Source organism: Flavobacterium sp. LC2016-12, from assembly GCF_015351595.1.
In the GTDB taxonomy this organism is placed as follows: domain Bacteria; phylum Bacteroidota; class Bacteroidia; order Flavobacteriales; family Flavobacteriaceae; genus Flavobacterium.
On sequence record NZ_JADKPT010000001.1, the window covers coordinates 57,672 to 115,342 of the forward strand.

At 33.9% G+C, this 57,671-nt stretch carries 46 protein-coding genes (2 of these 46 cut by a window edge); 14 read left to right on the top strand and 32 right to left on the bottom strand.

Annotated features, from left to right (window positions below; genetic code table 11):
- From IRZ99_RS00285 to IRZ99_RS00305, 5 genes are all read right to left on the bottom strand, one after another.
- Positions 1 to 21: the 5' portion of a flagellar motor protein MotB gene (locus IRZ99_RS00285; protein WP_194655377.1), read on the bottom strand. The gene continues 360 nt to the left of window position 1, outside the view; 21 of the gene's 381 nt are visible here — the first part of the coding sequence; its start codon is at positions 19 to 21; its stop codon lies beyond the left edge, outside the window.
- A 212-nt stretch (positions 22 to 233) separates the two neighbouring features.
- On the bottom strand, positions 234 to 620 hold the full coding sequence (locus IRZ99_RS00290) for a secretion protein (protein ID WP_194655378.1): 387 nt from the start codon (positions 618 to 620) through the stop codon (positions 234 to 236).
- 381 nt (positions 621 to 1,001) lie between these two features.
- Positions 1,002 to 1,409: a DUF3244 domain-containing protein gene (locus IRZ99_RS00295; protein ID WP_072975597.1), complete on the bottom strand. Its 408-nt coding sequence runs from the start codon at positions 1,407 to 1,409 to the stop codon at positions 1,002 to 1,004.
- A gap of 659 nt (positions 1,410 to 2,068) precedes the next feature.
- The gene (locus IRZ99_RS00300) at positions 2,069 to 2,476 is read right to left on the bottom strand and encodes a secretion protein (protein WP_194655379.1); all 408 of its coding nucleotides are present in this window, start codon (positions 2,474 to 2,476) and stop codon (positions 2,069 to 2,071) included.
- A gap of 679 nt (positions 2,477 to 3,155) precedes the next feature.
- Positions 3,156 to 3,569, bottom strand: a complete 414-nt coding sequence (locus IRZ99_RS00305; RefSeq protein WP_194655380.1) for a secretion protein — start codon at positions 3,567 to 3,569, stop codon at positions 3,156 to 3,158.
- Between the two features lie 451 nt (positions 3,570 to 4,020).
- On the opposite strand from IRZ99_RS00305, the gene IRZ99_RS00310 reads away from it, so the two are divergent.
- The 3 genes from IRZ99_RS00310 (at position 4,021) to IRZ99_RS00320 (ending at position 6,892) form a co-directional block, all read left to right on the top strand.
- Positions 4,021 to 4,893, top strand: a complete 873-nt coding sequence (locus IRZ99_RS00310) for an AraC family transcriptional regulator (protein WP_194655381.1) — start codon at positions 4,021 to 4,023, stop codon at positions 4,891 to 4,893.
- A gap of 349 nt (positions 4,894 to 5,242) precedes the next feature.
- On the top strand, positions 5,243 to 6,106 hold the full coding sequence (locus IRZ99_RS00315; RefSeq protein ID WP_194655382.1) for an alpha/beta hydrolase family protein: 864 nt from the start codon (positions 5,243 to 5,245) through the stop codon (positions 6,104 to 6,106).
- A gap of 255 nt (positions 6,107 to 6,361) precedes the next feature.
- Positions 6,362 to 6,892 (top strand): hypothetical protein, encoded by a 531-nt coding sequence (locus tag IRZ99_RS00320; RefSeq protein ID WP_194655383.1) that lies wholly within the window; start codon positions 6,362 to 6,364, stop codon positions 6,890 to 6,892.
- Between the two features lie 58 nt (positions 6,893 to 6,950).
- Here the strand turns inward: IRZ99_RS00320 and IRZ99_RS00325 are convergent, their stop codons facing one another.
- Positions 6,951 to 7,919 carry a TerC family protein gene (locus IRZ99_RS00325; RefSeq protein WP_194656115.1) on the bottom strand — a complete coding sequence of 323 codons (969 nt, stop codon included), beginning with the start codon at positions 7,917 to 7,919 and terminating at the stop codon, positions 6,951 to 6,953.
- Positions 7,920 to 8,299: 380 nt separating this feature from the next.
- Entirely contained in the window at positions 8,300 to 9,316 is a 1,017-nt protein-coding gene (locus IRZ99_RS00330; RefSeq protein WP_072971733.1) for a glutamine synthetase beta-grasp domain-containing protein, read from the bottom strand.
- Positions 9,317 to 9,743: 427 nt separating this feature from the next.
- Here IRZ99_RS00330 and IRZ99_RS00335 point away from each other — a divergent pair, with 427 nt between their 5' ends.
- The 4 genes from IRZ99_RS00335 (at position 9,744) to IRZ99_RS00350 (ending at position 14,551) form a co-directional block, all read left to right on the top strand.
- Positions 9,744 to 11,933: a glutamine synthetase III gene (locus tag IRZ99_RS00335; protein ID WP_194655384.1), complete on the top strand. Its 2,190-nt coding sequence runs from the start codon at positions 9,744 to 9,746 to the stop codon at positions 11,931 to 11,933.
- Positions 11,934 to 12,099: 166 nt separating this feature from the next.
- Positions 12,100 to 13,278, top strand: a complete 1,179-nt coding sequence (locus IRZ99_RS00340) for an AIR synthase related protein (protein WP_194655385.1) — start codon at positions 12,100 to 12,102, stop codon at positions 13,276 to 13,278.
- A gap of 188 nt (positions 13,279 to 13,466) precedes the next feature.
- Positions 13,467 to 13,823, top strand: a complete 357-nt coding sequence (locus tag IRZ99_RS00345; protein ID WP_026981965.1) for a hypothetical protein — start codon at positions 13,467 to 13,469, stop codon at positions 13,821 to 13,823.
- Between the two features lie 119 nt (positions 13,824 to 13,942).
- A complete protein-coding gene (locus IRZ99_RS00350) occupies positions 13,943 to 14,551 on the top strand; it encodes a GNAT family N-acetyltransferase (RefSeq protein WP_194655386.1) in 609 nt (202 codons plus the stop codon).
- 106 nt (positions 14,552 to 14,657) lie between these two features.
- On the opposite strand, the gene IRZ99_RS00355 is transcribed toward IRZ99_RS00350, so the two are convergent.
- The gene (locus IRZ99_RS00355) at positions 14,658 to 15,281 is read right to left on the bottom strand and encodes a M949_RS01915 family surface polysaccharide biosynthesis protein (protein WP_194655387.1); all 624 of its coding nucleotides are present in this window, start codon (positions 15,279 to 15,281) and stop codon (positions 14,658 to 14,660) included.
- A 228-nt stretch (positions 15,282 to 15,509) separates the two neighbouring features.
- On the opposite strand from IRZ99_RS00355, the gene IRZ99_RS00360 reads away from it, so the two are divergent.
- Positions 15,510 to 17,795 (top strand): GH92 family glycosyl hydrolase, encoded by a 2,286-nt coding sequence (locus IRZ99_RS00360; RefSeq protein ID WP_228519010.1) that lies wholly within the window; start codon positions 15,510 to 15,512, stop codon positions 17,793 to 17,795.
- 70 nt (positions 17,796 to 17,865) lie between these two features.
- The gene (locus IRZ99_RS00365; RefSeq protein ID WP_194655389.1) at positions 17,866 to 18,309 is read left to right on the top strand and encodes a hypothetical protein; all 444 of its coding nucleotides are present in this window, start codon (positions 17,866 to 17,868) and stop codon (positions 18,307 to 18,309) included.
- 162 nt (positions 18,310 to 18,471) lie between these two features.
- On the opposite strand, the gene IRZ99_RS00370 is transcribed toward IRZ99_RS00365, so the two are convergent.
- The 14 genes from IRZ99_RS00370 to IRZ99_RS00435 all read right to left on the bottom strand — a co-directional run bounded on the left by IRZ99_RS00370 (position 18,472) and on the right by IRZ99_RS00435 (position 31,392).
- A complete protein-coding gene (locus IRZ99_RS00370; RefSeq protein WP_194655390.1) occupies positions 18,472 to 20,331 on the bottom strand; it encodes a peptidase M61 in 1,860 nt (619 codons plus the stop codon).
- 111 nt (positions 20,332 to 20,442) lie between these two features.
- Entirely contained in the window at positions 20,443 to 20,721 is a 279-nt protein-coding gene (locus IRZ99_RS00375) for a DUF2805 domain-containing protein (RefSeq protein ID WP_042563191.1), read from the bottom strand.
- 120 nt (positions 20,722 to 20,841) lie between these two features.
- The gene (locus IRZ99_RS00380; protein WP_194655391.1) at positions 20,842 to 21,669 is read right to left on the bottom strand and encodes a sterol desaturase family protein; all 828 of its coding nucleotides are present in this window, start codon (positions 21,667 to 21,669) and stop codon (positions 20,842 to 20,844) included.
- Positions 21,670 to 21,760: 91 nt separating this feature from the next.
- A complete protein-coding gene (aqpZ, locus tag IRZ99_RS00385) occupies positions 21,761 to 22,468 on the bottom strand; it encodes an aquaporin Z (RefSeq protein WP_194655392.1) in 708 nt (235 codons plus the stop codon).
- A 24-nt stretch (positions 22,469 to 22,492) separates the two neighbouring features.
- On the bottom strand, positions 22,493 to 22,849 hold the full coding sequence (locus IRZ99_RS00390; RefSeq protein WP_194655393.1) for a DoxX family membrane protein: 357 nt from the start codon (positions 22,847 to 22,849) through the stop codon (positions 22,493 to 22,495).
- 87 nt (positions 22,850 to 22,936) lie between these two features.
- Complete coding sequence (locus IRZ99_RS00395) at positions 22,937 to 23,833, bottom strand: DMT family transporter (protein ID WP_194655394.1); 897 nt, start codon at positions 23,831 to 23,833, stop codon at positions 22,937 to 22,939.
- 222 nt (positions 23,834 to 24,055) lie between these two features.
- Positions 24,056 to 25,186 carry a peptidylprolyl isomerase gene (locus IRZ99_RS00400; RefSeq protein WP_194655395.1) on the bottom strand — a complete coding sequence of 377 codons (1,131 nt, stop codon included), beginning with the start codon at positions 25,184 to 25,186 and terminating at the stop codon, positions 24,056 to 24,058.
- A gap of 40 nt (positions 25,187 to 25,226) precedes the next feature.
- On the bottom strand, positions 25,227 to 26,303 hold the full coding sequence (locus tag IRZ99_RS00405) for a peptidylprolyl isomerase (protein ID WP_194655396.1): 1,077 nt from the start codon (positions 26,301 to 26,303) through the stop codon (positions 25,227 to 25,229).
- 15 nt (positions 26,304 to 26,318) lie between these two features.
- Positions 26,319 to 27,020, bottom strand: a complete 702-nt coding sequence (gldI, locus tag IRZ99_RS00410; RefSeq protein WP_194655397.1) for a gliding motility-associated peptidyl-prolyl isomerase GldI — start codon at positions 27,018 to 27,020, stop codon at positions 26,319 to 26,321.
- A gap of 6 nt (positions 27,021 to 27,026) precedes the next feature.
- Positions 27,027 to 28,031, bottom strand: coding sequence for a bifunctional oligoribonuclease/PAP phosphatase NrnA (locus IRZ99_RS00415; RefSeq protein ID WP_194655398.1), 1,005 nt, complete (start codon positions 28,029 to 28,031; stop codon positions 27,027 to 27,029).
- A gap of 241 nt (positions 28,032 to 28,272) precedes the next feature.
- Positions 28,273 to 29,517, bottom strand: coding sequence for a voltage-gated chloride channel family protein (locus IRZ99_RS00420; protein ID WP_194656116.1), 1,245 nt, complete (start codon positions 29,515 to 29,517; stop codon positions 28,273 to 28,275).
- Positions 29,518 to 29,624: 107 nt separating this feature from the next.
- The gene (locus IRZ99_RS00425; protein WP_041519343.1) at positions 29,625 to 30,008 is read right to left on the bottom strand and encodes a RidA family protein; all 384 of its coding nucleotides are present in this window, start codon (positions 30,006 to 30,008) and stop codon (positions 29,625 to 29,627) included.
- Positions 30,009 to 30,173: 165 nt separating this feature from the next.
- The gene (locus IRZ99_RS00430) at positions 30,174 to 30,479 is read right to left on the bottom strand and encodes a chaperone modulator CbpM (RefSeq protein ID WP_194655399.1); all 306 of its coding nucleotides are present in this window, start codon (positions 30,477 to 30,479) and stop codon (positions 30,174 to 30,176) included.
- On the bottom strand, positions 30,472 to 31,392 hold the full coding sequence (locus IRZ99_RS00435) for a DnaJ C-terminal domain-containing protein (RefSeq protein WP_194655400.1): 921 nt from the start codon (positions 31,390 to 31,392) through the stop codon (positions 30,472 to 30,474). Before IRZ99_RS00435 ends, IRZ99_RS00430 begins: the two co-directional genes overlap by 8 nt.
- 335 nt (positions 31,393 to 31,727) lie before the next feature.
- Here IRZ99_RS00435 and IRZ99_RS00440 point away from each other — a divergent pair, with 335 nt between their 5' ends.
- The 5 genes from IRZ99_RS00440 (at position 31,728) to IRZ99_RS00460 (ending at position 38,677) form a co-directional block, all read left to right on the top strand.
- Positions 31,728 to 32,441: a hypothetical protein gene (locus IRZ99_RS00440; protein ID WP_194655401.1), complete on the top strand. Its 714-nt coding sequence runs from the start codon at positions 31,728 to 31,730 to the stop codon at positions 32,439 to 32,441.
- A gap of 159 nt (positions 32,442 to 32,600) precedes the next feature.
- A complete protein-coding gene (gene guaA / locus IRZ99_RS00445; RefSeq protein WP_194655402.1) occupies positions 32,601 to 34,130 on the top strand; it encodes a glutamine-hydrolyzing GMP synthase in 1,530 nt (509 codons plus the stop codon).
- A 61-nt stretch (positions 34,131 to 34,191) separates the two neighbouring features.
- Positions 34,192 to 36,108: a LysM peptidoglycan-binding domain-containing protein gene (locus IRZ99_RS00450; protein ID WP_194655403.1), complete on the top strand. Its 1,917-nt coding sequence runs from the start codon at positions 34,192 to 34,194 to the stop codon at positions 36,106 to 36,108.
- Between the two features lie 95 nt (positions 36,109 to 36,203).
- Positions 36,204 to 38,276, top strand: a complete 2,073-nt coding sequence (locus tag IRZ99_RS00455) for a LysM peptidoglycan-binding domain-containing protein (RefSeq protein ID WP_194655404.1) — start codon at positions 36,204 to 36,206, stop codon at positions 38,274 to 38,276.
- On the top strand, positions 38,276 to 38,677 hold the full coding sequence (locus tag IRZ99_RS00460) for an OsmC family protein (RefSeq protein ID WP_194655405.1): 402 nt from the start codon (positions 38,276 to 38,278) through the stop codon (positions 38,675 to 38,677). The genes IRZ99_RS00455 and IRZ99_RS00460 overlap by 1 nt, the downstream gene beginning before the upstream one ends.
- A 74-nt stretch (positions 38,678 to 38,751) precedes the next feature.
- Here the strand turns inward: IRZ99_RS00460 and IRZ99_RS00465 are convergent, their stop codons facing one another.
- The 10 genes from IRZ99_RS00465 to IRZ99_RS00510 all read right to left on the bottom strand — a co-directional run.
- Positions 38,752 to 40,131, bottom strand: a complete 1,380-nt coding sequence (locus tag IRZ99_RS00465; protein ID WP_194655406.1) for a Gfo/Idh/MocA family protein — start codon at positions 40,129 to 40,131, stop codon at positions 38,752 to 38,754.
- A 26-nt stretch (positions 40,132 to 40,157) separates the two neighbouring features.
- Entirely contained in the window at positions 40,158 to 41,459 is a 1,302-nt protein-coding gene (locus IRZ99_RS00470; protein ID WP_194655407.1) for a DUF3472 domain-containing protein, read from the bottom strand.
- A gap of 160 nt (positions 41,460 to 41,619) precedes the next feature.
- On the bottom strand, positions 41,620 to 43,479 hold the full coding sequence (locus tag IRZ99_RS00475; protein ID WP_194655408.1) for an alpha-1,3-galactosidase B: 1,860 nt from the start codon (positions 43,477 to 43,479) through the stop codon (positions 41,620 to 41,622).
- Positions 43,480 to 43,608: 129 nt separating this feature from the next.
- The gene (locus tag IRZ99_RS00480) at positions 43,609 to 45,786 is read right to left on the bottom strand and encodes a M1 family metallopeptidase (protein ID WP_228518981.1); all 2,178 of its coding nucleotides are present in this window, start codon (positions 45,784 to 45,786) and stop codon (positions 43,609 to 43,611) included.
- 54 nt (positions 45,787 to 45,840) lie between these two features.
- Positions 45,841 to 47,397, bottom strand: a complete 1,557-nt coding sequence (locus tag IRZ99_RS00485) for a M60 family metallopeptidase (protein WP_194655409.1) — start codon at positions 47,395 to 47,397, stop codon at positions 45,841 to 45,843.
- A gap of 64 nt (positions 47,398 to 47,461) precedes the next feature.
- Complete coding sequence (locus tag IRZ99_RS00490; protein ID WP_194655410.1) at positions 47,462 to 50,557, bottom strand: DUF5107 domain-containing protein; 3,096 nt, start codon at positions 50,555 to 50,557, stop codon at positions 47,462 to 47,464.
- A 132-nt stretch (positions 50,558 to 50,689) separates the two neighbouring features.
- The gene (locus IRZ99_RS00495) at positions 50,690 to 53,698 is read right to left on the bottom strand and encodes a glycoside hydrolase domain-containing protein (protein ID WP_228518982.1); all 3,009 of its coding nucleotides are present in this window, start codon (positions 53,696 to 53,698) and stop codon (positions 50,690 to 50,692) included.
- A gap of 42 nt (positions 53,699 to 53,740) precedes the next feature.
- Positions 53,741 to 54,730, bottom strand: coding sequence for a c-type cytochrome (locus tag IRZ99_RS00500; RefSeq protein WP_194655411.1), 990 nt, complete (start codon positions 54,728 to 54,730; stop codon positions 53,741 to 53,743).
- 22 nt (positions 54,731 to 54,752) lie between these two features.
- Entirely contained in the window at positions 54,753 to 56,162 is a 1,410-nt protein-coding gene (locus IRZ99_RS00505) for an aryl-sulfate sulfotransferase (RefSeq protein WP_194655412.1), read from the bottom strand.
- A 98-nt stretch (positions 56,163 to 56,260) separates the two neighbouring features.
- A protein-coding gene (locus IRZ99_RS00510) for a RagB/SusD family nutrient uptake outer membrane protein (RefSeq protein ID WP_194655413.1) crosses the window boundary here: on the bottom strand, positions 56,261 to 57,671 show its 3' portion. 101 nt of this gene lie beyond the right edge of the window; 1,411 of the gene's 1,512 nt are visible here — the last part of the coding sequence; its start codon lies beyond the right edge, outside the window; its stop codon occupies positions 56,261 to 56,263.

Sequence of the window (57,671 nt, forward strand, 5' to 3'; positions counted from 1 at the left end):
AATGGCTAGCTTTTTTCTCATAGGCCTTTGATAATAAGTAACTTAATTGTGCAAATGTATTTAAATCTATTGATTTTTGGTTGTTTTAACGGTTAAATGTGAATTTAACGTTCATAGTAACAGTTTGTTAAGACTACTATCAAAACGTAAAAATCATATTATATTGTATAGTAAGAAAACAAAAAGCAGCTCGTAGGAAGAGCTGCTTTTAACTTTTTGGGCAAAAAGAGTGATTAGCGACGAAAAGCTGGACTTTCGTTTACAGATTCGTTTAGTGCAACTTTTTTCACTTTTTTAGCTACAACTTTAATTTCATGTTTAGCAACTTTACCGCTTTCTGTTACTTCTAAAACATAAGTTCCGGCTGGAAAACCTTCTAAACTTATTGTTTTTGAAATTTCTAATTTGTCTGCAGCAGAATCTCCTGTGTAAAGCAAATTGTGATTTTCATCATAAATAGAAAAAACTGATTTTTCAACGGTGTTTAAAGTAAAACTAACTACTTTTCCGTTTCCGGTAATTATATTCAAAATATAATCTCCTTTTCCATCAATTGCGTAGGTAAAAATTGTTGTTAGAAATAAGGCTACAACCATGCCCATTTTGGTAAAATTTGTCATGTTTTTTTAAATTGTTTTTAAATTGTTTAATACTAAATAGTGGAACGGTAAAACTAACAAAAAAAATTAATTTTGTGCAAAAAAATGCCGTTTTCAAACGGATAAGTTGCTGAATTAAAGATGTTTCGATGTTTTTGTTAAAGTATGTACGTAAAAACTTAAGGATTGGATGTTTTTTTTAGCTATTTTTTAAAAGTGTAAAAATCAGACTTTTAAAATTATTAAGAATAATTTTTCAAAAATAACTCGGGGCAGAAAATTTTCTAAATATATGGCATAAAAAAACAGCTCTTTAACCACAAAGAGCTGTTCCTAAAACTTTTTAGTTTTTAAACTTTACTAACTATCTAACCTCATTTTTATACTGCATGTATAAACTTTTTAGCGTGTTGCTACACTTGTATTTTTATTGTAGAAACCTGCTTTGTAAACTGATGAAACTGCTTTTTTTGATAAAACAGTAGCTTCATCAGTAATCGTAATTTCATGTTTTACTTTTTTCACATTATCTTCCACTTCTAAATAGTAAGTTCCTTCCGGAAATTCCTCTAAGCTAAAAGTTCTCAAAATTCCATCTTTACCTGAAGCATTTTCAGAATAAATTAGATTACCATCTTTGTCGTAAATAGACAAGCTTGCTTTTTTCACCTGATTAAGGGCAAATGTGATAAGCTTTCCATTTGTTTTTAAAACATGAAGATTAAAATCTTCATTCCCGTCAATTGCATAAGTACTCATTCCGGTGAAAAGTACGGCACATACTAAACTCAATTTTAAAATCTTTTTCATTGCATTAGTTTTTAAATTAATAGTTCTAATTCTCTAATGCTAAATTACTTACATTGTAAGGTTTTTTACACAACTCTATTTTCCGATTTCGATGCTGTATTCTCATTTACGAAACCGTTATAGGTTAAAACTTGAATTATTTTTATCGTTTTAGTTAATTCGCTTATTATTTTTCAAAATTTCGCGCTGTTTAAGGGAATGTAAAATTATCTGTATTTCTTACAAAAAAACTTTCTTGGAGGTTTAAACGTAAAGCTTGGTTTCACGCAGATTTTAAAAAGATTTTGGCAGATACGCACAGATTATAAATAAAAAAAATCTACTTAAATCTGCAGAATCTGCGTGAAACAAAATTTTACATTTTTGTGTCTTTGCGTGAGATTTAAATGCAATACTTATCCTCTTAAGGAACGAAGGATAATACTAGAAGTTCCTCACAGAAATTCCTCAATATTTGTCGAGCTTTTAGTGTGATCCTTCCGGCGTTAGGATGGCAAACTGAACTTAAAAAAACTTTGTGCCTTAGTGTCTTCGTGGCAAAAAAGTAAAGCACAAAAAAAACAGCTCAATAACCACAAAGAGCTGTTTATAAACAATCACGTTTTTACTTTACTAACTATCTAACCTCATTTTTATACTTTATGAGAGTATAAACTTTTTTAGCGTACTGCTACGCTTGTACTTTTTGCAGTTGAATCTGCTTTATAAACAGATGAAATTGCTTTTGATGATAAAACTGTAGCTTCATCAGTTATTGTAATTTCATGTCTTACTTTCTTTACACTGTCTTCTACTTCTAAGATGTACGTTCCTTCAGGAAATTCTTCAAAATTAAAAGTTCTTAAAATGCCATCTTTACCAGTAGCATTTTCATAATATAATATAGAACCATCTTTGTCATAAATAGTTAAATTCGCTTTCTTAACCTGGTTAAGCGCAAAAGTCACTAGTTTACCATCTCTTTTTAATACATGAAGGTTAAAATCTTCATTTCCGTCAATTGCATAAGTACTCATTCCTGTGAAAAGCACTGCACATACTAAACTCAATTTTAAAATATTTTTCATGGCATTAGTTTTTAAATTAATAGTTCTAATTCTCTGATGCTAAATTACTTCTGAAATCCTTTTTTTAACACAACTCTATTTTCCAATTTAGATGCTGTATTCTCATTTACGAAACCGTTATAGGTTAAAATTTGAATTATATTTATCGTTTTTGGTAAAACTCCTATTATTTTTCAACGTTTTGTAGTGTTTAAGAAAATGTAAAATTATCTGTATTTCTTACAAAAAGTTTGCTTGAAGGTTTAAACGTAAAATTTGGTTTCACGCAGATTTAAAAAAGATTTAGGAAGATAGGCGCAGATTATAAATAAAAAAATAAATCTGCAAAATCTGCTTAAATCTGCAGAATCTGCGTGAAACAAAATTTTACATTTTTGTGTCTTTGCGTAAGATTCAAATGCAATACGTATCCTCCTAAGGAACGAAGGATAATATTAAAGTTCCGCACAGAAATTCCTCAATATTTGTCGAGCTTTTAATGTGATCGTTCCTGAGTCAGGATTGATAAACTAAACTTTAAAAAACTTTGTGACTTCGTGCCTTCGTGGCAATTAAAAAAAATAAAGAGCAAAAAAAAACAGCTCAGTAACCACAAAGAGCTGTTTCTAAAACTTTTCAGTTTTTAAACTTTACTAACTATCTAACCTCATTTTTATACTGTATGCGAGTATAAACTTTTTTAGCGTGCTGCTACGCTAGTATTTTTTGCAGTTGTATCTGCTTTATAAGCTGATGAAATTGCTTTTGCTGATAATGAAGAAGAATCACCAGTTACTGTAATTTCATGTTTTACTTTTTTTAAGCTGTCTTCCACTTCTAAGATATAAGTTCCTGCTGGAAATTCTTCGAAACTGAAAGTTCTTAAGATTCCGTCTTTACCTGTAGCATTTTCATAATAAAGTACTGAACCATCTTTATCATATATAGTTAAGGTTGCTTTTTTAACCTGGTTAAGAGCAAAAGTTACTAATTTTCCGCTTCCGTTTCCTTTTAATACATGAAGAGTAAAATCTTCGTTACCATCAATTGCATAAGTGCTCATTCCTGTAAAAAGTACTGCACACACTAAACTTAATTTTAAAATCTTTTTCATAACCATTATTGCTTTAAATTATTAGTTCCTTTTTCTGATGCTAAATTACTTCAGTAGTAGATTTTTTTTCACAACTCTATTAGCCAATTTATATGCTATATTCTCATTTACGAAACCGTTATAGGTTAAAATTTAAATTATTATAGGTGTTTTGGTTAATTCAGTTGTTATTTTTCAATGTTTTTTTACTTTTTAACATTTTTTAAATATTCCGTAATTCTTACAAAGAATGCTGCATGCATATAAAAAAGCGGAATAAAATGCGATATATTAAAAAAATCAAGGATAAAAATAAGGGTCTTGAAAAAAATAGTGAAATTGAGTCGTTTTTGACTATGTTTAAAAGTAGGAAGTGATGAAAAATTCTCATTTACGAAACCGTTATAGGTTAAAATTTGAATTATTTTAGGTGTTTTTGTTAATTTTGCTATTATTATTTAAAGATTTTATCATGAAGACAATAGCCCCAGCTCTTGAAGTGATATCAAACTCATATGGAAGTTCTTTTACCTACACTAAACACGCCGAAAAGACCAATAGCAAAGCTCATTTATGGCATTATCATCCTGAAATTGAGTTGGTTTATATAAACGGTGGGGCAGGAAAAAGACAAATAGGAAGCCACGTTTCGTACTATACGAATGGTAGTTTGATGCTGATAGGTGCGAATTTGCCTCATTGTGGTTTTACAAATGAGCTGACAGGAAATATAAACGAAACAGTTATTCATATCAAACCTGAATTTTTAGGCAGCGACTTTTTTGGTGCTCCGGAGATGAGAAGGGTTCAAAACGTACTGACACAGTCTAAAGGAGGAATTGCTTTTGGAGGGAAAACTAAAAAGCAAATTGGCGATAAAATAGAAAAGATGGAGAGCCAGCTTCCGTTTGAGCGTTTATTAACCCTTTTGAGTATTTTAGATGAGCTTGAGGCATCAGAAGAATATACGGTGCTTAATGCAGATGGTTTCTCACTAGAACTCAACACGCAGGATAATGACAGAATGAAGATGATTTTTAATTTTGTGAAAGATAATTTTCAGGAATCAATTGCTATCGATGAGGTTTCAAGTCTGGTTAGTATGACAACACCTTCGTTTTGCAGGTATTTCAAGAAAGTTTCGAACAAAACATTTACTGAGTTTGTCAACGAATATCGTTTGGTGCATGCTTCAAAACTTTTGGCAGAGAAGCCAATAAGTATAAATGAGGTTTGTTATGAAAGTGGTTTTAATAATTTTAGCCATTTTAGTAAATCCTTCAAACAGTATACTGGTGTAAGTGCGTCTCAATATCGTCAGGAGCACAAGATTATAATTAGTTAAGTTTCAGAGTGCAATCACTTAAGAAATAAATATTCATAAAACCATTCGTTTGCTGCGAATGGTTTTTTTTTTTGCTAAAAATTATAGATATTTTTTAACCACAAATTGCACAAATTAAATCTTTTATTGTTGCGGCTAAAATTTGACCTAACTTAGGTGTATTCTAAAAATTAAGCTTATTTTAATCATTAGCAATTCGTGTAATTTATACTAAACCTTATCACATAATAATAAAGAATAATTCGTGAATTTGTGGCAAACTTTTTCAGTACAAAAAATGGGTCGGATTTTTCATATAATTTATCCTGAAAAAACTATATTTACAATCCCTAATCAAAAAAATACCAATATGAAAAACTTTAAAATTTTAGTATTTACAGCTTTTTTATGCATTTCGTCTCTGAGCTATGCAGCAAAAGTTGATACATTACAAATTGCCAGTACAGCAATGAGCAAAACCTACAAAGCTGCAGTTGTATTGCCAAATTCTTATGCTAAAAGTAAAACGGCTTATCCGGTAATGTATTTGCTTCATGGTGCTTACGGGCATTTTAATGATTGGTTAAAAAATACTCCAAACAAAAAACTAGTTCAGGGATTGTCTGATCAATACAATATGATTATCGTAATGCCGGAAGGTGAAACTTTTAGTTTTTATCTGGATAGCCCGGTAAATAAAGAGAGTCAGTTTGAAACATTTATTACCCAGGAGGTGATTCAGAAAGTAGATAAAACATACAGAACCATTAGCAATAGAAATGGAAGAGTAATCACCGGACTCTCGATGGGAGGACACGGCGCACTTTATTTATCAGCCAAACATCCGGATCTGTTTTGTGCTGCCGGAAGTATGAGTGGGGCAGTAGATATGAGTACAATGCTAAATCGCGAATCATCAGCTCAGGTTGTCAAATTAATGCAGCCTGTATTTGGAGATAAAAGTGATAGCTCTGAAATGTACGCAAAATATGCTGTCATGAACATGCTGGATAAAATCAAAGAAAATAAATTGCCTTTGATTATAGATTGTGGCGTTGATGATTTTTTAATAGAACCCAATCGTGAATTACACCGAAGATTGGTTTATAATAAGGTAGACCATGATTATACAGAACGTCCTGGTGCTCATACGTGGGATTACTGGGATAATTCATTGCCTTATCACGCTTTATTTTTCAGTAAAATATTGTTTAAAAGTAAAACAACTAAATAGCTGCCTTTTGTTATTTAGAGCAAATTAGCTTAATATAGTGTTTTATAAATTTTTATTTAAAAGCATCCGTTAAAATCGGATGCTTTTTTTTGAAGTTTTTTTAATATTAGCCTTTGATTGTTAAAGTATTATATTTTAAAAGATGGAGTGAAATGCAAAATAGTATAAAAAGATTAAGAAAAAAATTATGTAATTTATTTTTTGGTTTGGTTTTTGGAAGTACCTTTATATATAAAACTTAAAAAAACAAATATTATGAAAAAGATACTTACCCTTTTTGCAGTTGTTGGATTAGTTGCATTTTCAAGCTGTGAAGGACCAGAAGGACCTCCGGGAGTTCCGGGAGCGGATGGATTAATTGCTCAGGTTATTGATGTTAATAATGTTAATTTTGCTTTGAATGGAGATGGAGAGATTATTGATTTTGGTTTTACCCTTTATCCTGGCGATGTAGTTTTGGCTTACAGAGCGACTGGAGTAGCAACAAATGGAGGTACCATTTGGACTCAAATACCAGAATCACATTATTATGACGATGGTTCTTTATTTTTTACTTATAAGTTTAATTTTACCAGAGTGGATTTTGAACTCTATTTAGAAGGCTTCGAATTAAATACTGTCCCAACTAATTTAAGAACTAATCAAAAATTTCGTATTGTAATAGTTCCGGGTGAAGATCCTCAAATTAGTAACAAATCAGTTAATAAGGAGGATTACTCTGATTACAAAACGGTTATTTCAAAATATAATATTGATGATAGCAAAGTCAAAACAATTAATTTATAATTGAATAAAAAAAGGAGATCAAATTGATCTCCTTTTTTTATGAATATATATTTCAGAATTAATCCAAATCCAAATCTGTTAGTTCTTTTTCCTTACCAAATTTAAGAGAAACCAAAATTCCCACTAAAAGCGATAGTGCAATAAATCCTAAAGAAGCCCATTCGGGAACGTGGATGAAATCGTGTAGAATCATTTTTAATCCAACAAAAGCTAAAATGGCAACAAGGCTGTATTCTAAGTAACTGAATTTCGCCAGCATATTTGCCAGGAAGAAGTACATAGAACGTAAACCCAGAATCGCAAAAATATTAGAACTGAACACTAAAAACGGGTCAGAAGTAATAGCAAGAATTGCAGGAACACTATCAACAGCAAATAAAACATCCATTACTTCAATAACAATTAAGGCAACGAACAATGGAGTTGCGGCTCTTTTTGCAGTTTTTGTCGGGATGAAAAATTTCTCGCCATCTGTTTCAGATGTAATCGGAATAATTTTTCCTAATGTTTTGTATACGAAAGAATCTTTTGGATGAAAATCTTCATCTTCACCAGAAAACAACATTTTTAAAGCAGTAAAAATTAAGAATGCACCAAATAAGTAAGTAGTCCAGGTAAATTTATTGATCAACATTACTCCGAAGAAAATCATTAATCCACGGAAAACAATCGCTCCAAGAATTCCCCAAAATAAAACACGGTGCTGGTATTTTTGTGGGATTTTAAACGAAGCAAAAATAATGGCGATCACAAAAATATTATCAACGCTTAAGGATAATTCAATTAAGTAACCTGTAATAAACTTCATAGAAGCGACTGCAGGTTTAAGGCCATCTGGATTGGCAATATAATCTGTAGTATAAAGCCAGTAGATAACTCCTGAAAAGGCAAATGACAGTGTTACCCAAATCAATGTCCATTTGCTTGCTTCTTTAGTACTAATGATATGAGGTGTTTTGTTGAAAACGCCTAAATCTAAAGCAAGAATAATAATTACGGCCAATAAAAAGAAAATCCAAACCATTATGAGATAATTTTAAATGATTTACAAAGATAGGTTTTGAAGTTTAACTTAAAAATTAAATTATTAGAAAATTACCGTCGAATTTAGAAACTATAAGGTTTTAAAACCGATTAAATTTCTGTGTAATTTAGTTTTCGCATTTTTGTCATCCCTCGTTCCGAAATGACAAACTAAGGAAAATATTCTTATGAAAATGACTGCCCTAGCCCCGATAGAAGTGGAAATCCTTTTGTGGCGGGGTTCGCCACAAAAGATTGCAACGGATAGCGGGATTAGCTTCTGAAAAAAATGACTCTTATCATAAAATTGAAGGAAGAAATGTGTAAATAAAAAAAAGTGCCATCAATTAAGATGGCACTTTTCAGTATAATATTAGCTTTAAATTATAGCGCTGATTTAACAGTTTTGATAATTCTTGCAGCAATTTTGTATGGGTCTCCGTTTGAAGCTGGTCTTCTGTCTTCTAACCAACCTTTCCACCCTTTTTGAACAGTCATCAAAGGAATTCTGATAGAACATCCTCTGTCTGAAACTCCATAAGAGAAATCGTGGATAGATGCAGTTTCGTGTTTACCAGTTAAACGTTGGTCGTTGTAAGCTCCGTAAACAGCAATGTGCTCAGCAGTAACAGGACGGAAAGCCTCGCAAATTCTTTCGTAAGTTGCCTGATCTCCACATGTTCTTAACACCTCGTTAGAGAAGTTAGCATGCATACCTGAACCATTCCAGTCTGTATCTCCTAATGGTTTCGGGTGATATTCAATATAGTAACCATATTTCTCAGTCAAACGATCTAATAAGTAACGAGCAACCCAAATTTCGTCTCCGGCTTTTTTAGCACCTTTAGCGAATAATTGGAACTCCCATTGTCCGCAAGCAACCTCTTGGTTAATACCTTCAAAGTTAATTCCGGCAGCGATACATAAGTCAGCATGCTCTTCTACTAATTTTCTTCCGTGAGTGTTTTTTCCACCAACAGAGCAGTAGTACATACCTTGTGGAGCAGGATATCCTCCAACAGGGAAACCTAATGGCAATAAAGTTTTAGTATCCATGATGAAATATTCTTGTTCGAAACCAAACCAAAAATCTTCATTATCATCATCAATTGTAGCTCTTCCGTTAGAAGGGTGTGGTGTTCCATCAGCGTACATAACTTCAGACATAACTAAATATCCGTTAATACGTGTTGGATCTGGGTAAATTGCAACAGGAACTAAAAGACAGTCTGAAGAACCACCTTCTGCTTGTTTTGTTGATGAACCATCAAATGACCAGTTTCCAAGTTCTTCTAATGTTCCTTTGAAATTTTCGTGTTCTTCAACTTTAGTTTTACTTCTAAGATTTTGAGTTGGTTCATATCCATCTAACCAAATGTACTCTAACTTAATTTTAGCCATAATAATATAATTTATTTTTTTGTTTTTTTTCGCTGGGTCAAATATAGATTTATTTTTTTAGTCCTAAAAATTAGGGGGCTATTTTGTTTTACGGAGTATAATTTTTTAGAGAAGCGCAATTTAGATGGGGGTATATTTTTAAAAAAGCAATTTTTAACACTATAAAAAAATAAATTCGTAATAATTACGGGAGTTTTTTGAATTTCTGAGTTAAGGAATTATGAAAAAATGTTTATTTAATGAATAATACCGGTGTATTTTGTTACATTTCTTTAAATTGAAGTCATTATTCTTTGTAAAAACGAGCTTCTATTGAAATATTACCACATTAATTTCTAAAATATATCTTTTAAATAGCCTCTTTTATTGCTTATATTTGTTCCTCTTTTTTTAGTGAAATTTATTACGAATCTTTAAACTTATATACATGTCAACATTACGTTTCCAAGCTTTAAAAGAAGCTTCGACAAGAAAGCCAGTACATTTTGAAGAAATTGATAGAAAGTCTAACATTTTTGGTTCAAATGTATTCAATGAGAAAGCAATGAAGCAATATTTAACTTCAGATGCTTTAAAGGGAGTTAGAGATGCGATTCAGCACGGAACTAAAATAGACAGAAAACTGGCAGATTATATCGCCATGGGAATGAAAGAATGGGCTTTGGCCAAAGGTGTTACGCATTATACACACTGGTTTCAGCCACTTACGGGAACAACGGCAGAAAAACACGATGCTTTTTTTGAAACATCTTATGACGGAAGTGATCCTGTAGAAAAATTTGGAGGAGCTCAATTGGTTCAGCAAGAGCCTGATGCATCAAGTTTCCCGAATGGAGGAATCAGAAATACTTTTGAAGCCAGAGGTTATACCGCCTGGGATCCAACTTCTCCAGCCTTTATATATGGTACAACTTTATGTATTCCAACTGTTTTTATTGCGTATACAGGTGAAGCTTTAGATAATAAAATTCCGCTATTAAGAGCCTTATCCGCTATGGATGAAGCGGCTACTGAAGTATGTCGTTATTTTGATAAAAATGTAAAAAAGGTTACCGCAACTTTAGGTTGGGAACAAGAGTATTTTTTGATTGATAAAGCTTTGGCTAATTCACGTCCTGATTTAATGATGACAGGAAGAACCTTATTAGGTCACACTTCTGCAAAAGGACAGCAATTAGATGATCATTATTTTGGATCTATTCCAACTCGTGCCTTAACTTACATGAGAGATTTAGAGCAGGAATGTATGTTGTTGGGAATTCCGGTAAAAACACGTCATAACGAGGTGGCACCAAATCAGTTTGAGTTGGCACCTATTTTCGAAGAAACAAATCTTGCCGTAGATCACAACTCCTTATTAATGGATGTAATGCAAAGAGTAGCAGAGCGCCATGATTTTAAAGTGTTATTCCACGAAAAACCTTTCAAAGGCGTAAACGGTTCAGGAAAACACAACAACTGGTCATTGGCAACGGATACCGGAGTTAATTTGTTGAGTCCGAGTAAGACACCAATGAGTAATTTACAGTTTTTGACTTTCTTTATTAATACCATAAAAGCGGTTAACGATTACGAAACTTTATTAAGAGCTTCTATTGCAACAGCAAGTAATGATCACAGGTTAGGAGCAAATGAGGCACCACCGGCTATCATCTCTGTTTTTATTGGTGCACAATTAACCAAGGTTTTATCTGAATTAGAAAGTGTAACAACCGGTAAATTATCTCCTGAAGAAAAAACCGATTTAAAACTAAATGTTGTAGGTAAAATTCCGGACGTTCTTTTAGACAATACAGACAGAAACAGAACATCTCCTTTTGCCTTTACAGGAAATAAATTTGAGTTTAGAGCGGTTGGGTCAAATGCAAACTGCTCGAACGCGATGACAACGTTGAATGCGATTGTAGCCAAACAATTGAAAGATTTCAAAATAGAAGTAGATAATTTGATCGATTCGAAAGACATGAAAAAAGATGACGCCATCTTTAATGTTTTGAGAGAATACATTAAACAATCTAAGAAAATACTTTTTGAAGGTGACGGTTATAGCGATGCCTGGGAGAAAGAAGCAGCGAAAAGAGGTTTAAGTAACTTTAAAACTACTCCGGAAGCTATTAAAGCAAAAGTTTCTAAGCAAGCACTTGATTTGTTTGATGAATTAGGAATCTTAAATCATGTTGAAGCGGAAGCTCGCTACGAAATTGAATTGGAAGAATACACTAAAAAAATTCAGATTGAAGGAAGAGTTTTAGGCGATATTTCCAGAAATCATGTTATTCCAACAGCGATTCGTTACCAAAATACATTAATCGAGAACGTAAAAGGTCTAAAAGAGATTTTCGGAAAAGAATTCGAAACCATTGCCAAAGAGCAAATCGTTTTGATCAAAGAAATTTCTGGTCATATTGAAGGAATCAATTCTAAAGTATTGGCCATGACGAATGAACGTAAAAAAGCAAATCAATTGACAGATGCCCAAAAAATGGCAGAAGTGTACTGTAATAAGGTAAAACCTTATTTTGAGGATATTCGTAATCACTGTGATAAATTAGAATTATTAGTAGACGACGAAAGCTGGACACTTACTAAATACAGAGAATTACTATTTACAAAGTAATTAATAAAATAATTAGACTAAAACCCATCTTAAACAGGTGGGTTTTGTTTTTTAGATTAAGATACGAAGATAACTTCGTGATTTTTTTATCAATCAAACATCCGAATCAATCAAAGAATTAAAAAAAGGGATTATCTTTGCACCACATCAACACAAACTAATTTTCATGAGTTCAGATTCTAGCAAAAGGTACGCACAAAGAGGTGTTTCAGCATCAAAAGAAGACGTACATAACGCCATTAAAAATATTGATAAAGGTTTATTTCCTCAGGCATTCTGCAAAATTGTCCCTGATTACTTAACTCAGGATTCAGATCATTGCTTAATTATGCACGCTGATGGAGCCGGTACAAAATCGTCTCTGGCGTATATGTACTGGAAAGAAACCGGTGATATTTCTGTTTGGAAAGGAATTGCTCAGGATGCTTTAATCATGAATATTGATGATTTATTATGCGTTGGTGCAACAGATAATATCTTGCTTTCTTCTACTATAGGAAGAAATAAAAACTTAATTCCTGCTGAAGTTATTTCGGCTATCATCAACGGAACTGAAGAATTAATCAACGAATTAAAATCTTTCGGTGTAACCATTCATTCAACAGGTGGAGAAACTGCCGATGTTGGAGATGTAGTTCGTACTATTATTGTAGATTCTACCGTAACAGCTCGTATGAAACGCAGCGATGTTGTTGATAATGCCAATATTAAAGCAGGCGATGTAATTGTTGGTTTGGCATCTTTTGGTCAGGCAACTTACGAAAAAGGCTATAATGGCGGAATGGGAAGTAACGGATTGACATCGGCACGTCACGATGTATTCGGAAAATATTTAGCTAAAAAATATCCTGAAAGTTACGATGCTCTTGTTCCTGAAGAATTAATTTATTCAGGTCAGGTGAGTCTAACGGATGAAGTGGAGAACAGCCCAATAAACGCGGGTCAGCTGGTACTTTCTCCAACGAGAACTTACGCGCCAATTATCAAGAAAATCTTAGATACTTATACGCCAAACGAAATTCACGGAATGGTACATTGCAGTGGAGGAGCGCAGACTAAAATTCTTCATTTCGTTCAAAATTTACACATTATAAAAGATAATTTATTCCCGGTTCCACCATTGTTCAAGTTAATTCAGGAACAATCAAAAACAGATTGGAAAGAAATGTATCAGGTTTTCAATTGCGGTCACCGTATGGAAATCTATGTTCCTGAAAATATTGCTCAGGATATTATTGCGATTTCAAAATCATTCAATGTCGATGCACAAATCGTTGGTAGAGTAGAAGCAGCTGATGCTAAGAAGTTGACAATTACGAGCGAATACGGAACATTCGAATATTAATTTTTAAGTTACAAAGGTCCAGAGGTTCTGAGTTGCAAAGGTTTTTATACTGGAGTTTCAACAGGACCTTTTTTATTAATAATTTGCTTTTTTAGGAGCTAATCCCGCTATCCGTTACAATCTTTTGTGTCCGCCGCGGCGGACACAAAAGGATTTCCACTGCTATCGGGGCTAAAAACACCAGAGTTATGTACGAGCTACTTTTTTGGAGATATTTAGATGAGATATATTTAAATCATCACGAAGTCTACGAAGCACTTCTTGAAAAAGAAGAAGTTGATGGATTAGAAACACTTCCTGTCGAGGTAATTTTTAACCGGATCGCTTCTGTATTCTCAGAATGGGAGAAAGTAGATGAAAACAGCTGGCAAAATACTAAAGGAAAAGGTGCGTTCCAGGTTATTTCAACCCCACAAAGCATCAAGATTGATTGCTACGGCACTGAAGGAAAAACCATGAATAAGTTAGTGGCTTTGATGGAAGAATTCAAATGTCCGTTGTACGATCCGCAAGTGCCGGAACGTTACGACGAAATGAGTGAGTAAATTTTTTCTTTGCGTAGCTTCGTGAAATCTTAGCGAATCTCTGCGAAATAAACTATTACACAAAGTTGTACAAAGACTTCACAGCGATTCGCCAAGAACTTCAAAAAACTATAAAAAGAATGATTCAAGAATATAATTTCAGTTTCTCAGACAATATTATTTTAGAAGACGATTTGGTATTATTGCGTCCTTTGCAGGAGTCAGATTTCGATAATTTATTAGAAATCTCTATCAACGAACCAGAAACCTGGAAATATTCTTTAGTAGGAGCAGACGGAAAAGAAAACCTTATCACTTATATTCAATCTGCTATAAAAGCAAGAGAAGAAAAAAGAGAATTTCCGTTTATTGTTTTTGATAAAAAATCTCAAAAGTACGCTGGTTCGACACGTTTTTATGATATTCAGCTTCAATATAAAACCTTACAATTAGGCTACACCTGGTACGGCTCTGCCTTTAGAGGAACCGGTCTTAACAAACATTGTAAATTCTTATTGCTTCAATTTGCTTTCGAAACCCTCGGATTAGAAAGAGTAGAATTCCGCGCCGATAATAATAACGAAGTAAGTATCGCTGCTATGAAAAGCATCGGCTGTAAAGTCGAAGGCGTTTTAAGAAGCCATATGCCAACCGCAAACAGTAACGTTCGCCGCGATTCTATTGTTTTGAGTATTCTGAGAAACGAATGGTTTGAAGAAGTAAAAGAAAATCTAAAGCAAAAGCTATAAAAAAGAGCCGTAGGCTCGACCAATATTGTAGGGCTGGACTTCAGTCCAGTTAAGTCCAGTAAAGAAAATTGAATTTGATATTGCCATTGCCATTGTCATGAATCATTTACCCATTTTTCAGTAATAACCCTTGATCTTTTCTTATTTTCTCAACTAAGTTATCTACATAAGTCTTTATTTTCTGCGGTAATAAATTCCAGTTGGCATCCTTTTTAAAACTTCTGCAGTCATCGAAAACACATTCAACTGCGCGAATTACATATTTTTTGTTTTTGTAAACGGTAATGATTTTAACACGGCTTATTTCGTCGTCTTCATTTCTTGTTCCGTAAATAATAATAGGTTCAATATAACCATCTCCATCAAGATCTTTAGTACTGCAATATTTTGTCCAAAACCAGATGTTGGTTTCTTGTGGTTCTGTAATTTCAAGCAGATCGTTTATTCGCCACTTTTCAAGAAAACCCCCATGATCATTGATGGTACAAATGGCTTGTATTTTGGTATTTAGTGTGTCTTTTTTACTAATTGTCTTTTGATTTTCACATAAAAGCAGTTCATAAACACCGCCTTTATCACTATATTCAAAGGCTTTGAAGATCGGAAAATCTGAAACGCCTTCCAGTTCTCGTGTTGTGATTTGTTCTTTTGTAAGTCTGTAACTTTCTACTTTTTGCGCATAAATAAATGTAGTAGAAAAAAGAAGCAGAGTGAAAATATAATTTTTCATGAATAGTATTACATTTTTAGTGAATCAAAGATATTTAAAACCTTTTTAGCACAAATAAATTTATATTTTTTAAAAAGCATATTTTATTGTATTTTTCTGATCTAAAAGTATTGATAAAACGTTTTAGTAAATACCTGATATTGTTTTGTTAAAAAAAATAATGATTTTAAAAAACACCCAATGAATAGCATAAATTGTAAAAAGATTCTTTTTGGATTGTCATTTTTAATGCTTGGATATGTTGCCAATGCTCAGAAAAAAACAAGTGAAAAACAAAATTTGATTCAGTATGTAGATCCTATGATTGGAACTGCAAAAATGGGGCATACTTATCCTGGTGCAACAGTGCCTTTTGGAAGTGTGCAATTAAGTCCAGAAACCGATACGATTGCGTATAGCTTAAACGGAAAATACAACGGTGAGGTCTATAAATATTGTGCCGGATATCAATATGAAGATAAAACGATCGTTGGTTTTAGTCATACCCATTTCAGCGGAACAGGACATTCTGATTTAGGCGATTTCTTAATTATGCCAACGACTGGTAAATTGCAATTGAATCCGGGAGTGGCTTCAAAGCCACATTCTGGTTATCGTTCTGCATTTTCTCATACAACCGAAAAAGCGGAACCCGCTTATTACAGCGTTCTTCTAGAAGATCATAACATCAAAGCAGAATTGACAGCTACGACACGAGTTGGGATGCATCAATATACTTTTCCAAAGTCAGATGAGGCGCATATTATTCTAGATTTAACTTCGGGAATTTACAATTACGATAAAAAGAATGTCTGGACATTTGTTCGTGTTGAAAACGATACTTTAATTACCGGATATAGACAAACCAATGGTTGGGCAAGAACCAGAACGGTTTATTTTGCCATGTCTTTCAGTAAACCTATTAAGAGTTACGGGCAGGCTGCACAGGAAAAAAGCGTTTACAGAGGTTTTTGGGGAAGATTTGATCAAACCAAAAATTTCCCGGAAATGGCAGGTCAAAATCTAAAATTGTTTTTTGATTTTAATACCGAAGAAGGAGAGAAAATCAAAATCAAAATGGCTTTATCTCCAGTGAGTTCCGCCGGAGCGTTAGAAAACATGAAGAAAGAAGTTCCGGGATGGGATTTTGAAAAAGTAAAAAAACAAAGTCAGGAAGTTTGGAATAACGAGTTGAATAAAATTCAGATTGAGGCCATTCAAAAAGAAGATTATGTGAATTTTTATACTGCAATGTACCACGCCTTTTTAGGTCCGACAGAGTACATGGATTTAGATGGAAATTACAAAGGTTTGGATATGAACGTTCATAAGGCAAATAACTTTAAAAATTATACGAGTTATTCGCTTTGGGATACTTATAGAGCATTGCATCCGTTTTTCAATATTGTTCAACCAACAAGAAACTCAGATATGGTGAGTTCAATGTTGGCGCATTCAGACCAAAGTGTGCATAAAATGCTGCCAATCTGGTCGCATTATGCTAATGAAAATTGGTGTATGATTGGGTATCATTCGGTTTCTGTCGTGGCCGATGCGATTGTGAAAGGCAATATTAACTTCGATCCGGAAAAAGCACTTCAGGCTTGTGTTAACACAGCAAAAGTACCTTATTATGATGGATTGGAATACTATATGAAAATGGGGTATGTTCCTGAGGATAAAAATGGTTCTTCGGTTTCTAAAACTTTAGAATATGCCTATGATGATTGGGCAATTGCTCAGGCTGCGAAGAAATTAGGTAAAACCGAAATTTATAATGAATTCATCGAAAGATCTAAAAACTATAAAAACGTTTACGATACCAAAACAGGTTTCATGCGCCCTAAATTAAATGATGGAACTTTCAAAAAAGAATTTGATCCATTAGATACACACGGACAAGGTTTTATTGAAGGAAATTCATGGAATTACAGTTTGTACGTACCTCAGGATCCGGCCGAAATGATTAAAATGATGGGAGGAAATGATAAATTCAATGTTCGATTAGATTCGTTATTCAATATGCATTTGCCAGACAAATATTTTGAAAATACAGAAGACATTACCAGAGAAGGAATCATCGGGAATTACGTTCACGGAAACGAACCATCTCATCATGTGGTTTATTTGTATAATTGGACCAATTCTCCATGGAAAGCACAAGACAAAATTAGAATGATCCTGAAAAAAATGTACCGAAATGGTGCCGATGGTTTAGGAGGAAATGATGATTTCGGGCAAATGAGTGCCTGGTATATTTTCAGTAGTTTAGGATTTTATCCGGTGGCACCGGGCTCTGATGAATATGCATTAGGAAGTCCGTTAGTAAAAAACGCTGTTTTTAATTTAGAAAACGGAAAGAAATTTGAAGTTGAAACGGTGAATCAATCGGATAAAAATGTTTTTGTGAGCAAAGTACTTTTAAACGGAAAAGAATTGTCGAAACCTTTCCTGAGACATGCAGATGTTATGAATGGAGGAAAAATTACGTTTTATATGAGCAGTAAACCGAATAAAAAGAATTATCAAAATTAATAAAAAGCTAAACGTTACAGAGTTTCAAAAAACTTCACGAAATTTGCACCTCAAATAAAAGACACGAATTATGAAAATAAATCTAAAATCAGGAATTGATAAATTGCTTTTCGGAATGAAGCAAAATGATGTTACAGCTGTTTTTGGCAAACCTGATAAAAACTATAAAGACGAAGATGATAATGTGATTTTTGTGTATAATTCACATAAAATCAGATTGACATTTTATGAAGAAGAAGAACTGAAATTAGGTTATTTAGTAGCATCAAGCAATGATTTAGAGGTTTTCGGATTCAAGATTATCGGAAGAAAAATTGCAGATGTAAAGAAAGATTTAGCAACAAAAGGAATCACAAAATACACTCAGGAAACTTTTGATACTTTTGAAAATTACTTTAATGAGGACAATTGGTTTATTCTTCAAACTGAATTTGATGAAGTAGTGAAATTCGAGATTGGTGCAATTATCAATGAAAAAGATGAATTTGCCTGGAAATTTCCAGTAAAGAAATAAACGCAATATTGTCTTCCTGAGGAACTAAGGATCACACAAGTTTGTCGACAAAGATTGTCGAGATCCTTTGTAGAGTTTCTCGTGCGATCCTTCGTTTCTCAGGATGACAAAACAAAAAAACCGACAATCACTTGTCGGTTTTTTTTGTTCATTAAATGGAAATTATCCTTTCAACCATGCATTTTTAAGTTTCTCTTTAGAAGCATCTGTTGCTTTAAAAGTTTCTGTTTCTTCGTACGGTAGTTTCACAGTTCCTTTAATGGTTTGTTCAACACCGGCACGTTTTATTTTAACTGTGATAGGATCATTTTCTTTCCAGTTTTCACTTTCTCCAATTAAATCATAGATATTATCTAAGGTGTAAGCTTTCTCGTTAATAGAAACAATTCCATCACCACCTTTAAGGTTTAAATTAGTAAAGAATACGTTCAGGTCAATATCAGCACGCACACTAATAGCTTTCGTTGCTTTGTCAACACCAATATAAGGAGTTTGTCCTTTAATGAAAATTGATCCTGGTTTTTTCTCAGTCGCTTTTGTAACCCCTACTTTTGCCAAATAGAAATCGTAAGGAATTGGAGTAGTTCCTGCCACATATTTAGTTAAGAATTCACCAACTTCAGGGTAAGTCAATTCGGTAATTTTAGCGAAAAGCTCATTATCATTAAATGGTTTTTCAACACCATATTCGCTGGATAGCTTATGCATCAAATCAAGAATGCCTCTTTCTCCGTTGCTTTTTTCTCTGATGATAATGTCAATACACATTCCGATTAAAGCTCCTTTTTGATATACGTTTAAGTATTGATCTTTATAAGGCTGCTCTAAAACATTTTTACTCATTACAGTAAACGACATTGTATCATTTAAGCCTTTTGCCTGTTCAATTTTATCTGCTATACGAGTATAGAATTCTGCTTCATTAATTAATCCCTGATTGATTTGAAAAAGATTGGCAAAATATTCCGTTACACCTTCATACATCCATAAATGTTCAGACATTTGAGGGGCATTATAATCAAAATACTGGATTTCTTTTGAGTGAACAGTAAGTGGAGTCACAATGTGGAAAAATTCATGAGAAACAACATCTTTCATTGATTCTACCAATTTTTCTTTTGGCATCGATTCAGGTAAAACAACTGTAGTTGCAGTTGGATGCTCTAAAGCTCCAAAACCGTGTGCGTCATCCTTAGCCATGCTTGACAAATACAATAAAACAGTATATTTTTTAGTAGCATTTACTTTTCCTAAAAAGTTTTTCTGAGCCGTCATCATCGTTTTCATTTCCGGAGTAATGCTTTCTGCAGTAAATTTTCCTGTTGGAGAATAAACAGCGATTAAGATATCCATTCCGTTAACATTGAATGTAGTATAATCTGGCTTAGAATACATAATTGGGTTTTCTACCAAGATAGCATAACGAGAAGTTTTAAAAACATCACTTGTTTTGCTTGCATCTTCATCAGTCATTGAAGTTGCTCCCCACAATGTTTCAGGGTGCGTAATCGTAACATTATATGGAACATCTAGTTTATCTTTAAAATAACCTACAAAACCATGTGTGTTAACCATGAAGTTAACCCCTGCATTGATATTCGTTCCTGCCGGTGAAAAAACGTCGTCATTACCAAATCCGGTTCCTTTTTCAGTGTCAAAAGTATCTCCAACTAAATAAGTGATTTTTTTTAATGTTTTTGCATTCGAGATCGACCATGAATTATCGTCAATTCTTTTTACCGTTAATTCATTTCCTTTAGCATCAAAAGCTTTAAAACCATCAGAATACTTTCCGTAATTATCTGTAGAATAAGTTCCCGGAACTGTTTTTGGGATACTGTAGATAATTTCGTCAGTTTTAATTGCAGGAGGAGTAACAGTTACCAAAACTTTGTCGTCTTTTACATCGACAAGATTGATGTTTACATCTACGGTATTGCTTTTTGCAGCACCTGATGTACTACCTGTTTTACAGCTCCATAGTGTTACAGCAAGAGCTAAGGTGTAAATAATTTTTTTCATTTGTTCGCGTTTAGTTATGTGTATTTGACTGATAAAATGGAAAATTGTTACAATACTTAGATAAAAATAGATAAATATAAAAAAAAACTCCTGAAATTCAGGAGTTTTATGCTAGTCGAGTTTATTTTTTATATAATATTTCCCATCCAAATCTTCATCAAAATCGTCTATTTTAACGGGTTTTGGTTTTGGTTTATTTGCAATTGCCTTCTTTTTCCACATTTCAAATTTTTCAAGCGGCATTTTCTTTTTCATGATTTCCAAAACTTCTTTTTCTGCCAATCCAAATTCTTTTTTAATAATCTCAAATGGATTTCTTTCTTCCAAGGCTAGCGAAACAAGTTTTTCTGTTTGTTCCCAGCTCAACTCTTTGCGGTTACTCTTTTTCATCACGTGAAAATTAATTCAAAATAGGGGTTAATGATTAATAGATTGATTTTCAATTTAAGTATCAATATTAATAAAAAAAATAATTAGTTGGTTCGATCTGGGATGTTTTTTTTAATGATTTTAACTGTTTTTTATTGATCTTGATTTTTGAAACGGAATTTGTAGCAGATTTTTCAATTTGTTGTGCTCTTCGGCCGCCATATGCGTGTCGACTCCATATATTAATTCTTCTTTTGGCAGCGTTGTAAAAGTGCCAAAAAGCCGATCCCAAACAGAAAAAATGTTACCATAATTACTATCGGTATAAGGCAAAACATAATGATGATGTACTTTATGCATATTTGGAGAAACAATAAAATAACTCAGAAAAACATCTAATTTATTTGGTAATGAAATATTGGCATGATTAAATTGAGAAGCTACTACAGATAAGGATTGATATAAAAAAACCATCCACATCGGACTTCCAATGATTAAAACACCGGCAGTCGTAAATAAAAAACGAATAATACTTTCTCCTGGATGATGCCTGTTGGCTGTTGTCGTGTCAATCCATGTATCAGTATGATGAATAAGATGAAAGCGCCACAGAAATTTTACTTTATGCTGAACAAAGTGTGCCAGGTAGGCGCCAATTAAATCTAAAAGAAGTAATCCGATAATAGTGTACAACCAAATAGGGATTTCCGGTAACCATTGCAGAATTCCGAAATGATTTTCTGTCGTCCAGCTGGCGGTTTTAATCAGGATAAAAGCCAAAACAAAATTGATAATAATCGTAGTAAAGGTCAGAAAAAAATTAATTCCGGCGTGATGCCATTTTCTGTATTGCATCTGAAACAACGGAAACGTATTCTCGATTAACCAAAAAACAGTGATTCCCCCAACCAAAATCAAGCTTCGGTGTGAAGACGGAATTGTACTGAAATAAGAAATAATTTCATTCATGGCAAATGCAATTTATAAATCAATAAAAAAAGGGAAAATCAAATATAAATATATCTGATTTTCCCTTAAAATTTTATAATTGAGTAAAAAATTATGCGGCGTCGTGATTCTGAAGCAATGACTTATAAATAAAACCAGCCACAATCGCTCCTAAAATTGGTGCAACCCAAAATAACCAAACCTGAGACAGTGGTTCTCCACCAACAAAAACAGCTTGTGATAATGATCTTGCAGGATTTACAGAAGTATTGGTAATTGGAATGCTTATTAAGTGAATTAAAGTTAAACCTAATCCGATTGCAATACCGGCGAATCTTCCGTTTGCAAATTTATCGGTTGCTCCTAAAATGATCAGTAAGAAGAACAATGTTAATACAAACTCAGCAATAAAAGCCGACTGTAAAGAATAACCATCAGGAGAAAATGCACCAAAACCATTTGAGGCAAAAGCACCTGCTTTAGTATTGTCAATTGCAAAACCGGCTTTCCCTGATGCGATGGTGTACAGCGTTCCTGCTGCTGCAATTGCGCCAATACATTGTGCAATAATGTAAGGCAATAAATCTTTTGCTGAAAATCTTCCTCCGGCCCATAAACCAAAAGATACGGCAGGGTTAAAATGCCCACCCGATATATGCCCAACGGCGTAAGCCATTGTTAATACAGTTAAACCAAAAGCTAAAGCTACACCTGCAAATCCAATTCCTAATTCAGGAATTCCGGCAGCAAAAATGGCGCTTCCGCAACCTCCAAATACCAGCCAATAGGTTCCGAAAAATTCTGCAAATAATTTTTTCATAATAAAATAATTTAATGGTTAATGTTAGAATGTATATTGGTAAGCCCAATAAATCAAAACAATTTGTAAGGGCAAACGTACAAATAAAATCCATTTTGGCAAGCCGAAACCAGCTTTTTTATCTTGAAACATGAATAGGTTAGCAGGAAATATAGCAATCAGTAAAGCTATAATTCCCCATGCAGCAAATCTTCTTGAAAAAGGAAACAGTAGGAGAACGCCTAAAATTATTTCAGCAGCTCCGCTCAAAGTATTTATTAATTTGGGGTTTTTAAATAAGGGTGGAATGATTCGGATGTACATTCCGGGATTTCTAAAATGATTAATTCCAGCAATTATATACAAAAAAGCCATTAAATATAAATGCCAGGGTAAATTCATGATATCGTATTGTTTATCACGAATTTATAAAAAAATTAACAATTATAACATTACAAGAGGCTTTTTTTTAATAGTATATAAAATGAACTAATTTTTGCGTTTAAAATTTACATTCATTATGATAATAGCCAGGATTATCAGAACAATTCCGACCCATTGAGAAAAGATCACTTTCTCGTTTAAAAGTACATAAGCCATCATTACCGAAACAGGTAATTCTAAAGCAGAAACAATACTTCCTAAACCAATTCCGGTTAATGGGAAACCTGCGTTCATAAGCATTGGTGGAATGATAGTTCCGAATAGAGATAACACAAGTCCCCATTTTATGAAAATTTCCAAATTAAATGGTGTTACCTGAGTAACAAATGCAAATGAAAATACAATTACGGCACCTCCTAAAAGCATATATAGACTTCGTTGTGCCGATGATATTTCAGTAGCAACGCGATTTGCAGTAAACATAGTTGTAGTGAAAGAAGCCGCAGCCATTACTCCCCAGGCAAGTCCTCTCCAATCTAATTTTATATCATTATTGATGATATTAGTTGCTAAAACAGTTCCGACAAGGACAATGAAAACGGCAATTACTTTTTGCTTAGAAGGTAATTTTTTCTCTAGAATCATCTCCAGTAAAACACCCATCCACACCGTTTGCATCAATAAAACGATTCCAATAGAAACCGGAATGTATTTTACAGCTAAATAATAAAACAAACTTGTCATTCCTAAAGAAGTTCCGGCCAGCATTAAGCTAAAAATGTTTTTTGGAGTCGCTTTTACAGCAGTACCTTTATTTTTTATTTTTTGGAAGGTATTAATTAACAGAATTCCAATAATACCCAAAACAAATTGAGATGTTGTTACTTCGGCAGTTGTATATCCTTCAGAGTAAGCCATTTTTACAAAAGTGGCTAACATTCCGTAAGTTGTAGCTCCTAAAGCAACTAAAAATACTCCCTTTAATACATTGTTTTGTGACATCTGAATCTATTTTTTAAAAAAATTAAGCCGGCAAAGGTAAGCTATTTTGTTTAAGATTTAGCAGAAAATTGACGCAAACAGTATTATTGCTATTGTTTCAGAAGCATATTTTTCTTCTAAATTGAAGATTTCTCAGAATGTTGAAAATGATTAAAATAAAAAAGCCATCAAAATCTGTGATTTGATGGCTTTGTGTTTTTTGCGAAAAATAATCAGAATTAATTACTTTGCAGGTTGATTTTGATACGTTTCAATTTCAAAAATTAAAGTCGCGTTTGGCGGAATTACGCCTCCGGCACCTTTTTCTCCATAAGCTAAATTGGATGGCAGGAAGAAAATTGCTTTTTCTCCATCAGTCATCATATCTAAAGCTTCGATGAATCCCGGAATCATTCCGTCTTTTTTACCCACTGTAAAAGGAAAAGCTTTATATCCACCTTGTGCATCTCTGCTCGCATCATATTTACCATAAGCTTTTGCTACACTTGACATGCTGCTGTCAAAAAGATTTCCATCTTCAAAATAACCTGCATAATGAAAGTAAATGTTTGATCCATCAGCACCTTTTACACCAGTTCCTTTTTGTGTTACCACATATTTTAAACCAGATGCTGTTGTAGTCGCTTTCGCTTTTGTTGCTGCAAAATACGCTGCTTTATCTTTGATAACTTTTTGTCCTTCTAATTTTTTACCTTCTTCTTTTTTAACGTCATCGGCTAAAACTTTTACTGCGTCGAATTTTTTAGCAGCGGCACCTTTGCGTGTAATTGTAATCTTTGTCATAATATCACCCTGAACAATTTTATTTACATTATCCATTCCAGAAACTACATGTCCAAAAATAGTATGCTTACCATTTAACCAAGGTGTTTCCTTATGCGTAATAAAAAATTGGCTTCCATTGGTAGCAGGCCCAGAATTTGCCATTGCTAAAATACCGCCTTTGTCAAATTTTAATTCTTCTCTAAATTCATCTTTAAATGCGAATCCAGGTCCTCCAGCACCAGTCCCATCAGGGTCTCCACCCTGAATCATGAAATCATTGATAACTCTGTGAAATTTTAATCCATCGTAAAATGGTTTTCCTTTTAGTTTTTCCACTTTTACGTTAGGATTTTTACCTTCTGCCAAAGAGATAAAATTAGCTACAGTAACAGGAGCTTTTACATATTCTAAAGAGATAACAATGTCTCCTTTTGTTGTAGCAATAGTAGCAAAAATACCATCATTTGGATCTGCTTTTGCAACTGTTTTTGTTGGTGCAGCTTTTGGTTTAGCAACAGGTTTTTTTGTTGTCTGAGCCTGAATATTTACTATTGCAAGGCAAAATAAAAATAGAAGTTTAAATTTCATCGTATTCCGAATTTAAGTCTCTGATAAGTTTTAAAATATATTATTGTGGTTTTTCTAATAATTGAATTTCGAAAACAATATTAGCATTTGGTGGAATAACATTTCCAGCTCCGGTTGCGCCATAAGCCAAATGAGATGGAATAAAAATAACTGCTTTGTCTCCAAATGAAAGTTGTTCAATTCCTTCAATAAAACCTGGAATCAAACCTGATTTACTTCCTGCTGTAAAAGGAATTGGCTGATATTGTTTTGCTTCAGCTCTTGCCGGATCAAATTTTCCAAAAGTTTTGGCAACTTCTTCTACGCTTGAATCAAAAAGAGTTCCGTTTTCTAAGAAGCCTGAGTAATGAATGTAAACCTGAGTTCCTGTTGCAGGTTTTTTTCCTGTTCCTTTTTCAGTAATTATATATTCTAATCCAGTACTTGTTTTTGTGGCTTTAGCTTTTAAAGCGGCAAGAGCCTCTACTTTTTCTTTTTGAACTCCGGCATATTTACTTTGTTCTTTTGCTATTTCTGAAAAATAATCATGAAATACTTTTACAGCATCAAACTTTTTAGCTGCTTCACCATTTCTGATGATGGTTACAGTAACAATTTTATCATCTTGTTTTACCTGATTTACTACTTCTTGTCCTTTTTCAACTACATGACCAAAAATAGTGTGTTTTCCATCTAACCATGGAGTTTCAACATGCGTAATGAAAAATTGGCTGCTGTTTGTTCCGGGACCGTTATTAGCCATTGCCAGAACGCCTCCTTTATCAAATTTTAAATCAGTGATTTCATCTTTAAATTTATATCCGGTATCTCCAGAACCAGTTCCTTCCGGATCTCCGGTTTGAATCATAAAATCTTCAATTACTCTGTGAAATTTTAAACCATCATAAAAAGGTTTTCCTTTAAGGTATTCCTTAGTTACAAATTCGTTTTTACCTTCTGCTAAGGTTACAAAATTTGCTACTGTAATTGGTGCTTTTTTATAATCCAATTCAACAATAATATGCCCTTTGTTAGTTTCAATGTCAGCATATAAACCATCTGGTAAATTGCTATGCTCGTCTTTACAAGAATAAAATGAGGTAACGGCTAGTAGTAATAATAAAATACTCTTTTTCATTTTTAAAATGTTGTTTTATGGGTTTATTGTATCTTTTTTAATTTGAGTTGCGGGTTTTACTGGTGCAGGTTTTGCCGCTACAGGTTTTGGAGTTTGTCCAGGAGTTGTGGGAGCTGCAGTTTGCCCTGTTGGAGTTTGTGTCGCTGGAACTGCCGCTTTTGGAGCTGAAGGATCCGGAACAAAATTGCGTAGGGTAACTGTGCAGATTAAGGACTCATTAGGGCCTATTTTTTTGTTGTCGCCATGGTATCCGTATGCAATATGCGATGGAAATAAGAAAGTTGCCGTCTCATTTTTACGCATTAGTTTGATACCGTCACGTAATCCCATCATGATTTCTTGTTTGTCGACACGATAAGTTTGTGGACCAAGGTCAGCCTCTGAATAAATTATATTGCCTTTGATATCTTTTATTTCCAAATTGAAATAAGCAATATCACCTTTACGTGGCGTTTGCGTTTCGGTAAAATTTCTTTCTTCATAAGAAAGCCAATAGCCTTTTCTTGTAGCGTAATATTTTACTTTCGGATTGCTTTTGATGATCTTCTTAATAACCTTTTCTTCATCAGCTATTAATTTTTTATTACGATCAACTGATTTTTTCATAAAAGACCCCGAAGCTTGTGAAATAGGCCTTCTGGCATCTTCATGTTGTTTACAGCTAACCAATAAAACAGCAAAGAGGAGCGTGTAAATGCTTAGTTTTATATAGTTCATAGTAGGTTATATTTTTAGTTTAGTTACTAAATCTTCAAATTTTTTCAGGGTTTCTTCCATCGAAACGTCTGATCTTCCGCCGGCTGCATTACTATGTCCGCCACCGTTAAAATGATCTCGGGCAAACTGATTCACATCAAATCCACCTTGTGAACGGAAAGAAATTTTGATAATTTTCTCGTCTTTATTTTCGATAAAAATAGCAGTAAAAACAATACCTTTTATACTTAAGCCGTAATTTACAATTCCTTCAGTGTCACCTTTTACATAATCAAATGAGTCAAGTTCGTCCTGAGTAAGCGAAGTATATGAGGTTTTATGTTCTTCAAATACTTTCATATTCTGCAAAGCACGTCCTAATAATTGTAAACGACTGTAGGAACTATTATCAAATAATAAAACAGGAATCTGAGTGTTTTCAACCCCTAAATCAATCAATTCTGCAATAATTCGATGCGTGTTTCCTGTAGTTCCCGGAAAACGGAATGAACCTGAATCTGTTAATATTCCGGTATAGATACAGGTTGCAATGGTTTTATCTAAATCTTCTTTTTTGTTTAAGAAAGAAATGAAGTTGTAAACCATCTCACAGGTTGATCCGAATGATGTGTCAGAATAAGTATAAGCAGCATAATCATCAGGTTTTTGGTGATGATCAATCATGATAAACGGAGCAGTTAACTTTGCTAAAGTATGTTCCATTTCGCCTGTACGATGAAAAGCATTAAAGTCAAGTGTAAAAATCAACTCGGCTTCTTCTAATATTTTGGTACAGTTTTCAGTATCTTTTTCAAATATTTTTACAGTTTCAGAACCTGGAAGCCAGGCTAAAAAATCAGGAAAATCATTAGGAGCAATTACCGTTGGCTGGTGATTGTTTTTTAATAAAAAGTGGTATAAAGCTAAAGTAGAACCCATAGCATCGCCATCTGGTCCTCTGTGCGGTATAATTGCAATTTTCTTTGGAGTTGCAAGCAACAATTGTATTGCCTGAATATCTTGTATTTTCATAGTGTGCGAATTTACATTTTTTTAATGTAATGTTGAAAACATTTTGGAGATTAACACACTTTTATAAGTTATAAGTTAGGATTTTTTGAATTGTGAAATTATGAGTTGTTCCACAGAGATTCGCAAAGAATTCGCGGAGATACACAAAATGATTAATTTTAGGATTGGAAGGTTAGGACTGGAAATTTAAGATTGAATTAAAATTGACATTGAAATTGCTATTGTCATTGGAATTTGGAATTTAAAAATTGGAATTTATTTTATGATACAACTTATATTTGGCTCCTTTCACAATCTGTGATTTATAAATCCCAACAGAACCTGAAGAAAAGTAAGCAATGGTACAAGCGATTGCAATGAAAATTCCGGGTTGAATTCCGAATAATTCCATTCCCATAATAGTGCAGGTGATAGGAGTGTGGGTAGCTCCTGAAAATACAGCTACAAATCCTATTCCGGCTAAAAGGGCAATAGGCATTGGAATAATGGCAGATAAAGCACTTCCTAAAGTTGCTCCCACAAAAAATAACGGAGTTACTTCGCCACCTTTAAAACCGGCACCTAAAGTAAAGCCTGTAAATACTATTTTAAGCAAAAAATCATACCATTGATTTTGGTTGGAAAATGAATCTACAATAACCGGAACACCTAATCCTGAGAATTTTGTAAAGCCCAACCCAGCAATGGCAATGGCTAAAATGATTCCGCCAATAAAAGGTCGGAGTGGAGGATATTTGATGTTTTTTGAAAAAAGAGAGCTCCAAAAATGCGTGCTTCGGGAAAATAATAATGCAGCAAAACCAGATAGTACTCCAACAATACAGGTATAGACAATATTGTGCAGATTGATTTCCGGAATATCGGGAATGCTATAATGAGTATGTTTTACCTGCCAGAATTCGACGGTGAAATAAGCTGTATACGCAACAAGAAAAGATAAAATAACACTTTTGATATTGATTTTGCTGAAGTACAAAACTTCCAAAGCAAAAATGGCACCCGCCAGAGGAGTTCCAAAAACAGAGGCAAAACCGGCACTGATCCCGAGTATGATCAATACTTTTCTTTCGGAATTATTCAGGTTGAAGAATTTAGTGAATTGATCTGCGATTGCGCCTCCCATTTGTACAGCTGTTCCTTCACGACCTGCAGAACCTCCAAATAAATGGGTTATTAAAGTTCCTAAAAGTACTAAAGGAGCCATTTTAAACGGAATGACCTTCTTGGGTTTTTCGTATTCTTCCAGCAATAAGTTATTGCCTTTTACGACAGATTTTCCCCAATAATAATAACTGAATCCAACAATTAATCCGCCGAAAGGCAATAGCCAGACGATCCAGTCGTGGTGAATTCTAAATTGCGTAACCCATTCCAAAGAAACCAAAAAAAAGGCCGAAGCTGATCCGGACAAAATACCTATCAAAAAACAGATCAAAATCCATTTGAAAGTAGTCAGGAATATTTCTTTTAGTTTTTGAGAAGTCATTAATGTATTTAAGGGCAGATTTTTCGCCACTAATTCACGAATTTAGAAAAAAATATTTGTTTTGATCTTTTTACAATATTAATTCGTGAATTCGTGGCTAATAAATATTACTGAACAACAGCTGTAAATTCAATTTCAACTAAATATTCAGGAGCAACCAGTTTGCTGATTTCATAAAAACCGGTTGTAGGTTTTACGTCTTTAAAAAACGCTGAATGCGCTCTTGCAACTTCTTCAAAAGTCGAAATATTAGTAGTAAAAATTCGTGTTCTGATGACATCTTTCATTCCAACATTCAAATCTTCCAGTACTTTTTCAACACGTTCTAAAATGTTATAAGTTTGAGCATAAGCATCATCGGCTTTTACTTTTTCGCCATCAACAATAGCCACAGTGCCTGAAACTTCAATGATATTGCCAATTCGTACTGCACGGCAATATCCCATTTTGTCTTCCCATGGTGATCCTGTCAAGATGTTTTCTCTTTTCATTTCTTCTGTTTTTTTGAATTATTTTTGTCAATTTTTAAAAACAATTCTGGTTAGTTAATACCGTTGCAATTTATAAAATATGTAACTGAAAAAGATATAGATTTATTTAAAATCAATCTGCAAAATATTCTTTTTTGTGATATTTAAAGAACAAATTTCGGATAGCTATTCAATTTGATAATGATCAAAAAGTCGAAGTTTATTTTGTGTCGCTGTTAGGTTTTGCTGCAAAACTTCAATTTTATTTAGCAGATGATAGATAGCATCAATTCCTTCTAAATTTATTTTGAGATCATAATGCATACGAATCATTTTTTCAAGAGCAGGCAGTTGTTCTTGTTGTAAATATTCGTCTTCGTCCTGAATAATAATTTCTAGTAAACCATAATTATGCAGCTCCGTTATAAAGGTGTTTTCAATTTCGTGGTATACGCAAAATTGTTTTATCTGGATCAAGTTTTTATTATTCATGATTTCTTATTTTAGCTAATTCTTCAAATAATTCTTTTTCTCTTTGAGATAATTTGGTTGGAGTTTTTACATTATAAGTAATGTATAAATCGCCAAATTGATTCTCTTTTTTGTATACCGGAAATCCTTTTCCTTTTAATTTTACTTTGGTTCCGGTTTGGGTTTCAGCAGGAACTTTAACTTTTACTTTTCCATCAAAAGTATTCACAAAAACTTCGCCTCCTAAAATTGCGGTGTAAAAGTCAAGATCTACATCAGAATACAAATTATTTCCTTCTCGTTTAAAATCTGAGTTATTTTCAATATTAAAAGTAATATATAAATCTCCGTTCGGTCCGCCATTTGCACCGGGGCCGCCATGTCCGGGAATTTTTATAATCTGACCATTTTCAACACCGGCCGGAATTGTAATTCGGATGTTTTTACCATTTACGGTTAAACTCTGTTTGTGCGTCGTGTAAGCCGAAGCTAAATCCAATTGTAATTCGGCATTGAAATCCTGTCCACGATATTTGGATTGCGATCTGGAACTTCTTCCTCCGCCATACATCGAATTGAAGAATTCAGAAAAATCACTTCCGGAAAAATCTCCGCCAAAGCCTGAAAAATCGTCATTTCCGCCTTGCTGCTGTTGTCTTGAATATTGCTGTTGATTTGGGTCGTAACCTGCTTTTTCGAATTCATCAGCATGCTTCCAGTCTTTTCCGTATTTATCATATTTTTTGCGATTTTCCGGATTACCCAAAACTTCATTGGCTTCATTGATTTCCTTGAATTTTTTCTCCGCTTCTTTGTCATTCGGATTCAAATCAGGATGGTATTTACGAGCCAGTTTTCGATATGCTTTTTTGATTTCGGCTTCTGTAGCTGATTTTGTGATATCTAATATTTTATAGTAGTCGATATAATCCATTTTATATGTTTTTTATAAAATTCAATTAAAAGACTCAAGTTAGGAATAAGTTGTTAATTATCAAAACAGTGTATTTCTTTTAAACAAAAAAATAACGAATGGTTTTTGTAATAGTTAAGTTAATTTGGAATTTGGTCCCGAAGCCTCAGGATAAAAATTGGAATTTAATTTGACAGGTATAATGATTTTTGGCAAGTTTTTTGTTTCCAAAATTTAGCCTAATATAGTGTTATAAAAGTCTTAAAGTTAAAGTCGGTAATTAAATTATGTTATTTTTGCTTTGCTAGACTATTATTTTATAAAATTATAAAAGCCGATTCGATAAAACTTTTTCAATGAAGCACTTTTTATTTTTCATATTATTTTTTACCGCTGTAACAGTATCAGCCCAGACGGAGTTTGGTACAAAGTATAAAGCTATTCCGGCTCCAAAATTTAGCGCTAAACCCAAGAAAATTCCGAAGCCTGAAACATTAGATCCTTCGGCCCCGGAATCAGACGTACCGAGTATAAAAACGCCTAGTGTTTATGATAATAATACTATTACAACTAAATCAAAATTTCAGATAGGAGAGCAAAAAAGCAAATTTACCATGTCTACAGAAACAGACTTTGCCAATCCAGGCGATCGTTATGTAGCTAAAATGGAAAAAGATCTGGATAAAGCTTTGAAAGATGCCGGACTTAGAGAAGGCAGGGGAACGTTGGTGAAGAAAAATATTTCTTTAGGAGAGTTTAAAACTAAATCCAATTATCTTATTGTAAAATTTCGTGACTTTGGTGCTATTGATGGCGATTTGGTAAAAGTTTCGTCAAATGATGCAATCATTAGAGATCAGATATTTTTGGATTCTAATTTTAAAGAAGTAAAAATTAATCTGACAATTGGTTTCAATAAATTAGATTTTGAAGCTTTAAATATAGGTTCTCTTGGTGGTAACACTGCCGAGATACAGGTTTATGATGACAAAGGAGCCCTTGTGACCAATGATTATTGGGACAATCTTGCTGCAGGATTTAAGGCGTCAATTCTTGTTACGAAAGAGTGACTTTAAAGTTGCTAAGTTGCTAAGATACTAAGGTTCTAAGTTTTTCTTTTTTGAGGCTAAAATCTTAGAACCTTAGCGACTCAGAACCTCAGAACGTTTTAAAGAAAAAAAAATCAAAATTCCATTTTTCAAATTCGAATATAAAAAGTATTTTTGCGCATGCAACACAACGTACTTATTTTAGATTTCGGATCGCAATATACTCAGCTTATTGCGCGTAGAGTTCGCGAATTAAATATATTCTGCGAAATTTTCCCTTACAATCACTTTCCTAGTGATTTATCACCTTATAAAGCAGTAATTTTAGGAGGAAGCCCATTTTCTGTTCGTGCAGAAGACGCTCCACATCCTGATTTATCTCAAATTCGAGGCAAGCTCCCAATGTTGGCGGTTTGTTACGGAGCACAATACTTAGCTCACTTTAGTGGAGGAGAAGTAGCAGCTTCGAACACCAGAGAATATGGTAGAGCTAATTTATCTTATATTAAGGAGAATGAAGTTTTCTTTAACGACGTTTCAGAAAACAGCCAGGTTTGGATGAGTCATAGTGATAGTATCAAGGCTTTACCAACAAATGCAGTGAAATTAGCAAGCACGCATGACGTAGAATATGCAGCTTACAAAATTGAAGGTGAAACAACTTATGCTATTCAATATCACCCTGAAGTTTTCCATTCTACTGATGGATCAAAAATGCTTAAAAACTTTTTAGTAGATATAGCTGAAGTTCCTCAAAACTTTACACCAAATGCTTTCGTAGAAGAGATGGTGGGAGAATTAAAAGAGAAATTAGGTAATGATAAAGTAGTTTTAGGATTATCTGGAGGAGTTGATTCAACTGTAGCAGCAGTTTTATTGCACCAGGCAATTGGTAAAAACCTTTACTGTATTTTCGTAAATAACGGTTTACTTCGTAAGAATGAATTCCAAAATGTATTAGATCAATACAAAGGAATGGGATTGAACGTAAAAGGAGTAGATGCCGGAGATCGTTTTCTTAGTGAATTAGCCGGAATCAGTGATCCTGAAACCAAACGTAAAACAATCGGTCGTGTATTTATCGAAGTTTTTGATGATGAATCACATTTGATCGAAGATGTAAAATGGTTGGCGCAAGGAACTATTTATCCTGACGTTATCGAATCGGTTTCTGTAAAAGGACCATCGGCCACTATTAAATCGCACCACAATGTTGGTGGATTGCCGGATTATATGAAATTAAAAATTGTAGAACCACTAAGAATGTTGTTTAAAGACGAAGTTCGCAGAGTTGGTGCTACTCTAGGTATAGATCCTGAATTATTAGGAAGACACCCTTTCCCGGGACCAGGATTATCAATCAGAATTTTAGGAGATATTACTCCGGAGAAAGTTCAAATCTTACAAGATGTTGACGCTGTTTTTATTGACGGATTAAAATCTTGGGGATTATATGATAAAGTTTGGCAGGCTGGAGCAATTTTGCTTCCGGTAAATTCTGTTGGTGTGATGGGCGATGAGCGTACTTACGAAAAAGTAGTGGCGCTTAGAGCAGTTGAATCTACAGATGGTATGACTGCTGACTGGGTTCACTTACCTTATGACTTCTTGATGAAAGTTTCAAATGATATTATAAACAAGGTAAAAGGCGTGAATCGCGTTGTTTACGATATAAGTTCAAAACCACCTGCAACAATTGAGTGGGAATAGTACTAATTTTCAAATTAAGGCGTTACATTTGTAACGCCTTAATTTTTTAAACCTACTATTTATGAGAGAACTTTTAACGATTTCTCTTGTCTTTATTTTGTCTTTTAACAAAATAACTGCACAAGATTCAATTATTGAACACAAAATTCAAAAAGGGGAGACCGCTTATTTTATTGCCCAAAAATATAAGGTTTCTGTTGATGAAATTTACAAACTCAACCCTGAATCACAAAGCGGAATCCAAGACAATCAAGTTCTTAAAATCCCAGTCCACCCGACAGAAAAACAAAATCAGAAGCAACAAATCACCCACATCGTTGCTGCAAAAGAAACGCTTTACGGCATATCTAAACAATATAAAGTTACGGTTGATGCCATTCAAAATGCAAATACTGAAATTCTTGCCGGCGGACTTCAAATTGGTCAGGAATTAGTAATTCCGCAAAATCTTGCAAATCTTTCAAAAACTGAAATGGCGACATCTTCAAAAGTGACACACCAGGTGGTTGCTAAAGAATCGTTGTTTAGTATTGCCAGACAATACAATGTTTCGGTTCAGGATCTTGAAAACGGGAATAAAGAATTGCTTCAAAACGGATTACAAATTGGTCAGACGATTGCTATTCCAAACAAAAGAAAAACATTGGACGGAAGAGTTCGCGTGATTAATCAGGAAACAATTTTTCATGTTGTTGAAGCTAAAGAAACTAAATTTTCGATTGCTAAAAAATACGGTATTTCAATTGATCAGCTAGAATCTCAAAATCCTGAAATTGTAAACGGATTGGTTGTTGGCAATAAACTGGCCATCAATACAAAAGAGATTAAACCCACAAATGAAAGCGAAGAATTGATGTTGGCTCTTGCCGAAAAACAAGTTGTTGTTGAAAAAACAAAAGCGAAAACAGTTGAGATTGATGATTTAAAAGACAGGCTTGTTGTTCAGAAGGAAATGAACCAGAAAATCATTAAGATTAATGATTTGAAAGTCAATCTGAACGATATGAATGGTTCCAAAGAAAACTCGGTTGAAAAACTGCGTTTGGTTTTAGAAGCCAATAAAAATGTACAGGATATTTTAATGGCTAAATTAGATTCGTTAGTCAATACGATGAATGATGATCTGGTTGAGTTAAAAAGAATGGATGTTTTGAATGTTGATGAATCGAAACGTTTGGAAAAACAATCGTACGAAAGCATTGGAAAAACAAGTGAATTATCTTCTCAATTAAAAAAGGAATTAGCTGAAAATAGAAAAGCGTATGCCGGTTTAATGAATAAAGTAGAGAAGATCGCTGTTGAAGAAAATCAGGAGTACAAAAAGAAACTCCGCGAAAGCGAAAAAAATACGAACATTACTTCATTGCAACAACGACTTTCATTAGAAGAAATAAAGCGTTATAAAATTGAGCAGGAGCAAGGTGATGCACAAAATCAGCTTTTGATTGCTAAAATTGATTCGCTGGATACCCAGAAAAAAATTGAGATAAAAAGACATATTAGTAAAGCCAATTATTACAGTATGGAAGCCCGCCAATTTGATGATAAACTGGCTTTGATAAAGTTGAAAAAATATCAGGATGAAGCATTAAAAAATCAAAGCAAAACTACTTCTGAACAGGTTTCAAAAGCAATTTCATTAGAAGAAATGAAACAGGAACTAAAGGATAATCCGCTTAAAAATGATAAAACAATAAAAGTCGAAGTTTTTGATAATCTTAAAGAAGTTTCAAATGGCTATTACTTAGTTTTAGGTATATTTACAGACGCGATACCGAGAGATAAGTTTATCATGAAACTTATTGATTCCGGGGATTTTAACGCTAGTTTTTTCTTTAATATAAACAGTCTTTCGTATTATGTTTACTCAGACAGATACCAAAATATGGAAGAAGTTTTATATAAATGCAAGAAAAAGGAGGAAGATGAGTTATATAAAGACATTATTATTGCTAAGGCAGAAATTGACCTGAGATAATAATTGGACGAAAATTAACAAGTGGCCTGAATCTTGCTTTGAACAAAATTAGTATCTTGTTTTTGAATTAAAAATTAAATTGTTTAAGCCATATTATGAAGTATTATTTTGCCTTATTATCTTTTGTGTTTTTTATTACTTTTTCTGCCTTTTCGCAGGAAAAAGTGGTAAAATATACCGTTTCTAGTGGAGAAACTATAAACCAGATTGCTGTAAAATTTAAAATCACTCCTTACGATATCTATCAGTTAAATCCAGATGCAAGGAATGGAGTGAAACCTAATACAGTTTTATTGATTCCAACTAATGGAGCTAAAACTGCAGAGGTAAAAACGGAAGCACCTAAAGCTAAAGTAACTGCAAATTCAAAAGAAGTAATTCATGAAGTTCAGCCAAAAGAAACTTTTTACAGTATCGAAAAAAAATACGGTGTTTCTGATGAAGCTTTAAAAGCTGCAAATCCTGGTCTTGAAAAAACGGGAGTGCAGATTGGTCAAAAATTAGTAATTCCAGCAAAAGGATCTGCTCCAAAAGCTAGTTCTGCTGCTACAAAAACAACTAAAGGGCCTGAGAAATATGTCTACCATGATGTTGTAGCAAAAGAAACGAAGTTTTCGATTGCGAAACAATACAATACTACGGTAGAAGATTTAGAAAAACGCAATCCGGAAATTGTATCTAGTTTGCCAATTGGATATCGAGTTACTATAAAAGGAACCGCTCCTAAAACAGAAAATGCAGCACCAGTGGCTCATGTTGCCAAGCCTGCAGAAACTCCAAAAAAAGTAACGACTTATATGGAGTATCAGGTAAAACCAAAAGAGACTTTTTATAGTTTAGGAAGAACGTTTCATATTACGCAGGAGGAATTGACAGAATTGAACCCGTCACTTTCAGAAGGAGTAAAAGAGGGAATGGTTTTAAAAGTTCCGTCAGGGTATTTGGCACCAACGCCAATTATTCCGCAAGCAGTACCAGTTGAAAATGTGGCTGAAAAACCAATTGCTAATGCAGGTAGTGGTGGTATTTCGGTTTTAGAAAAAGTAAAATCTGAAACGGTTTCTGCAAATCCTGAAGTGGTGGAACTGACGAAAAAAAGAGGCCAAACAGAACGTAAAAAAATGGTTTTGTTATTGCCATTTAATTTAGCTAAGATGCAAAATGATACGACAAGCAGTGCCACTCGTATTAAAAATGATAAGTTTTTGAACATGACACTTGATTTTTATTCAGGGGCTATGATGGCAATTGATTCGGCTAAAACCTTAAAATTACCAATTGATGTTGCTATTTATGATTCTGGAGAAACTAAAACAGCATCTAATGTTTCGGGTTTAATTGCTCAGAATAAATTGCAGGATGCCAGTGCTGTTATTGGACCATTTTATCAGACTAATGCTGAAACAACCGCTAATTCATTACGCGTGTATAATGTTCCTGTGATTTCACCATTGTCAAAAGATACGGCGAATCCAATCGATAATTTGTATCAATCTATACCAACAAATGACGTTGTGAGAAACGCTGTTTTTGATTATATGCGTGCTAAAAATGGAAATATTGTAGCAGTCGTAGATAAGAAAAAGGAATCTGTTATCAGTTACATCAAGCAAAATCAAAAAGGGGTTGTATTTGCTGCTTTAAGTGAAACCGGAGGTTTAGACGTTGCTAATTTAAAAAGTTCGTTATTGCCAAACCGTATGAATTATGTGGTGATGGAAACCGGAAATACAGCGATGGTTAAAACAACAATAAAGGCTTTACTTGATGCACAAAAATCATGTCAGGTACAACTAGTAATTTTAGAACCAAACAGTACACTTGACACAGACGAAATTAGTTTTGAAAACCTAATTAAACTGAAATTAATGTATCCGTCAGTGACGCGCGAAAGTGATGATCAAGGTGTTTTGATTTTTGAAAAAGAATATCGCCTGAAAAATAAGGTTAATCCAAACACGTACGCAACAAGAGGATTTGATGTCACTTTTGATACCATGATGCGTTTGGTTCAGGGAAAAACATATCAGGAAACAGCGGATTTAATGACAACAGAACAAGTTGACAATAAATTTCAATATTACAAAAAAGAAGATGGAGGACACGCCAACAAAGGAGTGTACATTTTATATTACGACACAGATTTAACTTTAAAAGTAGCAAACTAATGACATCAAAAGTAACATACTTAGGTGATTTAAGAACACAATCAATTCACGTGCAATCAGGAAGCGAAATCATCTCCGATGCACCACTAGATAATAATGGAAAAGGAGAAGCTTTTTCTCCAACAGATACTGTTGCCAATGCTTTAGCAAGCTGCATGATGACTATTATGGGAATTAAAGCACGCGATTTGGATGTAGATTTTATTAATTCAACTGCTGAAGTAACTAAAATAATGAATGCTGAACCAAGAAGAATTGGCGCAATCGAAATTGTTTTTGAAATGCAGGGTGTTGAAAGTGAAAAGAACAGAACAATTTTGGAACGTGCCGCAATGACGTGCCCGGTGTTTTTAAGTTTAAGTTCAGAAATTGAAAAACGAATTACTTTTAACTGGAAGTAATGTTTAAAATTTTATAAAATAAGAAAAGGGTACTTTTAAAAGTACCCTTTTCTCGTTCTAACTAACCAAAATATTTATTCTGAGAATTCTAATTTTTGCAATTTGTTCCAGCCACCGCGTGTGAAATCTGGAATTTCTACTGGTGCAGAACCTTTATCAAGTGAAATTTCGGTTAATGGACCTAAACAAGACCATTCTGCTAAATCGTAAACATCCATATCTAATGGAAGTCCTTTTTGAAGACAGTGGATCAGACGATAGTCCATTACGAAATCCATTCCACCGTGACCACCAACTTTTTTAGCTTGCTCTTCGATATTTTTCACCATTGGGTGTTTGTATTTTTCCATCAAAGCTTTTTTTACTTCTTCAGGAACAAAAGAATGTGCGCTTAATTTTTCGTGATTTGGCTTAACGTCGTCACTTAATTCTTTTCCGTCCAAAGCATAACCTTCTAATGGGTATTTGTTTGCAAAACCTTTAGTTCCACTCACCTGATACATTCTGCTGTAAGGACGTGGAGAAGTTACATCATGCTGAATTTGAATTGTTTTTCCGTTTTCAGTACGAATCATAGTCATAGTATGATCTCCGTTTCTGAAATCTTTAATTTCCTTACCTGATTTTTCTTTGATATAAGCAGGATTTCCAACTGCTTTTGTATCCATAGAAACAAGGAAATTCATTTTGTCACCACGATGAATATTTAAAGCCTGACACGCTGGCCCCATACCATGAGTCGCATAAACATCACCGCGGTGTTTGATGTTATAATCCATTCTCCAGTTGTTCCAGTATTCTCCCCAGAAAGGCTGCAAACCGTGAATATAAGATCCTTCAGCATGAAGAATTTCTCCAAATAAACCTTGTTGGGCCATATTTAAAGTTGTTAACTCGAAGAAATCGTAAACACAATTTTCAAGTTGCATACAGTGTTTTCTGGTTTTTTCAGAAGTATCAATTAAGTCCCAAATTTCTTTCATAGTCAAAGCACCAGGAACTTCAATAGCCACATGCTTTCCATCTTTCATAGCCTGAACGCCTATTTGAGCATGATGTAGCCAATCTGTTGCAACATATACTAAATCAACATTTGGAAGCGCCGTAACTTTTCTCCAGGCATTTTCATCCCCAAAAAATTCCTGAGCTTTTGGAAGTCCGGCTTTTGTTAAAATTTCATTTGCTGATTGTGTGTTTTTTTCTAACATATCGCAAAGTGCAACGATTTCAACTCCTGGAATATGTGTCATTCTTTCTACAGCTCCAGGTCCGCGCATACCAAGCCCAATGAAAGCCACACGAACTGTTGGAAGCGGTACTGTTGCCAAACGCAAAACATCTTGTTGACCTTTTGGACGAGTAGGAGTTTTGGTTTTAATCATTTGTGCTGATGCAATTGTCCATCCAAAGAAAAGGCAAAAGACCAAAATGTACTTTAAAATAGTAGTTTTCATGGTTTAATTATTTTTTAATCAATTGTTTAAGGTAAGTTACTAAAATTTATTTCTGGTTTTTTATTGTTTAAAGGTCTGGTATATGTTATTTTTGGTGTTGTATAATTATTGAAGAAACCTCCGTCTTTTAAATAAAAAGAATCTTTTTCAAGTCCACCGGCAAAATCCATTCGGTATCCTTGTGCGCCAGTATTATCTGTAGTAAAACGAGCCGAATTAACCTCGATCCAATTTCCTTTTTCATCGCAAATCCATTGATTATTAAATAAAACGCGACGGGATAAATTTCCTTGTTCCGGAACAAAATTTTCTAAAAAAGAATGGAATCTTTTTAGATAAGTATTCGTTTGAGGACGGTTAAAACTAGCAATTAAAAGCCATTTTTTTAATTCCGGAGCAAAAAAGTAAGCCGTATAATTGGTGCTATTGTTGTTTTGTGGAATTCCGTGAAGCAAAAACTTATAAGTCGTTCCTGCTTTCCAATTGTATTTCAAATAACTTTGACCGCCTGAACCTTCATTTCCAAATTCTCCAGTGTGCACTTTTTCGCCTTTTTTTAGCATTTTAATTTTATGAGAATCCGGAATACTTTTAGGATCATCTGTAGAAAAAGGACTCCAAACGGAGAATAAAATCCTTCTTTCCGTTGGTGAATTTACCTGAATTCCGAAATAACCTTCTCCAAAACCATTTGCCATAAAATATGATCCAATTTTGTCCTCGTTTACAGGAACGGTAACTTCATTATAATACCATTCGGCATTTGTACTTTCAGGAACCTGATAATTTAAATGAACTGATGGACCACGGCGCCCCCAATGATAAAAATTTCCTTCATCATTTGGTACATAAGAGATTTTTCCATCATAATCTGTACTGGAAATAGTAAGGCGGCTAATAGAAGGAAAACGATCTCCGGTTTTATTGATTCCTTTTATTTTGATGGCTACATATCCTTCCTCATCGATTTTCCAGTTTCCGAGCGTTACTGCTTTTTTAGAAGAAGTAAAATTTACTTTTTTTGATTCTTTGTTTATTGAAAATTCAAGTTCTGCTTTTCCAAAAACTTCCACAGATTCCTCTACAGTAATTTGAAAATTTCCTGCTTTTGAAACTCTAAAATAAGCCGTAAAATATTCCTTTGAATCTGTCCAGTTTTCAATGCCATTATCTGTAATAGTATTGCTTCCGTCAATATGTTTGGAGCTAAAAGCATTCCCGGCCAAAGGAAGTGAAATGTTCATTTGAGGATCTGTATTTACCCTTTTATTTTCGGCATACGAGCATGACACTAATAAAGAGAGAATTAAGTAATAGAAATTTTTCATTTTTTGATGGATATATAAGTTTTTTATTTTAAAAATAACCTCTCTAATGAACCAAATTAGAGAGGCTTCAAAAACAAACAATTCTAAAAATAATTATGAGTTTTGAATTAAAGTACCATTATTAGATATTAAAAAAACATTTTTTTATGGATTAAAACTTTTAGTTTGCTTTTGATATTTCAACGCTTAATTCATTGTTTTTTAAGTTTAATTCTTCTCTTTTCATTCCTTTGAGAAGAATATTTTTGCCTAATACATTTTCTTCTATTTTATTGCCACTGATTTCTACATTTTTGCAAGCCTCGATTTTGAAATTATATTTTCCCGGATGCCAGGGCGTGAAAGCAAAACTACGTGTGATAGTATTGTTTTTAAAACTTAATCCATCTACCGATACAGCATAAAGAATAGGATAATCTGATGGGTTAAAGCTGTTGTTTTCGATTTTTATATTTTTATGAAAAGGGTGTAAAGCATTTGGTTCCGGAATTTCAGGATAAATACTGATAATAGCTTCACAAAATTGATAACTAGACGAGTTACAAGGAAATCTAAATTCATTGTTCCTAATGATTATGTCTTTTACAGCACCACTTTCATACCAATAATTAGCATCGCCGGCAATAAGAATGGCTGAACCACTGGTTTCGAATGTGTTGTTTTCGATCAGGACTTTACCTGGTGTAGAAATCAAATAACCTCGTGCTCGGTTGCTGCCTACAAAACAGTTGGTAATCGTGGCATTTGGAGTCCAGCTTAAATTTTCTAAAACAAAATTGGCATCTATAGTAGCTGGAATTTTTTCTTTGAATCTGATGATGAAATGATCTACATCTAAAGGTTCAAAACTTGCCACAGTTCCATAAGAAAATGTATTCATTTCTCTCTTTTGAATAAAACCAACCTTGTCTCCAACAACTGCCCATAATAATCCGTGCGACATATCTTGTCCAAATTTGCATTTTACAGCAAAGTCATCTACTTTTTCGACTACAGGTACATAGGTGCCATGAATGTTAATTGGGTCATCCATTAGTCCTTGTGCATCACAATTGTCGATTATGATTTCGCCCTTGCATCCCATAAAGTGCAGTCCATCGTCGTGGCCGCTGAGATAACGATTTTTATGAGGATTGGGAATCATATTTACATTTCGCATTTCTATATTTTCGCAGTATTGAGATAAAATACCCAATCCGGAGGTGTGATATACATTTATATTCTCGAGCTTGGGGTTTTTACTATGAAATAAAAACATTCCGGCATGATCGCGCCTACCATGTCTAAGGATCAGAAAATTTCCAACCTTTGGAGTTTTGGTAAAATTGCCCTGCATTAATACTAATCCGGGTTTTACTTCACTGTATTTTACATTTTTCAGATCACCTTTTACACAACCATTATCGCCGGTGTTTGCTGGAATAATGTGATTTTTATCAAATTCAATTAACCAGGAACCGTCAGATAATGTCCAGTTTTCGTTTGCATTTTCGCCTACGAACGTCAATCCTTTTTCGTGGATTTTGTAGGGAGATTGAGCGATATCAATTTTCATTAAAATATGATTTTCATCTGCTTCAATAACTTCGCTCTCGGAGGTCAAAGGTATGTCCCAATCGATGTTTACATTCTTTATACTAATGTTTTCTGCATTGTCTAATGTGAATGGCTGAATGTGCCCATGATATACAAAATCAGATTGTTGCGCGTCTATGATGATGTTTTTTTTGTTTTTAATAAGTATAGCTAATTTTCGACTGTCGGCGTCATAAGTATTGCTTTCATAATAGGTTCTGTAATATTTGGCGTCCGGATAGAAATCATATCGTCCTTTCGGAAAAATTATTTGTACGGATTCATTTCCTATTCCTTCAATAAGCTGATTGACCTTTGCCGTAAGATTTTCTTTTGTATTGGCAAGAATACCATACTCTTTTACATTTATTCTTTTAACCTTCTCCTGTGCAGCACAAAAGGTCAAAACTGAAAAGAAGATGTATGTTATGAAAAGTTTTTGCATAAGTATTTTTATATTATCAGGAAAAAGGATATCTAATTTAGTACTTCAGTAAAGACTTGGTTTGTGAAATCATGATCTTTACTTGATTAGTTCTGTCTGGCAATACATAAAAAGTTTTTGAACTGTTTTTTATTTATTCAGCCTTTTGATCGACCCCGTTACATGCTTTTTAGTGTCATCATCTAATGATGACAATGCTTTTTCTCCTTCAGCTGGTGCATATTTGGTCAGACCAATTATACCTCCTGCAATGACATTGTAAGATTGATTTTTTATGCTTTCCTCCATTAATGCTTTATAAGACATATCACTCGTAGCGGCTAATTTTATAATTGCATTTGCTCTGGAAATTGTTTTTTTATCGTTTTTAGCAATATCAAGCAAGGTCTTAATTGCCTCATCTTTAATTTGATTATCCCCTAAATCAATTGCTTTAATGCTAAGCGTTCTTAAATCATCCTGCTTATCTTTTAATCCTGCTAAAAGAATAAGCTGAGCGTCATGGCTTTTATCTTTAGCTGCATATTTTATTGCCTCAATACGGTTGTAATACGTTGGAACATTTTTGTATTGGTACAAATAATCAGCTATTTTTTTGTTGTCTTTTACTTGCCCAACTAAGATTTTATCAGGATCAAGATCTACGAAGGTTGGTTGAGACGGAATGTCAAAACTGAAATTTTGTTCCCTTTGATCAATTAAAATTTCTTTTCTGATTTTCGTTCCATTAACGTAATAATCGACTTTTAAAGGAAGACTAAAGGTCTGAACATTACTTTCCTGAACTTGTTTTACTGCAATTGTTGCTTTTCCATTCGTGTATCCGTATTCGATATTCAAAATAGGATTCCCGCCTTGATAATACCATTGATTAAAATATGGGCTCCAGTCTTTTCCTGTCACTTCTTCCATCGATAAACGCAATTGGTGTGTTTCTCCCGATTTATAGGCATTGGTTGTCAAATAATGGTTTAGAGATTTGAAAAATGCTTCGTCACCCATTTGATTTTTGATGGCATACAAAATGATAGAACCTTTTGAGTAGCTGATATTGTCAAACATATCATCTTTGTTTTTATAGTGAAAACGAGCTAAAATCTGGCTGTCACCGTTCTTCTGAGAACTCAGATAATTTTGTAATTTTCCATATCTAGATCTGTCTTCTGCATCCTGTCCTTCATCATGTCCGTGCCAAAGAACTTCTCCAAAAGTGGCAAAAGATTCATTCATGGTTAAATTTGACCAGGATTCAGCCGTTACATAATCACCAAACCATTGATGAAAAAGTTCATGAGCTACGGTACTTTCTTCGTTATCATCTAATAATTCTCTTTCCGTTTTTTGCACATAACCACCGTGAACTGTTGCAGAAGTATTTTCCATTGCACCTCCAAAAAAATCAGTTACAACAATTTGCGAATACTTTGCCCAAGGATATTCTACTCCCAGCATTTTGCTGTAAAAGTTCATCATATCTGGCGTTTTCCAGAAAATTTGTTTGGCGTATGGCGCATATTTAGGCTCTAAATAATAGCTCACTTCTTTACCATTATAAGTGTCTTTATATACTTTAAAATCTCCAACTGCCATCATAAATAAGTAAGGTGCATTTGGCTGTTCCATTTTCCAGATATCCGTTCTGGTTCCGTTTTTATTATCTTTTTGAGAAGTCAATTTTCCGTTTGACAATGTTGTATACTTTGAATCCACAGTCATTGCGATTTCAGAAGTTGTTTTTTGATTTGGTTTGTCAATAGTAGGAAACCAGGCCGAAGAAGCTTCTGTTTCACCTTGTGTCCAAATCTGTACCGGTTTGTCTTCTTTTCCGTCGGGATTTACAAAATATAATCCTTTTGAATCCGTAATAGATTCACCACCTTTTGTTTTTAGTTCATTAGGTTTTGCGATGTAATTTATGTAAACAACATATTTTTCAGTGCTTTTATATTTTCTGTTTAAAGTAATAAAAACCTGTTCGCTGTCCTGAGTATATTTTAATGGAATAGTTTTTTTGCCGTCGATGATCGCAATTTCCTTGAATTCCATTCCTTTAGCATCTAATGTAAGCTGATCAGTTTCGTAGAAATGAGGTTTTAAAGTAATCCACTCTTTCCCATTTAAATGACGTTTTCCATAATCAAACGAAACATCTAGTTTAGTGTGTACTAAATCATGCACTTTTAATGCCGTAACGCGGTAAGCAGTTAATTCATCTGCTTTTTTATCTGCAGTTTGTGCTTCCATTTTTTGTCCCATTATGGCAACAAGACTTAAAAAGGTATATTTTATAAATTGTTTATTCATCATTTTATATTTGTAGTAATTGGGTATACTTTAAATTATCAATTTTTGATTTAAAAATTAATCTGTCAGGGTTGTTATATCTAAAACTGGTTTAGGATAATTTTTCGATTTTATTTCATTTTTACAATCCATTGCCATTTTTTCGGTCATATTGTAATGATAGGCTCCGTAACAATCTCCATCGAAATTGCCCACATAAAAGAATCCATAGGAATCAAAAAAATCGGTTAAATCAACTTTACTAACTTCACATGCCGTTTTTATAAAATTGAGTTGGTAAACAGCCGGATTTTCATCGGCTTTTACTTTTAGTTTATCAGCATTGTGAGCTTGTTTTCTAAATGCTTCAAAAAGATCAGGGTAGAAATCAGGATTTTTACCTGCTTTTTCGAAGTATAATTGCAGTTGCCAAAAAGGCACAAGCGGTTCAAAACTCCCACCTACTTTTAAATAGCTTTCTTTTTTCTCGATAACTTTTTTTCTTGCAGCATCATAGTAGTTACCTTCTATAAGGCGAGATTTAACTCCTAATGATTTGAGAACATACATTGTGAAAACATTATTACTTACTTCACAGAGACCTCCCCAATTAAAATAGGGTTGCAGTTGATGTACATGCCCGGTTTCGTGGCTAAATCCCCATGCCGGATCACCCGCTATAACTTTTGCAGGATCAAGTACCATTCCTAATGCATAACCTGATTTACCACCCATATAAGCAATTCCATCTTCGTCTCGAAACATATAGTAATTGTAGTTTACACGAGCCAATATCCTGTTGTTTGGTACACGATTGTATTTAATTAATCCCATAAGTCGATGCTGGCGATAGATCAAAGTGTCATAACAATTTAGTAATTCCACTCCCTTGTTGAAAGCATATTTTTTTAAATCAGCTTTAGGATAAATGGTTTGAATATACTTTCCTCTGGCATCTATCATAGGATAAATAGTGTTGTCCAGAAGTTTATTCCAGTCTTCATTTTTTTGTTTTCCTGAATCAAAAAATCCATTTATTTGGGCATCAATAAAATGAATTTTAATTGCGTTTTCCTTTTTAGGTTCTTCAGAATAATAATTGATATAAGCCAAACCATCGAAGTCTTTAACATCTATAATGTTTATACCATTTTTTAAAGGATATGATTTTTTTTCAATTCCCCAATTAGGGTCCTGATCGGGTGCAATTCCTGTAGGTGGCTGTCTGTTCCAATTAGGTATAACTAAATCAATTGTTTTATTTTTTGCAATATTATCTACCAGAATTACGTGTTTACCTATGGTTAAATAAATACCTGTAATGTTTTCATATTTACTGTACCCATCACCAATGGATAACTTTTTTCCTAGTGTTGCTGGCGATAAATAAGCTTTGTAAGTAGCTAATCTATAATTGAAATCATAGTCACCCTTAAGCATTTGTATGGCTGCATTACGAATTTCTTTATTTTTGATCTTATCTAATTGTTGATCGTTTACGTTCTTTTTTAGTTTAGTAGCTAAATTATCTTTAAAAAAAGCTAAATCTTCTTTTACGGAAATAGAGTCTATAGAGCTTTGAGCATAACTATTAGAAAGGAAAAATAAAATGCAAAGTAAAACTAGGTGTTTCATTCGGGTTGGTTTTTATTAGCTGTAGTTAGTTTAGTTGGTAATTGATTATGTACTCAGTAGTTTTTTATAATTTTTCAATGATTCTAACTTCACCATCTTTTTCATCTTCGTTTAAAATGTTTGATTGTTTTTTGGTGTACATTTCTAAACTCCATTGAACAATTTTATTTGTCGGATATAATTCTGCCTGATGTTTCAACCATTCTTCTGCTTGTTTTGAAGAAGAAGTTTTTTCAATAGCCCAAGCCGAAACCAATTGATTTGCCGGTAAGAAATTCATAACCGTATTATCTATTTTTGGATTGAAAGCAACAATTTTTTGTAATGATTTATTGGCCTTTTCATTGTCTCCAAGGCTAGTATAACATTGATAATCTAACCAGTTTTCCAGTCTTTCATCAATATTTTCATCGTATGGTTTTCCTACACCTAAATTTTCCGGCCATAATTTTGCTTCGCCAATAAATTGCAGTGCTTTTTTATACTGTTTATTTTTCATTTGTGCCAAAGCCTGCATCAGTTTGGCTTCATGATACAATTGTCTTCCAATAGTTGCACCTTCAAATGGAAGGATTTTCAGTTTAGTTAAAAAGGCATCGGCTTCAGCGTATTTTTTATTCAATAAAAGCGTTTTTCCATATAACATTCCCACTACATAATTTTCAGTATGGCGTTTGTAAAATGGTTCTATAGTCGCTAATGCTTTATCATTTTGTTTTTGGATGATGTAATGTTCAGCCAATAACTTTGGATATCTCCAGCTTTGAGCATCTAATTTAATTGCTTGTTGAAGACTCGTTATCACCAATTGAGAATCATCTTTGAACAACGAAGCTTTAGCAGCATAAAAAGCCGGATCATTTGGTTTTGTACCACATTGTAAAAACAATTCTTTTGCTTTTGAAATGTCGTTGCGATTCCATTCAATCAAAGCCAAATGATATTTCAATTGCCATTGCTCATTGTTTTTTATTAAACTTTCCAGAATTTCGGCGGTTTCGCCACGGAAAGGAAAACTAATTCCGGGTTGAATTTTGCTTAAATCAACTGCTTTGTTTTCTAAAAATGATTTCCAATATATTATTTCAGCACTTGGAGCCGCCACCGTAAAAACTTTTGCAGCTTCTTCCGTGCGGCCCAGATGCTGATACCAAATACCTAATTCAAGATAAGTCTGCTCTGGCATTTCATTTTGAATTAACGAAGTGAAATCTGATTTTGAAGCATTTGAATTGTTCCAAAGGAATTTTTCAAAACCTGCAAAATGATTTAAAGGATCAACCTCATTAATTTTATCTAAAATCGAATGTGCTTTTTCAGATTTGTTTTGAAGGCGATAGATCACCGCTAACAATTGTAAACCTTCAAGATTATTCTGATTGTTTAACAGACTTTTTTCAGCATATTCAATTGCTTTTGCCTGATCGTTTTCTGCAAAATAAATTTTACTCAACGCCGTATAAGAAGGACTGCGATATTCAACACTTGTAGCAGCAATATCGAAACCATCTTTCGCATCTGTTGTATTACCTAAATGAAGATTTGCAATTCCATAATAATAGTTCGCAGCGGGATTATAGGTGTCGATTGCTAATGCTTTACTGGCAGTTGCAATTGCTTCTTTGTATTCTAATTTTCTGATTTGCAAACCGGCTAAATCAGAAAGGGCAGGAGCGTAGTTTGGATCTTTTTTCAAACAAGTCGTTAAGAACTCTTCTGCTTTTATATAATCTTTAAAACTGATAAAATTCTTTCCTTGTAGATATAAACCGTAAACCGAATTATTATCAAAATCTTTTGGAACTTCTAATGGGCGTGCCAGATTTCCGTCTTCAGGTGCAGAATTCCAAACCAGTTTATTATCGCCCAAAACCAGTTTTAATTTGTTTGGATCAACCGCAACCTGAATTGAATCTCTGAATAATTGCAACGTATTTAAAGCAATATCTTTTGAATAGACTTTTTTGCCATTATCAAAAACTTCTAATTTTTCATTTAGTTTTTGAAGAGGAGAAAGGTAAATTTTTAACCAGCCATTTTCATTTTTAACATTAACAGCGCCATAATTATTTGCTTTTACAAAACCTTTAGTCTGTTTTACCGGAAACCAATATTCTGTCCATGCATCTGTTTGATAAGGAGCAAAAGAACGTTGCTTGAAAGGCGTCAAATTACTATTGTCGCTTGCCTGATTAAACAATCTTCCGCTTTGTACTTCAACATATTGTCCATCAGTGTCAGTCAATAATTTTTCCCAAATCATACCTTGCTGAGACAATCCCCAAATCCATATTTTTTTGCCAGGTTTATCATCGTGATTGCCATATCGTCCCATTCCGAAGTCTTCGTCATGGTAGTATCCTCCAAAGAAATCATTGTATTTACCAAAAACATGGTACGACTTATAACCGCCAAAATCATTGTTTTTGTAAAAGGATAAATCTTTACCGTTTGCTTTGTCAATTGGCCAAGCATGGTGCTCGCCATTATGTCCAATATAACTTTGTCCTGGATAGATAAATTGCAAGCTTTGTGATGCCTTAATTCCTGTATTCATCCAGGTATAATAAGGTTGTTCAAATTCAGTTGAGTTGAACCAAAAGGAATTTGTAGTAAAATAGGCTTTATCTTTTGGTAAATTGATGTCCAATTTCCATGAAGTACGCGTCAATAAATCTAAAACACCAATTACGCAACTGATACTTCCGTCTTCTCGTGTTATAATTTTGTAATCAACAGGAGTTGCGCAATTAGGAGTATGGCCTATAATTCCGTAATTCCCTTCAACACCGCCGCTTGTCCATGGACCGCGCATGGCGATATCTCTAAATTTGATAACATGATTGTTGTAAACAAAATCTTTTCCGGTTGATTTTTCAACTGCTGACCAAACTTTTCCTCCAATTTCAGGAAGAATCATCAGTTTAATATAATCGTTTTCTATCTCAATTACTTTCCATTCTTTTTGAACCGGTTTATCTGTAAAACCATCAAAACGGAAATAAGGATACACTTTTGTATCAGGCTTTGGAATAGGATCAGGATCTGAAAAAGGATAGGTAGTAAAGACCTTTTTGTATTCCTTATAAGTTGGTTTATTTTGTGCAGTGACAAACAGGCTTCCAAACAGTAAAATCGATAAGAAAGGTTTAAGTGTCATATGGAAAGCTATTTAGTATGGTTATTTTTTTGCCACAGATTTCATAGATTAAAAAGTTTTTTTTTAATTTATTGACTATACTAATCTGTGCTAATCTGTGAAATCTGTGGCTTAAAACTATTTTTTAATCAATTACTTTACAATCAACAACCATCCTTTTCCTTTACTTACTGGCAATTCGTCTTTTGTAGTAAAAGTTTGTGCAGGTTGGAAATTCGCAACTTCTGGAGCTGTTATTGTAGCTTTTGAAGGATCGATTCCTAGTTTTTTCCAGTCGATGCTTAATTTTACTTTTACATCAGTATCAGCCCAACTTGCAATTGAAATTAAAGTTGAACCGTTCTTTTTGTAAACAGTTGCCAGTACTTTTTCGTTATTTGTTTTTACCGGACAGTTTTCACTCCAATATCCAATCATTTCAGAACCTTTAATTCCGAAAGTATCCCATAATTTCCATACTGGTCTTGGATCAGCATTGTGGCTCCAAGGCATTCTGTTTGTCATACCGTAAACCATTCCTCTCCATGGATTTCCTCCATCTTGCAACATTTCGCCCATTAATCCGAAAGGAATTCCACTTACTTCCGTTAAGAAAAAGTCAGGTTGATTTTTTTCGTAATCAAAATATTCTCCAAACCATAATTTATTGATGTACGGAAAGTGTTCCATGTATAAGTTCGCACTGTTGTTAAATCCGTCACTTTTATTGTACTGATTTGCACTATGTAAATCGATAATTCCAGGATGCCCGTCTTTAGTCAAAACTCTTTTGATACGTTTCATTGTGATTCTGTCAAAAGCAACATCATCAAGATAAATTCCGTCAATACCAACGTTTTGCGTTAACCAATTCATTCCTTCAACATAATAATTGTGCCAACGGTTCATACCGCTGTTAACAATTGCTGCGTCTTTAATTTCAGGTACAAACCAGGCTGCAATATAATCATCACCAACATGTTCCTGCAACCATGAGAATCCACCACCTTTTCCTGGAGAGTATATTTCGTGGCCTAAACTTCTTAAAGCAAATGTTTCGTAAGCTTTGTTAGAAACTTCTCTAACCGTATTGTAAATTTTTACTTTTAATCCTTTTTCGTGCGCTTCATCAATATAACTTTTCATCTTTTTAAATTCAATAAAAGGATAATTGATATATGGATTAATTGCATTGGCGTGGTGAATATTAATTACCGTAGCACCAGTTTTTGCAATGGTATCGATTGGACTGTATTTGTGATAGAATTTAGTATTCCATTGAAAGTCTGTATTTAATGCGTGGAAAGGCGTAATTAATAAATTGAAGTTATAATATAATACATCTCCTTTTTTAACGGTACGCGCTCCACTGTAAGCATTTACCAAAACTGATTTTTGGTTTGGTGCTATTGTGATTCCTCCTTTGTTATCATTACCCCATGAAGTTGGCAATAATAATGGTTTTTGTAAATAGAAATTAGTGTTTAGCGGACGACTGTATTTTTCATCTCTCAAAGAAAATTGCAAACCTGAATTTACATTTCCGATCCAGGCACCATCCTGGCTTTTATGAGCAACATCCCATTTCCAGTCAAATGTTTCAGGGCGATTTCCACCTTTTTGACCTAATCCCATCATATATTTTGCTGATGAAGACTGCATTGGTAAATGGAAATTAATATCATTAAAAGAAGCATCTTCAAGGGCCGTAATTTTAACAGTATAATGTACAAAACCATCAAATTCAATAGAAGCATTTACATCCATTTGAAGCGATTTCGAAGTCGAAACACTTTCCCATGCTACAGTTCCAGCTTCTTTTTTAAGGAATTTAACCCCTGTATTTTTCCATTGTAATGATTCTTTACCAGCACCATCTACAAAATGAAAAGCAATTGGAGCACTCAAAATATCATTTGCTTTTGTACCTATAACAGTCATTTCAGGTGTGAAGAAAGTCTGAATTTGTGCAGGAAAACCATCAGCTCCTAAAATTAATTTTCTTCCTAATAATGAAATTTCAGAACCTTTTATTTCTAATGGAGTGTAAGGCGTGATAACCGTGTTTTCCTGTGCTAAAGTTGAGTTTAACCATTTCAGACGCGTCATTTTTTCAGGACTGTCGATTCCTCCATTTTTAGTAACTTCATTTGTTACTTTTATCTGAAGTGTGATTTCTTTTGATTTTCCGTCAGCAATAACGGTAGCTTTTCCTGTGTATGTTCCTGCAGCAGCAGTTTCCGGTACATCAACACCGCACCACATTGCCTGAACTTTTCCTTTTGAAACAGAAACAGTTGCAGCAAAATTAGAGGCGTCATAACGAGTACCGTCTGTATTAATACAGTTGATGTTTTTTGCTGCAATTACAGCACCACTTTCATTTTTTAAATCTGAAAACTGGACTTTTACATTGCTTAAATTTTCTAAGGCATAAACACCTAATTGAAAAGCTAAATATTCACCTTTCATAGCGGTATCAGCAAAACTGTTTTGAACCCCTTTTTGAATCCATCTTTGAGGTAAATCGTTTTTCATTCGGATAGAATACAATCTGTCTTCCGGAAAAACTAAAAAGGAATTACCACTGTTTTTAGCAATGATGTCTTTGGTTTCTGCTGCAGTTGCGATTACTTCCATTGGATAAAAACTGTTGAAAGGATTTACACTCTGAATTTCTGTAACCGTACAATTGTCTTTTAAATTCGTTTTGATTTTAGACAACCATGCTGTATCAGCTTTGCTTTCCGGTTTTGCATAAACTCCTTTCGGATAATTCGCATCTCCTTCATCAAGATATGGCATGTAATAAACGTAATACTTTCCTTTTCCTGAAACTGGCTCAAAGAAAATTGTACCGTTTTCTCTATTGATGTTTTCTGTTTTTGTGTTTAGAATTTCCTTTCCATTCGCATCCTGAACAATAATTCTTTTAAGTTCTGGGTTTTCATCTCTTCTGCGCCATTCAATAGTGGTTTTGGCAACATTATCTTTTCCGGTAAATTCAATAACAACGCGGTGATTTCCTAGTAAATTAGGATTCCAGCTGTCATTTCCATCTGAATATTTTATTTGTTGTGCAGCCAAAGGTATACTGAAAATGCAAAGGCACATAATCAATATTTTACTTAAAAGAGGTCTGTTTTTTAGGTTTAGTTTCATTTTTTTGATGTTCAGGTTAAAAGGGTATGCGTAATTAAAAAGTTAGTAAACTGCTTTCCATCCATTTTTTTTCCAGTAAGCAATAATGGGTTTGTAAGGCCCGTATTTGTGTTGTTCTTCGGTAAAATTGTCCTGAAAAGGACTATGAGAGTAATCAATGGGTTTGCCCATTTTATTTGGATAATCAAATGTTTTTGGATTTGGTCTCGGATGGATAGCGTCATCATTTACGAAGGCAGCAATATCTAATGCTTGTTGATCTGTTAGATAAGGTTTTCCAATAGTCACTTTATCAAAAGGCATATTGCTTTTTAACCATTGTGCCTGTTTGATAACACGGTGCATGCTCGAACCAGGTTGGTAGCCGTATTCTCCCCAAAGAGGTGGATAGGTATACCCCGATTTGTCAGCATTGTAGACTCCTTCGCCATTATTTCCGTGGCAACGGGCACAATTTTCAACAAACAACTCTTTTCCTCTTTCCGGACTTGCAGCAACATCTGGGAATTCTATTTCTAAGTTTTTAGCACCTTTAAAATCTCCGTCTTTCGGAACAAATTTGCTGATCCATTTGAAATAGGATAAAAAGGCAACCATTTCGTCACTGTCAAGCGGAAGCGGTTTTCCTGAATGAGGGCGCATAATACAATTATTTACACGTTCGGCAAGTGTAAGTACTTTATTTTCACGGCCGCGGTATTGTGGATAATTGTCATGGGAAGACATTAAATTGAAAGCATGAGGTTTTGTACCCGCATCCTGATGACAATTGGTGCAATTCATTTTATTTCCTAAATATTTTCCTTTGACCCCATTTGGTCCAATATAATAGGCTGTTTTCATCATTAATTCTCTTCCATAACGAACCGATTCTCCAAATTGATCGTCCGGAATTTTCGAAGTATCAATGGTAATATAGGCCTCATCTTCAGCTGTTTTTTCTGCCAAAGGTTGAGAATTTGAAGTATTGCAGGAATTGAAAACAACAATTGGCAATGCCGAAAAGATACCAATAAGAATTATTTTTTTCATGTCTAAAATTTTTAATCAATTATTAATTCAGAAGAAATGGTTTCATATTTTCTTCAGGAATAAACTGCGTACGGTAAGGAGGAATTTCAGATTCTAAAGCCCAAAGTAAAACTCCTTTTTTATTCGTTAAAACCGTTATATGTCTTTTTGAACAGCAAACTAAAATGGCGTCCTTATCAATCATATAAGCACTTCCCATTCTGTCGTTGTAAATGTCTTTTGGCAAATTGATGTGGAAATCCAATTTTACCGTTTTGACTTTTTCATCAACTTTCAAAGCAAAAACAGAAGATTGTTTCTTATCCACTCCATTATCAAAGAACATTAAACTTCCATCTTCGTTAATGTGCGCGGCATGCGCCTGAGAGAAATTACTATCTGCAGCCATTTTCATGTTACCATCTTTTCCTAATTTCCAGATTACTTTTCCTGTTTTTGAATCTACTTTCCAAATTTGACCGTTGTTGTAGAATGAAATTAGAAAGTTTCCGTCTGTGTCGTAATTAAGACTGTTGGCGTGCGTCCAGTCTTTTTTTGTTTTTAGTAATGCTTTATCTTTTAACGGATCCAAATCATCAAAAACGCTCCATTTCCAGAGTTGTTTTCCTTTTTTATCCAGGATCAAAATTCCGTCTCCGTTTATGGTGTCGTTCTTTTTTCCTCCAATGGAAGTTAAATCCATTATTTTTTGATCTACGGTTATCGTAACAATTTCGTTAGCCGATTTTTTGATGATTTCATGGTGAATAACCTGTTTTAAATCGCCTTGACCTTTTTTGATATGTGTTAACGTGTCACCCTGTAGATTGATTTCCAGAATTTCACTTCCGTAACTTGTTGGCTCATCATTTTTTCCCAGAATGGAAATGATTGTTTGGTCTTTTGTAAAATGAGCTACCTTAAACCCAGTGCCTTCAACAGTATGATACCATCTTAAGTTGCCTTTGTAATCAACAATATATGCAACTCCCGGTGTTTCTCTTTTTGCTAAAAGCATAAAACCTTTTTTGAAATTTGCTGGTAAAAGTTCCGGTTTTGGACAATTTGCTTTGAATTGATTTTGAAGCCATTCCGGTAAACTTCTTGATTTAAAATTATAGATTTTACTACTGTCTTTTTGCTGCCCCTGAACGGTAACCAATTGAAAACTATAATTGGTTTCAGGAGTAATATTGCAAAGTACTAAAGAGTGGGAGAGACCTGTTTTTGAAATAGGAGAACTTATCTTGCTTTTAATTCCTTTTTTATCAGACCAATATTCGGCATATACCTGAACATTGTCACTCGTAGTAACATCGATTTGAATCTTCAATTCGTTGTTGCTATGTGTCCCAATATTGATATTTGTGATACGCGCCTGATTTTTAGAACAACTTGCCAATGCAAGTAATACCAAAATAAAACTCCCTTTTACTATTATTTTTTTGATCATCTTAAGGTTCTTTAATGAAACAGCAAAGTACTTATTTTGTTTAAAAATCAAGAATAGACAGACCATTTTAACTGTCTATTCTTGATTGGACTTCTTTTTTATTGTCTATCGGCGTTACTTAAATTTGGATTAAGATCGACCTGACTTTGTGGATAAGTGTAAAATTTATTTTGTGGCATTTTTACTAATGCAGCTTCACCAACTCTTAAGTGATAAGCATTTACCAGAACATCATATTTACCCATTCTAATTAAATCGGCGCGACGTTTTCCTTCGTAGAAAAGTTCCCATCCTCTTTCTTGTAAAATTGCATCTCTTAAAGTAGATTGATTGTAATCTGCTAAAACCAATAATTTTGCATGTGATCTTCCTTTAACCTTATTAATAAGATCTATAGCTTCGGTTGTTGGACCACTGATTTCGTTTATTGCTTCAGCTCTGCTTAATAATACATCTGCATAACGAAGAATGTTTACACTATGACCATCATAATAAGTAGTGGTTTCGTCATCAGCATATTTTCTTGTTGCTACATCTGGCATGTAAAATTCACCTGCTGGTGGCTCAGCTCCTAGTGCTGGTGCTTGTTTATGTAGTAAGTTATCCACTCCCATAAATTCAGGAAAGAAACATTGTTTTCTTTCATCTTCATCACCAAAAGTATTGTAGAAATCCCAGTTTACGGTATAATACTGCCATCTGTTTTGAACAACAGGATGATCTACCGGACCAAAGTGGTTTAACAATTCTGTTCCATTTGTATTGGCATCACTAAGTGAAGAAAATATATTCTCGTTACACCATTTATTACTTTCTTTAAATAATCCTAAATAAGAAGGGAAAAGACTATATTCGTTAAGGTTCATTACCTGTTGTGTAAGGGTAACTACTTTTTGCCAGTCATGACTGCGCAAGTATAATTTTGCCATTAAAGTAAGCGCAGCTCCTTTTGTAGCACGACCAACATCATTACTGCCGTAAATAGCATTTTCTCTATAATTAGCTGGTAAAATAGTAGCCGCTTCGGTCAAGTCTTTTACTAGGAAGGCATCAATTTCTTCTACAGATGTTGGTGCTGTCTGTTCTAAATATTTTGGATTTGCTAAGTTATCTTCCGTCATTAAAATAACCGGACCCCAAGAGTCAGTTAAATCCATGTAAGCAGAGGCTCTTAAAAATTTGGCTTCAGCAATAAATTGTGCTTTTTCAACTTCTGAAATTGAAGACATCTTTCCGATGTAGTAAATAGCAGTATTGGCATTGGAAATTAATTTATACATAGCATTCCAATCTTCTAAAAGCAAACCATTTGTAGAACTCCATGCCCCTAAAGATAATTGTCCGGGATCACCTCCATATTGACAATGACCCAGATCTGTTGCAATATCTGTTAATGCAAAATGTCGGGTTGCCCAGTACGAAAAGTTATCTCCAACAGAAGGGCCTTTTAATCTGCCGTAAATAGAGTTAACGGCAGCAATAGCATCTGATTTGGTTTGATATCCATTC

What these genes read in the sequence shown, in the direction of transcription:
- IRZ99_RS00415 (WP_194655398.1), bottom strand. Translation starts at nt 28,031, where the DNA reads ATGAAAATACAAGATATTCAGGCAATACAATTGTTGCTTGCAACTCCA.
- IRZ99_RS00490 (WP_194655410.1), bottom strand. Translation starts at nt 50,557, where the DNA reads ATGACACTTAAACCTTTCTTATCGATTTTACTGTTTGGAAGCCTGTTT.
- IRZ99_RS00395 (WP_194655394.1), bottom strand. Translation starts at nt 23,833, where the DNA reads ATGTCACAAAACAATGTATTAAAGGGAGTATTTTTAGTTGCTTTAGGA.
- IRZ99_RS00470 (WP_194655407.1), bottom strand. Translation starts at nt 41,459, where the DNA reads ATGAAAAATTTCTATTACTTAATTCTCTCTTTATTAGTGTCATGCTCG.
- IRZ99_RS00495 (WP_228518982.1), bottom strand. Translation starts at nt 53,698, where the DNA reads ATGAAACTAAACCTAAAAAACAGACCTCTTTTAAGTAAAATATTGATT.
- IRZ99_RS00425 (WP_041519343.1), bottom strand. Translation starts at nt 30,008, where the DNA reads ATGAAAAGAGAAAACATCTTGACAGGATCACCATGGGAAGACAAAATG.
- IRZ99_RS00380 (WP_194655391.1), bottom strand. Translation starts at nt 21,669, where the DNA reads ATGAATGAAATTATTTCTTATTTCAGTACAATTCCGTCTTCACACCGA.
- guaA (WP_194655402.1), top strand. Translation starts at nt 32,601, where the DNA reads ATGCAACACAACGTACTTATTTTAGATTTCGGATCGCAATATACTCAG.
- IRZ99_RS00400 (WP_194655395.1), bottom strand. Translation starts at nt 25,186, where the DNA reads ATGAAATTTAAACTTCTATTTTTATTTTGCCTTGCAATAGTAAATATT.
- IRZ99_RS00370 (WP_194655390.1), bottom strand. Translation starts at nt 20,331, where the DNA reads ATGAAAAAAATTATTTACACCTTAGCTCTTGCTGTAACACTATGGAGC.
- IRZ99_RS00480 (WP_228518981.1), bottom strand. Translation starts at nt 45,786, where the DNA reads ATGATGAATAAACAATTTATAAAATATACCTTTTTAAGTCTTGTTGCC.
- IRZ99_RS00315 (WP_194655382.1), top strand. Translation starts at nt 5,243, where the DNA reads ATGAAAAACTTTAAAATTTTAGTATTTACAGCTTTTTTATGCATTTCG.
- IRZ99_RS00485 (WP_194655409.1), bottom strand. Translation starts at nt 47,397, where the DNA reads ATGAAACACCTAGTTTTACTTTGCATTTTATTTTTCCTTTCTAATAGT.
- IRZ99_RS00320 (WP_194655383.1), top strand. Translation starts at nt 6,362, where the DNA reads ATGAAAAAGATACTTACCCTTTTTGCAGTTGTTGGATTAGTTGCATTT.
- IRZ99_RS00300 (WP_194655379.1), bottom strand. Translation starts at nt 2,476, where the DNA reads ATGAAAAATATTTTAAAATTGAGTTTAGTATGTGCAGTGCTTTTCACA.
- IRZ99_RS00365 (WP_194655389.1), top strand. Translation starts at nt 17,866, where the DNA reads ATGAAAATAAATCTAAAATCAGGAATTGATAAATTGCTTTTCGGAATG.
- IRZ99_RS00360 (WP_228519010.1), top strand. Translation starts at nt 15,510, where the DNA reads ATGCTTGGATATGTTGCCAATGCTCAGAAAAAAACAAGTGAAAAACAA.
- IRZ99_RS00345 (WP_026981965.1), top strand. Translation starts at nt 13,467, where the DNA reads ATGTACGAGCTACTTTTTTGGAGATATTTAGATGAGATATATTTAAAT.
- IRZ99_RS00435 (WP_194655400.1), bottom strand. Translation starts at nt 31,392, where the DNA reads ATGGATTATATCGACTACTATAAAATATTAGATATCACAAAATCAGCT.
- IRZ99_RS00475 (WP_194655408.1), bottom strand. Translation starts at nt 43,479, where the DNA reads ATGCAAAAACTTTTCATAACATACATCTTCTTTTCAGTTTTGACCTTT.
- aqpZ (WP_194655392.1), bottom strand. Translation starts at nt 22,468, where the DNA reads ATGAAAAAATTATTTGCAGAATTTTTCGGAACCTATTGGCTGGTATTT.
- IRZ99_RS00310 (WP_194655381.1), top strand. Translation starts at nt 4,021, where the DNA reads ATGAAGACAATAGCCCCAGCTCTTGAAGTGATATCAAACTCATATGGA.
- IRZ99_RS00375 (WP_042563191.1), bottom strand. Translation starts at nt 20,721, where the DNA reads ATGAAAAAGAGTAACCGCAAAGAGTTGAGCTGGGAACAAACAGAAAAA.
- IRZ99_RS00500 (WP_194655411.1), bottom strand. Translation starts at nt 54,730, where the DNA reads ATGAAAAAAATAATTCTTATTGGTATCTTTTCGGCATTGCCAATTGTT.
- IRZ99_RS00350 (WP_194655386.1), top strand. Translation starts at nt 13,943, where the DNA reads ATGATTCAAGAATATAATTTCAGTTTCTCAGACAATATTATTTTAGAA.
- IRZ99_RS00305 (WP_194655380.1), bottom strand. Translation starts at nt 3,569, where the DNA reads ATGAAAAAGATTTTAAAATTAAGTTTAGTGTGTGCAGTACTTTTTACA.
- IRZ99_RS00340 (WP_194655385.1), top strand. Translation starts at nt 12,100, where the DNA reads ATGAGTTCAGATTCTAGCAAAAGGTACGCACAAAGAGGTGTTTCAGCA.
- IRZ99_RS00505 (WP_194655412.1), bottom strand. Translation starts at nt 56,162, where the DNA reads ATGATCAAAAAAATAATAGTAAAAGGGAGTTTTATTTTGGTATTACTT.
- IRZ99_RS00450 (WP_194655403.1), top strand. Translation starts at nt 34,192, where the DNA reads ATGAGAGAACTTTTAACGATTTCTCTTGTCTTTATTTTGTCTTTTAAC.
- IRZ99_RS00290 (WP_194655378.1), bottom strand. Translation starts at nt 620, where the DNA reads ATGACAAATTTTACCAAAATGGGCATGGTTGTAGCCTTATTTCTAACA.
- IRZ99_RS00430 (WP_194655399.1), bottom strand. Translation starts at nt 30,479, where the DNA reads ATGAATAATAAAAACTTGATCCAGATAAAACAATTTTGCGTATACCAC.
- IRZ99_RS00355 (WP_194655387.1), bottom strand. Translation starts at nt 15,281, where the DNA reads ATGAAAAATTATATTTTCACTCTGCTTCTTTTTTCTACTACATTTATT.
- gldI (WP_194655397.1), bottom strand. Translation starts at nt 27,020, where the DNA reads ATGAACTATATAAAACTAAGCATTTACACGCTCCTCTTTGCTGTTTTA.
- IRZ99_RS00420 (WP_194656116.1), bottom strand. Translation starts at nt 29,517, where the DNA reads ATGACTTCTCAAAAACTAAAAGAAATATTCCTGACTACTTTCAAATGG.
- IRZ99_RS00390 (WP_194655393.1), bottom strand. Translation starts at nt 22,849, where the DNA reads ATGAATTTACCCTGGCATTTATATTTAATGGCTTTTTTGTATATAATT.
- IRZ99_RS00330 (WP_072971733.1), bottom strand. Translation starts at nt 9,316, where the DNA reads ATGGCTAAAATTAAGTTAGAGTACATTTGGTTAGATGGATATGAACCA.
- IRZ99_RS00295 (WP_072975597.1), bottom strand. Translation starts at nt 1,409, where the DNA reads ATGAAAAAGATTTTAAAATTGAGTTTAGTATGTGCCGTACTTTTCACC.
- IRZ99_RS00405 (WP_194655396.1), bottom strand. Translation starts at nt 26,303, where the DNA reads ATGAAAAAGAGTATTTTATTATTACTACTAGCCGTTACCTCATTTTAT.
- IRZ99_RS00465 (WP_194655406.1), bottom strand. Translation starts at nt 40,131, where the DNA reads ATGAAAACTACTATTTTAAAGTACATTTTGGTCTTTTGCCTTTTCTTT.
- IRZ99_RS00460 (WP_194655405.1), top strand. Translation starts at nt 38,276, where the DNA reads ATGACATCAAAAGTAACATACTTAGGTGATTTAAGAACACAATCAATT.
- IRZ99_RS00440 (WP_194655401.1), top strand. Translation starts at nt 31,728, where the DNA reads ATGAAGCACTTTTTATTTTTCATATTATTTTTTACCGCTGTAACAGTA.
- IRZ99_RS00455 (WP_194655404.1), top strand. Translation starts at nt 36,204, where the DNA reads ATGAAGTATTATTTTGCCTTATTATCTTTTGTGTTTTTTATTACTTTT.
- IRZ99_RS00335 (WP_194655384.1), top strand. Translation starts at nt 9,744, where the DNA reads ATGTCAACATTACGTTTCCAAGCTTTAAAAGAAGCTTCGACAAGAAAG.